Origin of the sequence: Maribacter vaceletii (genome assembly GCF_003634105.1) — a bacterium.
GTDB classification, from domain to species: Bacteria; Bacteroidota; Bacteroidia; order Flavobacteriales; family Flavobacteriaceae; genus Maribacter_B; species Maribacter_B vaceletii.
The window spans coordinates 1-57,671 of the sequence record NZ_RBIQ01000014.1 but is presented as its reverse complement, the minus strand read 5'-3'; the positions used below and the strand labels follow the sequence as shown (position 1 = coordinate 57,671).

At 31.0% G+C, this 57,671-nt stretch carries 57 protein-coding genes (1 of these 57 running past the window's edge); 28 read left to right on the top strand and 29 right to left on the bottom strand.

What is annotated here, in order from left to right; all coding sequences use genetic code 11:
- Nucleotides 1-2,349, bottom strand: the 5' portion of a protein-coding gene (locus CLV91_RS16525) for a M14 metallopeptidase family protein (RefSeq protein WP_121069340.1). 105 nt of this gene lie to the left of the window's left edge; the window shows 2,349 of its 2,454 coding nt (coding positions 1-2,349); its start codon is at nucleotides 2,347-2,349; the stop codon falls past the left edge of the window.
- A 170-nt stretch (nucleotides 2,350-2,519) separates the two neighbouring features.
- Here CLV91_RS16525 and bshC point away from each other — a divergent pair, with 170 nt between their 5' ends.
- The 3 genes from bshC (at nucleotide 2,520) to CLV91_RS16510 (ending at nucleotide 6,953) form a co-directional block, all read left to right on the top strand.
- Nucleotides 2,520-4,124: a bacillithiol biosynthesis cysteine-adding enzyme BshC gene (gene bshC, locus CLV91_RS16520; RefSeq protein ID WP_121069339.1), complete on the top strand. Its 1,605-nt coding sequence runs from the start codon at nucleotides 2,520-2,522 to the stop codon at nucleotides 4,122-4,124.
- Between the two features lie 18 nt (nucleotides 4,125-4,142).
- Complete coding sequence (locus CLV91_RS16515; protein WP_147406436.1) at nucleotides 4,143-5,507, top strand: ArnT family glycosyltransferase; 1,365 nt, start codon at nucleotides 4,143-4,145, stop codon at nucleotides 5,505-5,507.
- A gap of 75 nt (nucleotides 5,508-5,582) precedes the next feature.
- On the top strand, nucleotides 5,583-6,953 hold the full coding sequence (locus CLV91_RS16510; RefSeq protein WP_121069337.1) for a pyridoxal phosphate-dependent decarboxylase family protein: 1,371 nt from the start codon (nucleotides 5,583-5,585) through the stop codon (nucleotides 6,951-6,953).
- Between the two features lies 1 nt (nucleotide 6,954).
- Here the strand turns inward: CLV91_RS16510 and CLV91_RS16505 are convergent, their stop codons facing one another.
- Nucleotides 6,955-7,500, bottom strand: a complete 546-nt coding sequence (locus tag CLV91_RS16505; protein ID WP_121069336.1) for a pyridoxamine 5'-phosphate oxidase family protein — start codon at nucleotides 7,498-7,500, stop codon at nucleotides 6,955-6,957.
- A gap of 289 nt (nucleotides 7,501-7,789) precedes the next feature.
- Between CLV91_RS16505 and guaA the strand changes: the two genes are divergently transcribed.
- Genes guaA through CLV91_RS16490 form a run of 3 tightly spaced genes read left to right on the top strand, consistent with a single transcriptional unit; the run spans nucleotide 7,790 to nucleotide 12,039 of the window.
- A complete protein-coding gene (gene guaA, locus CLV91_RS16500) occupies nucleotides 7,790-9,322 on the top strand; it encodes a glutamine-hydrolyzing GMP synthase (RefSeq protein WP_121069335.1) in 1,533 nt (510 codons plus the stop codon).
- 2 nt (nucleotides 9,323-9,324) lie between these two features.
- Nucleotides 9,325-11,487, top strand: a complete 2,163-nt coding sequence (locus tag CLV91_RS16495) for a LysM peptidoglycan-binding domain-containing protein (RefSeq protein WP_245987207.1) — start codon at nucleotides 9,325-9,327, stop codon at nucleotides 11,485-11,487.
- Nucleotides 11,488-11,514: 27 nt separating this feature from the next.
- Entirely contained in the window at nucleotides 11,515-12,039 is a 525-nt protein-coding gene (locus CLV91_RS16490) for a DUF922 domain-containing protein (protein WP_121069333.1), read from the top strand.
- A 2-nt stretch (nucleotides 12,040-12,041) separates the two neighbouring features.
- Here the strand turns inward: CLV91_RS16490 and CLV91_RS16485 are convergent, their stop codons facing one another.
- Genes CLV91_RS16485 through CLV91_RS16470 form a run of 4 tightly spaced genes read right to left on the bottom strand, consistent with a single transcriptional unit; the run spans nucleotide 12,042 to nucleotide 14,651 of the window.
- Nucleotides 12,042-13,268: a hypothetical protein gene (locus CLV91_RS16485; RefSeq protein ID WP_121069332.1), complete on the bottom strand. Its 1,227-nt coding sequence runs from the start codon at nucleotides 13,266-13,268 to the stop codon at nucleotides 12,042-12,044.
- Between the two features lie 50 nt (nucleotides 13,269-13,318).
- The gene (locus CLV91_RS16480) at nucleotides 13,319-13,840 is read right to left on the bottom strand and encodes a hypothetical protein (protein ID WP_121069331.1); all 522 of its coding nucleotides are present in this window, start codon (nucleotides 13,838-13,840) and stop codon (nucleotides 13,319-13,321) included.
- Between the two features lie 12 nt (nucleotides 13,841-13,852).
- Nucleotides 13,853-14,116 carry a hypothetical protein gene (locus CLV91_RS16475; protein WP_121069330.1) on the bottom strand — a complete coding sequence of 88 codons (264 nt, stop codon included), beginning with the start codon at nucleotides 14,114-14,116 and terminating at the stop codon, nucleotides 13,853-13,855.
- Nucleotides 14,117-14,141: 25 nt separating this feature from the next.
- A complete protein-coding gene (locus CLV91_RS16470; RefSeq protein ID WP_121069329.1) occupies nucleotides 14,142-14,651 on the bottom strand; it encodes a hypothetical protein in 510 nt (169 codons plus the stop codon).
- 244 nt (nucleotides 14,652-14,895) lie between these two features.
- Here CLV91_RS16470 and CLV91_RS16465 point away from each other — a divergent pair, with 244 nt between their 5' ends.
- Nucleotides 14,896-16,701, top strand: coding sequence for a tetratricopeptide repeat-containing sensor histidine kinase (locus tag CLV91_RS16465; RefSeq protein WP_121069328.1), 1,806 nt, complete (start codon nucleotides 14,896-14,898; stop codon nucleotides 16,699-16,701).
- A gap of 4 nt (nucleotides 16,702-16,705) precedes the next feature.
- Nucleotides 16,706-17,458 (top strand): LytR/AlgR family response regulator transcription factor, encoded by a 753-nt coding sequence (locus tag CLV91_RS16460; RefSeq protein WP_121069327.1) that lies wholly within the window; start codon nucleotides 16,706-16,708, stop codon nucleotides 17,456-17,458.
- Between the two features lie 52 nt (nucleotides 17,459-17,510).
- On the opposite strand, the gene CLV91_RS16935 is transcribed toward CLV91_RS16460, so the two are convergent.
- Nucleotides 17,511-17,687, bottom strand: a complete 177-nt coding sequence (locus CLV91_RS16935) for a hypothetical protein (RefSeq protein WP_170146778.1) — start codon at nucleotides 17,685-17,687, stop codon at nucleotides 17,511-17,513.
- A gap of 179 nt (nucleotides 17,688-17,866) precedes the next feature.
- On the opposite strand from CLV91_RS16935, the gene CLV91_RS16455 reads away from it, so the two are divergent.
- The gene (locus CLV91_RS16455; RefSeq protein ID WP_121069326.1) at nucleotides 17,867-18,619 is read left to right on the top strand and encodes a hypothetical protein; all 753 of its coding nucleotides are present in this window, start codon (nucleotides 17,867-17,869) and stop codon (nucleotides 18,617-18,619) included.
- A gap of 49 nt (nucleotides 18,620-18,668) precedes the next feature.
- On the opposite strand, the gene CLV91_RS16450 is transcribed toward CLV91_RS16455, so the two are convergent.
- Entirely contained in the window at nucleotides 18,669-19,535 is an 867-nt protein-coding gene (locus CLV91_RS16450) for a hydroxypyruvate isomerase family protein (protein WP_121069325.1), read from the bottom strand.
- A 94-nt stretch (nucleotides 19,536-19,629) separates the two neighbouring features.
- Here CLV91_RS16450 and CLV91_RS16445 point away from each other — a divergent pair, with 94 nt between their 5' ends.
- From CLV91_RS16445 to yidC, 3 genes are all read left to right on the top strand, one after another.
- Nucleotides 19,630-19,872, top strand: coding sequence for a DUF3820 family protein (locus tag CLV91_RS16445; RefSeq protein ID WP_121069373.1), 243 nt, complete (start codon nucleotides 19,630-19,632; stop codon nucleotides 19,870-19,872).
- Between the two features lie 54 nt (nucleotides 19,873-19,926).
- Nucleotides 19,927-21,546 (top strand): CTP synthase, encoded by a 1,620-nt coding sequence (locus CLV91_RS16440; RefSeq protein ID WP_121069324.1) that lies wholly within the window; start codon nucleotides 19,927-19,929, stop codon nucleotides 21,544-21,546.
- A gap of 86 nt (nucleotides 21,547-21,632) precedes the next feature.
- Nucleotides 21,633-23,489: a membrane protein insertase YidC gene (gene yidC / locus CLV91_RS16435; protein ID WP_121069323.1), complete on the top strand. Its 1,857-nt coding sequence runs from the start codon at nucleotides 21,633-21,635 to the stop codon at nucleotides 23,487-23,489.
- A 324-nt stretch (nucleotides 23,490-23,813) separates the two neighbouring features.
- Here the strand turns inward: yidC and CLV91_RS16430 are convergent, their stop codons facing one another.
- Nucleotides 23,814-25,805 carry a fasciclin domain-containing protein gene (locus CLV91_RS16430; protein ID WP_121069322.1) on the bottom strand — a complete coding sequence of 664 codons (1,992 nt, stop codon included), beginning with the start codon at nucleotides 25,803-25,805 and terminating at the stop codon, nucleotides 23,814-23,816.
- Between the two features lie 230 nt (nucleotides 25,806-26,035).
- Here CLV91_RS16430 and mnmA point away from each other — a divergent pair, with 230 nt between their 5' ends.
- Together mnmA and CLV91_RS16420 are read left to right on the top strand one after the other, a co-directional pair.
- Entirely contained in the window at nucleotides 26,036-27,226 is a 1,191-nt protein-coding gene (gene mnmA / locus CLV91_RS16425) for a tRNA 2-thiouridine(34) synthase MnmA (RefSeq protein WP_121069321.1), read from the top strand.
- Nucleotides 27,227-27,248: 22 nt separating this feature from the next.
- Nucleotides 27,249-28,190, top strand: a complete 942-nt coding sequence (locus CLV91_RS16420; protein WP_121069320.1) for an NAD(P)H-dependent flavin oxidoreductase — start codon at nucleotides 27,249-27,251, stop codon at nucleotides 28,188-28,190.
- A 73-nt stretch (nucleotides 28,191-28,263) separates the two neighbouring features.
- Here CLV91_RS16420 and CLV91_RS16415 read toward each other — a convergent pair whose 3' ends face one another.
- The 8 genes from CLV91_RS16415 to CLV91_RS16380 all read right to left on the bottom strand — a co-directional run bounded on the left by CLV91_RS16415 (nucleotide 28,264) and on the right by CLV91_RS16380 (nucleotide 33,989).
- Complete coding sequence (locus CLV91_RS16415) at nucleotides 28,264-29,526, bottom strand: sensor histidine kinase (protein ID WP_121069319.1); 1,263 nt, start codon at nucleotides 29,524-29,526, stop codon at nucleotides 28,264-28,266.
- 164 nt (nucleotides 29,527-29,690) lie between these two features.
- Entirely contained in the window at nucleotides 29,691-30,722 is a 1,032-nt protein-coding gene (gene arsB / locus CLV91_RS16410; RefSeq protein ID WP_121069318.1) for an ACR3 family arsenite efflux transporter, read from the bottom strand.
- A gap of 3 nt (nucleotides 30,723-30,725) precedes the next feature.
- Nucleotides 30,726-31,337, bottom strand: coding sequence for an arsenate-mycothiol transferase ArsC (locus tag CLV91_RS16405; protein WP_121069317.1), 612 nt, complete (start codon nucleotides 31,335-31,337; stop codon nucleotides 30,726-30,728).
- Nucleotides 31,338-31,358: 21 nt separating this feature from the next.
- On the bottom strand, nucleotides 31,359-31,829 hold the full coding sequence (locus tag CLV91_RS16400; RefSeq protein ID WP_121069316.1) for a DUF6428 family protein: 471 nt from the start codon (nucleotides 31,827-31,829) through the stop codon (nucleotides 31,359-31,361).
- 49 nt (nucleotides 31,830-31,878) lie between these two features.
- On the bottom strand, nucleotides 31,879-32,211 hold the full coding sequence (locus CLV91_RS16395) for an ArsR/SmtB family transcription factor (protein WP_121069315.1): 333 nt from the start codon (nucleotides 32,209-32,211) through the stop codon (nucleotides 31,879-31,881).
- 88 nt (nucleotides 32,212-32,299) lie between these two features.
- Nucleotides 32,300-32,752, bottom strand: coding sequence for a MepB family protein (locus CLV91_RS16390; RefSeq protein WP_121069314.1), 453 nt, complete (start codon nucleotides 32,750-32,752; stop codon nucleotides 32,300-32,302).
- A 109-nt stretch (nucleotides 32,753-32,861) separates the two neighbouring features.
- On the bottom strand, nucleotides 32,862-33,599 hold the full coding sequence (locus tag CLV91_RS16385; protein ID WP_245987206.1) for a helix-turn-helix transcriptional regulator: 738 nt from the start codon (nucleotides 33,597-33,599) through the stop codon (nucleotides 32,862-32,864).
- Between the two features lie 15 nt (nucleotides 33,600-33,614).
- Nucleotides 33,615-33,989, bottom strand: a complete 375-nt coding sequence (locus CLV91_RS16380) for a VOC family protein (protein ID WP_121069312.1) — start codon at nucleotides 33,987-33,989, stop codon at nucleotides 33,615-33,617.
- A 145-nt stretch (nucleotides 33,990-34,134) separates the two neighbouring features.
- Between CLV91_RS16380 and CLV91_RS16375 the strand changes: the two genes are divergently transcribed.
- Both CLV91_RS16375 and CLV91_RS16370 read left to right on the top strand, forming a co-directional pair.
- Nucleotides 34,135-34,599 (top strand): hypothetical protein, encoded by a 465-nt coding sequence (locus CLV91_RS16375; protein WP_121069311.1) that lies wholly within the window; start codon nucleotides 34,135-34,137, stop codon nucleotides 34,597-34,599.
- 27 nt (nucleotides 34,600-34,626) lie between these two features.
- Entirely contained in the window at nucleotides 34,627-35,232 is a 606-nt protein-coding gene (locus tag CLV91_RS16370; protein WP_121069310.1) for a trimeric intracellular cation channel family protein, read from the top strand.
- A 5-nt stretch (nucleotides 35,233-35,237) separates the two neighbouring features.
- Here CLV91_RS16370 and CLV91_RS16365 read toward each other — a convergent pair whose 3' ends face one another.
- On the bottom strand, nucleotides 35,238-35,948 hold the full coding sequence (locus CLV91_RS16365; RefSeq protein WP_121069309.1) for a peptidylprolyl isomerase: 711 nt from the start codon (nucleotides 35,946-35,948) through the stop codon (nucleotides 35,238-35,240).
- Between CLV91_RS16365 and CLV91_RS16360 the strand changes: the two genes are divergently transcribed.
- A complete protein-coding gene (locus CLV91_RS16360; RefSeq protein WP_121069308.1) occupies nucleotides 35,947-36,588 on the top strand; it encodes an NUDIX hydrolase in 642 nt (213 codons plus the stop codon). The two genes, CLV91_RS16365 and CLV91_RS16360, sit on opposite strands and share 2 nt — an antisense overlap.
- 26 nt (nucleotides 36,589-36,614) lie before the next feature.
- The gene (locus tag CLV91_RS16355) at nucleotides 36,615-37,412 is read left to right on the top strand and encodes a lysophospholipid acyltransferase family protein (protein WP_121069307.1); all 798 of its coding nucleotides are present in this window, start codon (nucleotides 36,615-36,617) and stop codon (nucleotides 37,410-37,412) included.
- On the opposite strand, the gene CLV91_RS16350 is transcribed toward CLV91_RS16355, so the two are convergent.
- Together CLV91_RS16350 and CLV91_RS16345 are read right to left on the bottom strand one after the other, a co-directional pair.
- Nucleotides 37,409-38,059 carry a hypothetical protein gene (locus tag CLV91_RS16350; protein WP_121069306.1) on the bottom strand — a complete coding sequence of 217 codons (651 nt, stop codon included), beginning with the start codon at nucleotides 38,057-38,059 and terminating at the stop codon, nucleotides 37,409-37,411. The two genes, CLV91_RS16355 and CLV91_RS16350, sit on opposite strands and share 4 nt — an antisense overlap.
- The gene (locus CLV91_RS16345; protein ID WP_121069305.1) at nucleotides 38,060-38,554 is read right to left on the bottom strand and encodes an RNA polymerase sigma factor; all 495 of its coding nucleotides are present in this window, start codon (nucleotides 38,552-38,554) and stop codon (nucleotides 38,060-38,062) included.
- Nucleotides 38,555-38,843: 289 nt separating this feature from the next.
- Between CLV91_RS16345 and CLV91_RS16340 the strand changes: the two genes are divergently transcribed.
- Nucleotides 38,844-40,136, top strand: a complete 1,293-nt coding sequence (locus CLV91_RS16340) for an NAD(P)/FAD-dependent oxidoreductase (RefSeq protein ID WP_121069304.1) — start codon at nucleotides 38,844-38,846, stop codon at nucleotides 40,134-40,136.
- A 91-nt stretch (nucleotides 40,137-40,227) separates the two neighbouring features.
- Nucleotides 40,228-40,701, top strand: a complete 474-nt coding sequence (locus CLV91_RS16335) for a hypothetical protein (RefSeq protein ID WP_121069303.1) — start codon at nucleotides 40,228-40,230, stop codon at nucleotides 40,699-40,701.
- On the opposite strand, the gene xerD is transcribed toward CLV91_RS16335, so the two are convergent.
- On the bottom strand, nucleotides 40,698-41,594 hold the full coding sequence (xerD, locus tag CLV91_RS16330) for a site-specific tyrosine recombinase XerD (RefSeq protein ID WP_121069302.1): 897 nt from the start codon (nucleotides 41,592-41,594) through the stop codon (nucleotides 40,698-40,700). The genes CLV91_RS16335 and xerD overlap by 4 nt on opposite strands.
- A 179-nt stretch (nucleotides 41,595-41,773) precedes the next feature.
- Here xerD and CLV91_RS16325 point away from each other — a divergent pair, with 179 nt between their 5' ends.
- The 4 genes from CLV91_RS16325 (at nucleotide 41,774) to CLV91_RS16310 (ending at nucleotide 44,277) form a co-directional block, all read left to right on the top strand.
- Nucleotides 41,774-42,370 (top strand): porin family protein, encoded by a 597-nt coding sequence (locus CLV91_RS16325; RefSeq protein WP_121069301.1) that lies wholly within the window; start codon nucleotides 41,774-41,776, stop codon nucleotides 42,368-42,370.
- A gap of 175 nt (nucleotides 42,371-42,545) precedes the next feature.
- Nucleotides 42,546-43,070 (top strand): hypothetical protein, encoded by a 525-nt coding sequence (locus tag CLV91_RS16320; protein WP_121069300.1) that lies wholly within the window; start codon nucleotides 42,546-42,548, stop codon nucleotides 43,068-43,070.
- Nucleotides 43,071-43,140: 70 nt separating this feature from the next.
- Nucleotides 43,141-43,554 carry a type II 3-dehydroquinate dehydratase gene (gene aroQ, locus CLV91_RS16315; protein WP_121069299.1) on the top strand — a complete coding sequence of 138 codons (414 nt, stop codon included), beginning with the start codon at nucleotides 43,141-43,143 and terminating at the stop codon, nucleotides 43,552-43,554.
- Nucleotides 43,555-44,277, top strand: coding sequence for a Dph6-related ATP pyrophosphatase (locus CLV91_RS16310; protein ID WP_121069298.1), 723 nt, complete (start codon nucleotides 43,555-43,557; stop codon nucleotides 44,275-44,277).
- A 4-nt stretch (nucleotides 44,278-44,281) separates the two neighbouring features.
- On the opposite strand, the gene CLV91_RS16305 is transcribed toward CLV91_RS16310, so the two are convergent.
- The 4 genes from CLV91_RS16305 to CLV91_RS16290 all read right to left on the bottom strand — a co-directional run bounded on the left by CLV91_RS16305 (nucleotide 44,282) and on the right by CLV91_RS16290 (nucleotide 47,300).
- Nucleotides 44,282-44,560 (bottom strand): DUF3817 domain-containing protein, encoded by a 279-nt coding sequence (locus CLV91_RS16305; RefSeq protein ID WP_121069297.1) that lies wholly within the window; start codon nucleotides 44,558-44,560, stop codon nucleotides 44,282-44,284.
- A 63-nt stretch (nucleotides 44,561-44,623) separates the two neighbouring features.
- On the bottom strand, nucleotides 44,624-46,015 hold the full coding sequence (gene lpdA, locus CLV91_RS16300) for a dihydrolipoyl dehydrogenase (protein ID WP_121069296.1): 1,392 nt from the start codon (nucleotides 46,013-46,015) through the stop codon (nucleotides 44,624-44,626).
- A 180-nt stretch (nucleotides 46,016-46,195) separates the two neighbouring features.
- Complete coding sequence (gene msrB, locus CLV91_RS16295; RefSeq protein WP_121069295.1) at nucleotides 46,196-46,672, bottom strand: peptide-methionine (R)-S-oxide reductase MsrB; 477 nt, start codon at nucleotides 46,670-46,672, stop codon at nucleotides 46,196-46,198.
- A gap of 73 nt (nucleotides 46,673-46,745) precedes the next feature.
- On the bottom strand, nucleotides 46,746-47,300 hold the full coding sequence (locus tag CLV91_RS16290; protein WP_121069294.1) for a hypothetical protein: 555 nt from the start codon (nucleotides 47,298-47,300) through the stop codon (nucleotides 46,746-46,748).
- Nucleotides 47,301-47,489: 189 nt separating this feature from the next.
- On the opposite strand from CLV91_RS16290, the gene glgB reads away from it, so the two are divergent.
- From glgB to CLV91_RS16270, 4 genes are all read left to right on the top strand, one after another.
- Nucleotides 47,490-49,385 (top strand): 1,4-alpha-glucan branching protein GlgB, encoded by a 1,896-nt coding sequence (gene glgB, locus CLV91_RS16285; protein WP_121069293.1) that lies wholly within the window; start codon nucleotides 47,490-47,492, stop codon nucleotides 49,383-49,385.
- Between the two features lie 99 nt (nucleotides 49,386-49,484).
- Entirely contained in the window at nucleotides 49,485-51,884 is a 2,400-nt protein-coding gene (locus CLV91_RS16280) for a glycoside hydrolase family 31 protein (protein WP_121069292.1), read from the top strand.
- 38 nt (nucleotides 51,885-51,922) lie between these two features.
- Nucleotides 51,923-52,732, top strand: coding sequence for a M48 family metallopeptidase (locus CLV91_RS16275; RefSeq protein ID WP_121069291.1), 810 nt, complete (start codon nucleotides 51,923-51,925; stop codon nucleotides 52,730-52,732).
- A gap of 70 nt (nucleotides 52,733-52,802) precedes the next feature.
- Complete coding sequence (locus CLV91_RS16270; protein WP_121069372.1) at nucleotides 52,803-54,191, top strand: MFS transporter; 1,389 nt, start codon at nucleotides 52,803-52,805, stop codon at nucleotides 54,189-54,191.
- A gap of 49 nt (nucleotides 54,192-54,240) precedes the next feature.
- Here the strand turns inward: CLV91_RS16270 and CLV91_RS16265 are convergent, their stop codons facing one another.
- From CLV91_RS16265 to CLV91_RS16250, 4 genes are read right to left on the bottom strand one after another with little or no spacing between them, the layout of a single operon-like run.
- Nucleotides 54,241-54,966 carry a head GIN domain-containing protein gene (locus CLV91_RS16265; RefSeq protein ID WP_121069290.1) on the bottom strand — a complete coding sequence of 242 codons (726 nt, stop codon included), beginning with the start codon at nucleotides 54,964-54,966 and terminating at the stop codon, nucleotides 54,241-54,243.
- Between the two features lie 27 nt (nucleotides 54,967-54,993).
- Nucleotides 54,994-56,088, bottom strand: a complete 1,095-nt coding sequence (locus tag CLV91_RS16260; protein WP_121069371.1) for a hypothetical protein — start codon at nucleotides 56,086-56,088, stop codon at nucleotides 54,994-54,996.
- Nucleotides 56,069-56,629 carry a hypothetical protein gene (locus tag CLV91_RS16255; RefSeq protein ID WP_121069289.1) on the bottom strand — a complete coding sequence of 187 codons (561 nt, stop codon included), beginning with the start codon at nucleotides 56,627-56,629 and terminating at the stop codon, nucleotides 56,069-56,071. Before CLV91_RS16255 ends, CLV91_RS16260 begins: the two co-directional genes overlap by 20 nt.
- Nucleotides 56,629-57,183, bottom strand: coding sequence for an RNA polymerase sigma factor (locus CLV91_RS16250; protein ID WP_121069288.1), 555 nt, complete (start codon nucleotides 57,181-57,183; stop codon nucleotides 56,629-56,631). Before CLV91_RS16250 ends, CLV91_RS16255 begins: the two co-directional genes overlap by 1 nt.
- Nucleotides 57,184-57,671: the final 488 nt, after the last annotated feature.

Below are 57,671 nucleotides of genomic sequence, written 5' to 3'. Positions count from 1 at the left end.
GGATTGTGTACCATAAATTAAAGTGTTTTGTACTTTTTTTTGCGCATTACTACCTGCAAAACCAGATACAGGTTTTGTGTTTTGTTTTTCTAGATAAACGGCGTTTCCTTCATCTAAATATTCATAGGTATCATTACCTAATTTGAGTGTAAAGTAAGTGTCATTGTATCCATAAGAAAGCGGGTGCGTTGGATCTACCTTCGTTTTAAAAATTGCTCCAGTAATCGCATCTTTAATTTGTTCTCTTTCATTTTTCGCAAAAGATTTAGGACTCTTAATACTGTCTTTTTCTATTATCTTTTTCTTTATTTTAAAATCTTGTTTGTTAATAAAGCTTTGCAAAGCTTTTCCCATTACAATAAGATTACCACCATTTTCTACCCAGTTATGTAACGCAGTTACTCTTTTGCTAGTCATAAAGGAAGCGTAATTATTTCCGTTAGGTAAGATTAACACATTGTAATTAGATAAATTGATTGTGTCAAAATAATCGGCATCTAGAACAGAAATGGGGTAATTAATTTGGTTTTCAAAAAAGTGCCAAATTTCTCCAAAACGTAAGGTAGAAGTTGGTTTACCGGAAAGAATAGCAACTTTAGTATCGGAAATTATTTGCACCGAGTTAGACCCAAAATCTTTTCCAGAATCTACAAAACCAGTTTTAGTAGCAAAAAGTTTTTTCTGATGGGTATTAGCAATTTTACCTAGCTCATCTGCAAAATTTTTATGGTTAGCGTTGTCTAATTTAGTAAGTATTAAACTCCCACGATTATACGTTTTTCCTTCAATTTTAAAAGGGGTTTTGCTATACCTAACTTTAATTTTTTCTTGTAAAACGGCAGCTAAAAATTTTGCATCTTTTATACTATTCCAATCTGTTATATAGGCATATGCATCAGGGCTTAGAGAATTAGTTGTTAAGTTATTTTTTTCATAAGCTTTACTTGGAGCTATAGCAGTGGTAGCTACAGTATTTAGGCCATATGCATAAGGTAAAGACCATGCGGTAATATCATACGTTAAAGAGTCGGTTAATTTTGTTTTTGGTTCAAATAAAACTTTAACTAATGTGCTTTTGGGTTGGTTTGTAGAAACCACTAAACTGTTAGTAGTACTCTTAAAAGTTCCTGTTTTACTGCTGTTAAAAAGATATCCCTTTAAATTTGTGTTTTGTCCTTGTTGGTATTGTATTTGGTGTTGGTCTAATAATTTTGTTAAGGCTGTAATTTTATCTTCTGAACCATTTAAAACATAGCTATTGTATTTATAATTTTTAGTTTCATAAAACTTCTTGAACTCTTCATTAAGTTTTTTTCCATTTTTGGATGCAACTTCAATAGTAGATATTCCTGTAGTTAAATGATGACTATAACGGTCTTGTAGTGTTAATATGTCTCCAGCATATGTTTTTATAGCTAGGCCAGCTCTTCCGCTACCACCTTGTTCGTAGGTCATTCCAATACTACCATTGTAGGTAGGGTAGGTGTCTCCATAGCTAGGATATAATAAGTCAAAAACTTCTTTTGTAAAATATAACCATCCATTTTTATCAAAATATTTAGCATGATTTTTTCCAATCGTAGTTTGAAAATCTCTTTGAAACTTGGTTATGGCTTCATGATAAGGTTCTGCAGCAGGAGCAAAATAATAAGGACTGTCTACACCTTGTTCATGAAAATCTACATGTACATGAGGAAGCCATTTATTGTAAAATTTTAAACGTTGTTTGCTTTCTACTTGCGTTAGCCAAGCCCAGTCTCTATTTAGATCAAACATATAATGGTTGCTTCTACCATTCCACCACCCTTCATGGTGTTCTTTGCTATTAGGGTCTATGGTTATTTCTTTATTTTTATATTGGTTATACCAATTTACATACCTATCTCTTCCGTCTGGGTTAACACAAGGGTCTAAAATAATTATGGTATTCTCTAAGTACGTTTTTTTGGAGGTAAGTAGTTCGTATATGGTTTGCATAGCAGCCTCTGTACTAACACTTTCGTTGCCATGAACATTGTAACTTAACCAAACAATGGCTTTTTTATTGGTACCACTTCCAGTTGTACTTTTTAGATGTTCTAAACGTATGTTGTCTAAATTTTCAATATTTTCTTTGGAAGATATATATGCTAAAATTAAGGGTCTTTTTTCGTTAGTTTTACCATACTCCACTAATTTTACATTAGAAGCAGCAGCAGTAGAAACATGTTTAAAATAATCTATTACTTGATGATGTCTAGAAAAATGAGAGCCAATTTTATAACCTAAAAAGTCAGAAGGAGATTGTAATTTTTGAGCAAAAGAAAAAGTAGAAAAGAATACTATTAAGGCAAGTAAAGGGTTCTTCATTAATTATTAGTTTAAGTACTAAAAAAATCAAATCTAACAAATATTAACGAATAAGGGGCATTGGTTTTTATTGATTTTAAATGTGTCTTTTTTTAAAGCTGTGTAATTAACTTATTTTTAGGAACTGTAAAATAGTAGAGTTTTATCTTTACAAGATATTTTTTTTAGGTATGGATGTAGATTGTATTTCTTTTAGAAGCACAGGTTTTTTTTCAAAATTAATTTTAGACTACTTAGATCAGGAAAAACCTGTAAAAAACTTGTATTCTAATTTCCCCAATTTAGAGGGTGTTAAACATCAAATTAAAGAAAAAGAAAATCATTTTCCTGTTGCAAATAGAGAGGTTTTGTCTTCTGTTTTAGAAAAGCAGTATAAGGATATAAAAGTATCCGAAAAAACGAAACAAAATATAGAAGCTTTAAAAGATTCTAAAACGTTTACTATTGTTACGGGCCATCAGCTTAATTTATTTACGGGACCTTTATATTTCTTATACAAGATTATTTCAACTATAAATCTTGCAAAAAAAATAGAAGAAGAGAATCCAGGTTACAAAATTGTTCCAGTGTATTGGATGGCAACGGAAGATCATGATTTTGAAGAAATAAATTATTTTAATTTTCGAGGAAAAAAAATACAATGGAATAAAGAGGCAAGTGGGGCTGTAGGGAAACTAAATACAAATGGTTTAGAAGAAGTATTTGCAATTTTAGAACAAGAATTAGGAACTAGTAAAAATGCAAGTTATTTAAAAGAAGTTTTTAAAAATGCATATTTAAAACATAATACCCTTACAGAGGCAACAAGATATTTAGCAAATGAGTTTTTTAGTAATTATGGGTTGGTAATTGTAGATGGTGATGCTAAAGAACTAAAACAAAAATTAATACCGTATGCTAAAAAAGATATTTTCCAAAATGTAGCTTTTACCGAAGTTTCTAAAACCATAGAAGAGATACAACAAACTTCTGAGCAGTATAATATACAAGTAAACCCAAGACAGATAAATTATTTTTATTTATTAGAAGGTATTAGAGAACGAATTATTGAAAAAGAAGGAAATTATTATATAAATAATACGGAGTTACTATTTAGTAAAGAAGAATTAGAAAAAGAAATAAATAAATACCCGGAAAGGTTTTCTCCTAATGTAATTGCAAGACCGTTATACCAAGAAGTAATTTTGCCAAACCTTTGTTATATTGGAGGAGGAGGAGAAATAGCATATTGGTTAGAGTTAAAAAATATGTTTAAGGCTATGGAAGTTCCTTTTCCTATCCTATTACTTCGTAATTCTGCTTTACTTATGAAAGGGAAACAAAAAAATAAAATGGATAAGATGAATTTGTCTATTCCAGATTTATTCTTAAAACAAAATAGCTTAATTAATAAAAAGATTAGAGAAATATCTAATATTAATATAGACTTTACAGAACAACGTACCCATTTACAAGAACAGTTTTTGGGTCTGTATAGTTTGGCAGAACAAACAGATAAATCTTTCTTAGGAGCTGTTAAAGCACAAGAAATAAAACAGTTAAAGGGGTTGAATGCATTGGAGAAACGTCTTTTAAAAGCCCAGAAAATTAAACTAAAGGATCATGTAATTAGAATGTCTGATTTACAAAATGAGCTTTTTCCAAACTATTCTTTGCAAGAACGTAATACAAATTTCGCTGAATTTTATTTAGAATACGGAGAAGAACTTATTCCAAAACTAATAAGTAAGCTTACCCCATTATCGGGAAATTTTTCAGTTCTTGTAATGGATTAATAAGTGTAAATATATCATGTGTTTAAGAAGGTTACAATACTAGCTTTATTAAGTGGATTAGCAATTATTTGTATTAGTTACATGAAAGCTGCATTAGAGTTAGAAGATGCGGAACAAGCATTTTATTCTCAATGGTGGCGTTTAACTTATGATGATCAGCCACCATTATATACTTGGTTACAAATACTTGTGAATAAGGTATTTGGTGTAACTAAGTTTTCTTTTTCATTTTTACGCGCTTTATTATTTAGTGGCACAATAGGCAGTCTGTATTTTTTTGGAAAGCAATATCTAAAAAATAAAGAACAAGCAGCTTTAGCTGTTATTCTATTAGCCTTAGTGCCGGTATTTATAGATTTTACCTTTAGAAGGTTATCACATACATCACTATTGTGTTTATCCGTTGTATTGACTTTTATTTTTATACAACGTTTAATTACTAATAAATCTACTTTTAACTATGTGCTATTAGGATTAGTAATTAGTTTAGGAATCTTAACAAAGTATAATTATTTTTTAATGTTAGGAGCATTGTTCTTAGCTATTCCTTTTAATAGTTCATTAAAAAAAATAATTTTAAATAAAAGAATACTAGGAACTATAGCCTTAATTGTGATTCTTATTTTTCCTCATTTTTATGACTTGTTTTCTAGTTCTTATTTTGTTGATGAGTTACATAAGAGTGTTGTTGTAAAAACAAATACAGATAATAAAAATACAATACCAGTAATTTCAAGTTTTTTAGCTTTTTTTAAAAGCATAATTATTTTAATTCTCCCTATATTTTTATTTTTTGGATTCCTTTTTTGGAAGAAAAATGCAATTGTAAATATTGTTGAGAGTAGTTGGTTAAAGCATGTGTTTATAGCACAAATCTTAGTTCTATTGGTGGTATTTGTAAGTATGAATACAGTTAAGGTACATGCTAGGTGGCTTTTACCTTTGTTTATTCCATATATAGTTCTTTTATTATCTCTGGTTAAAATAAAGGGTCTAAATAAATATGTGAATTACGGTTTCATTTTTTTTCTTTTTATAATTTTTGCACAAACTATAAGAACGCCAATAGAAAAAGTTTTTAAAATACCTTCATCAGTACATTACAGTTTTAATGAAATTTCGGAAGACTTAAATACTAATTTTAAGAATAAGCAATGGGTTTTACCAGATGTTACTTATGCAGGTAACATTAGGTTTTTAAATCCAGGAAGAGAAGTTTTGTCTTTAGACGATTTTACACTACCAAAATCTAAAGAAAAAAAAGGGCAACGTGTTGTGGTAAAAATTAATTCAGACTCTTTAAAATCTATAGAAGTAAAAGAAGTTCATAGAATTGATGATTTTGGGAAAGAAAAAGAGAATCTAAGTTTTTATTTAGATTAATAACAATTTTATTTTTTTGTTTGCCCATGGAATGGTCTAGCTAATAGACTAACTTTGAGTAGTTAAATTAAAAATATGCATAATATAGATATTGGTTTAGTTGAAATGACATTGGATGTTGTAAAATATGCTATAGATAGGATAGCAAAAACAAATCCAGAATTTGGGAAGCCCAAAAAAGAAGAAGAACTAAGAGCAATAGTAGGAGAAACTATAACACCTGAAGGAATAGGAGGGGAAAATGCATTTAATTTATTTAAAGATGTTTTAATTAAAGCTACGGTTCCAATAGACCACCCAAGACATTTAGCATTTGTTCCTGCAGCACCTACAAGAGCTGCTATTATGTTTGATTTGGTTACATCAGCGTCTAGTATACATGGTGCTTATTGGATGGAAGGAGCTGGCGGTATTTTTGCAGAAAACGAAGCTATGAAATGGTTAGTTTCTTTAACAGGCTTGCCAAATAAAGCCTTTGGAGTGTTTACAAGTGGTGGTACTGCTGCTAATTTATCTGCAATGGTAGCTGCTAGAGAAAACTGGCGTAAAGACGATAAGAATTTAAATAAAAAAGGGCTAATAATAACTTCTATAGGAGCACACTCTTCAATTAAAACTATGGCAAAAGTTATAGATGTAGATGTTTTTCTAGTGCCAACAGAAGACTTAATGTCTAAATACGATTTAAAGAATGCAATAAATGGTTTAGATGAGGAAGACCGTAAAAGGTTATTTTCTGTCGTTGCAACAGGAGGAACAACAAACGCAGGAATAATAGATGATTTAGATGGAATAGCAGATATTTGTGAGAAAGAAAACCTTTGGTTTCATGTAGATGCGGCATATGGCGGTGGTGCTTTAGCGGCAGACTCTGTTAGGCATTTATTTAAAGGTATAGAAAAAGCAGATAGTATTACGATTGATCCTCACAAATGGTTATTTTCTCCTTATGATTGTGGTGCTGTAATATATAAAAACCCAGAATTAGCAAAAGAAGCACATTCGCAAGAAGGAAGTTATTTAGATATTTTTAAAGATGAAGGAGCTCATGGTTTTAATCCATCAGACTACCAAATTCAATTAACAAGAAGAGTAAGGGGGTTACCCCTGTGGTTTTCTTTAGCAATGCATGGAACAGATTTGTATAAATCTGCAGTAGAAAAAGGTATTGCACTAGCTAATTTAGCTGGAGAAATAATTACAAAAAATCCAATAGTAGAATTAGTTAGGGAGCCTAGTTTGTCTTGCGTTTTATTTCGGAGAAAGGGTTGGTCTCCTAATGATTATAGAGATTGGACGTATAAAAACCATAAAGAAGGTTTTGCACTTGTAACACCAACAAAATGGAAAATAGGAGATACTTTCGAGACAGTATCCCGTTTTTGTTTTATAAACCCAGATACTACAGAGGAAGATATAAATGCTATTTTAAAAACTATGGAGTAATTTAGGGAACAAGAAATTCACTAACCCACCCATTTATATCTTTATGAAATTGAACTTTAAAATGACTTGTTTCTTTTAGTTTTAAATATTCTATTGTTTCTGCTTTTATTTCTATGCTAGAAAAAAAGTTTTTTTCTTTAAGGTATGTTATTTCTTCAGGGCTGTTTATTTTACTACCGGGAGCAAACATTGTGGTATAATCTCTTTTTGCTTTTTCATTTATTTTTAACCACTGTTCTTTTAATAAACCGCAGTCTTTAATAACGTTAGCAATTCCTTCAATTTTTATTTGTAATTTTTTTACAGGATGATAAAATAATAAACTAACCTTAGGATTTTTTGTTATTTGAGATACTTTGGCAGATCGCCTGTCGGTATATAAAGTAAAATTAAAATCATCTGTAAACTTTCTAAGCCCAATGATTCTTAATTGAGGAGTATTTTCTGAATCAATAGTACCAAGAACACAAAATTTTAGGGGGTGGTTTTTCTTTGTTAATGCTAATTTTAATTCAGACGTAATTTCTTGTAAATAGAGATTCGTCATAAATTTGTTTTAAGTTACTTTAAAGGTAAGAAAAATCTCATAAAGTAGGGTTTTTATTTTTTCAGTTGTTATATATAAAAATTCCTATGAAAAAGAATTTTATATAAAATCTTTATGATTTTATGTGTTTAGGTTGGTTTTTAATTTCGATGTAAAGCTTAGGGTGGTTCCTAAGCTTTTTTATTATACTAAATTTTTAAATCAAGTCTCTTTTAATAAATTTTAAAATACTTATGTAAATATCTTTTGAAGATGCTTTCTTAAAATTTTCAAATTACTATTTTTGCGCATGCAAAATAACGTCCTAATATTAGATTTTGGTTCTCAGTATACACAACTTATCGCTAGAAGAGTTAGAGAACTAAATATTTTCTGTGAAATAAAACCTTATAATAACCTTCCAAAAGACCTTTCCGGATATAAAGCTGTGATTCTTTCAGGATCTCCATTTTCTGTAAGAGCAGAAGATGCTCCGCATCCGGATTTATCTGAGATTAGAGGAAAAAAACCACTCTTAGCAGTATGTTATGGAGCGCAATATTTAGCACATTTTGGAGGCGGAAATGTTGCGCCTTCAAATACAAGAGAATATGGTAGAGCAAATTTATCTTTTGTAGAAAAGGATGAATTATTCTTAGAAAACATATCAGAAGGTAGTCAAGTTTGGATGAGTCATAGTGATACTATTAAGGAATTACCAACAAATGCAAAGAAATTAGCAAGCACACATGATGTAGAGAATGCGGCATATAAAATTGAAGGCGAAGATACATATGCTATTCAGTTTCATCCAGAAGTATACCATTCTAAAGATGGTAAATTGTTACTAGAGAATTTTTTAGTTAAAATAGCTGGTTTAGCACAAACCTGGACTCCAGATGCTTTTGTAGATACCACTGTTTCAGAGTTAAAAGAAAAAATAGGGGATGATAAAGTAATACTAGGACTGTCTGGTGGGGTAGATTCTACTGTTGCAGCGGTTCTTTTACATAAAGCAATAGGTGAAAACCTATATTGTATTTTTGTAGATAATGGGCTTTTACGTAAAAATGAATTCCAAAGTGTATTAACGCAGTATGAAGGAATGGGGTTAAATGTAAAAGGAGTAAATGCTTCGGCACGTTTTTTGGATGAACTAGCAGGAGAGAATGATCCAGAAAAGAAACGAAAAATAATAGGAAGAGTTTTTATAGAAGTTTTTGATGATGAATCTCATCTAGTAGAAGATGCAAAATGGTTAGCTCAAGGAACTATTTATCCAGATGTTATAGAATCTGTATCCGCAACAGGAGGACCTTCAGCAACTATAAAAAGTCATCATAATGTAGGTGGTTTGCCAGATTATATGAAGTTAGACGTGGTAGAGCCATTACGAATGTTATTTAAAGATGAGGTTCGTAGAGTAGGTGCGAGTATGGGGATAGACCCGGAATTATTGGGAAGACACCCTTTTCCAGGCCCTGGATTAGCAATACGTATACTTGGAGATATAACTCCAGAAAAAGTTTCTATTTTACAAGAAGTAGATGCTATTTTTGTGAACGGATTAAAAGAATGGGGTTTATATGATAAGGTTTGGCAGGCAGGAGCTATGCTTTTACCCGTAAATAGTGTAGGTGTTATGGGAGATGAGCGTACCTATGAAAAATGTGTAGCTTTACGTGCTGTAGAAAGTACAGATGGTATGACGGCAGATTGGGTAAATTTACCTTATGAATTTTTGCAAAAAACATCTAACGATATAATAAATAAAGTAAGAGGTGTAAATAGAGTAGTATATGATATTAGCTCTAAGCCACCTGCAACTATAGAATGGGAATAAATATGAAGTTAGAACTTAAAAACATTTTTTTTGCAATCATTTTTGTCTTAATAGGAAATACTATTAATGCTCAAAAATTTACAACGCATGCTGTTAAAAGAGGAGAATCTTTAGAAACTATTGCTAAGCAATATAAAGTTTCCCAAGATGATATTCTTACTTATAATAAAGAATTGCAAAAAAATAAACCACTTGTAAAAAGTACTATTTTAGTTATTCCTTTAAGCCCAAAAAGAGTAGAACAGGTAGCAAAAACAAAGACAAGAACAACAGTAGAGAAGGATGAAAACCCTGTGCAAGAAGAACCAATAGGTTTTACTAGCTATAAAGTTCGCAAGAAAGAAACTTTATACGGTATTGCTAAACGTTTTCATATTACAGAGGAACTTATAAAAAAATATAACCCTTCTCTTTATGCATCTACCTTAAAAAAGAAGATGGTTTTGCGTATTCCAAAATACAAAAGAGTAAAACCTACAGAAATTAAAATTAATGAGGATGATTATGAAACGTATCTTGTTTCTGCAAAAGATACCCGTTGGAGTATAGCCCATAAATACGGTATTACTATAGATAGTTTAATAGTGTTAAATCCTAGACTTTCTAAAAATAATACGCATTTAGCAGAAGGAAGCGAGTTAAAATTACCTAAAATAGCAGGTAGTAGTGTAGGAGGGCAACAAGTACAATTGTATAAATCCTATACCGTTCCTGCCGGACAAACTTTTTATAGCTTAGAGAAAAAATTTGGTTTTACCTCAGAAGAATTAATTACTCTAAACCCAGAAATTAAAGAACGAGGGGGGTTAAAAGAAGGGATGGTTCTTCGTATTCCTGAAAAGAAAGTTGATTCAGGTGTTGTAAATACAGACAACTACATATTTTATGTAGTAAAACCAAAACAAACAGAATTTTCTTTAACTCGTAAATTAGGGGTTAGTTATAGAGAATTACTAGTTTTAAATCCAGATTTAAAAGATGGATTAAAAGCTGGTATGGTATTAAAACTCCCTAAAAGTCAAACCGGAGATTTTGAAGTAAAGAATTCGTTAGTTTTAGATAAAATGAATCTTTTGGATAGTATTGTTGTAGGTAATACTTCCAAAATTTTATTTCTTTTGCCTTTTAGGTTAGATAAGGTAGATGTGTCTAATAAACAAGATGCAATTAAGAAAATTAGCTCTAGAAACGATTTAAAATACAGTTTAGGGTTATATTCTGGAGCTCTTGTTGCGTTAGATTCTTTAAAGAAGTTAGGTGTAACTGTAGATGTAAAAACCCTAGATAATCAGTTAGATTTACAAAAAACAAAAGATATCTTAAATGCAGAAAATTTGGAAGACTATTCTGCAGTTATTGGCCCTATAGATGGGGCTTCATTAAAAGAGGTTTGTAGTCAGGCTAATAGAAGTAATGTTCCAGTAGTAGCACCTTTTCCAGTTAAAAATAATATGGGTCATAATAATGTTTTCTTTTCTTATCCTTCGGATGAAGTTCAAAGGGAGCGTATGCTTGTATATTTAGAAAAGAAAGTTGATGATGAAAATATTATAGTAATAGCAGATGGGGATAATAAATCTATAGAAGATAAAATAGTAACAAGATTTCCAGAAGCTAAAATTGTAGAAATAAAAGAGGAAAAGAAAAATGTAGCAATTAATATAGAAAAACTTACAGCATTATTTTCAGAAGAAGTGGGGAACTGGGTATTTGTAGAAACTGCTAACCCTAAATTAATATCTAGTGTAAGCTCTATCTTAAATTCAATAAATACGAAAGATGTAAGTGTAAAAATGTTTACAACAAATAGAAATAAAGGATTTGAAAATGATGTTATTTCGAATGTACATTTATCTAATTTGAATTTTACATACCCTTCTGCATATAAAGAAATCTCAACTAATTCTTTTGTAAAACAGTATAGAAAAAGATTTGGAGATACTCCAGATAAATACGCGGTAAGAGGGTTTGATTTAACGTATGATATTTTATTAAAATTAGCCTATAAGAATAATTTATTTGCTGTTTCAAAAGTTGTTGGGTCTACAGAGTATAATGGTAATAGTTTTAATTATGTTAAGAAAGGAAATCAGGGCTATTATAATAACGCATCTTATATTATGAGTTATGATGATATGCGAATAAAACAAATTAAAGAAGAGTAATAGTTTGCAATAAAACAACATATACAATTGGATGTACTAAGATTTTTTATATTAATATTTTTTAGTGTATCTATATTAAGTGCACAAGATTACACTACTATTCTTTGGGATTCGAACAATAAGTTAACCTGGGAAAATTTTAAAGGAAAGATTCCTTTACATAGTAGAGCGGCTGCAACAACCGCTAGTGGTGTTACTTATAAATACTCTGCTCAGAGAATAAGAGGTGAGCTAAATGTAAGTTTTATTGTTAGTGCTTATTTTTACCCTAAAAAATCTTGGTACAATCCTTCATTGTGTGATTCTCTTATTTTGAGTCATGAGCAATTACATTTTGATATTTCTGAACTTTATGCTCGAAAATTAAAGAGAAAACTAGATGCTACAACCTTTACCCATGGTAGTTTAAAAAAAGAGGTAAAGTCTATTTATAATGTGGTTATGGCCGAGCTTAATAGCTATCAAAACCTTTATGATAAAGAAACTAATTTTTCTAGAGACCTAGAAGAACAACTACGTTGGAATAAAAAAATAAGAGAGGCTTTGAAGTAGTTTTATTCTAGTCTTGCAGATACTACGGTACTTTTTTCTGTAGTATAATAAATTTCATCACCAGATATTCTAAAATATTCTTCACCATAACTATCTTCTAATTTATTAACTGCATAAGAAACAGTAGCAACTTCAAAAGGGAGTAGAACCTTTATTTCTTTTTCAGAAATAGTATTACCCTTTTCTGTGTTAATCTCATATAGGTTGTTGTTTTTACTATACAAAAACAATCTATTAGAGACTAAAAATAATTGGCCAACTTCTCTGTTTTGTATTTCAGACTCCCAAATTATAGTTTTAGTAAGCCAATTAAAAGCAAAGACTTTTCCAGTAATATTATCATGAAAAAATAAGACATTTTTATTTTTGTCATGAAGCATATGTGAAATTTTAAGATTATTGGCAGCATCTAATGGATATTTAAATTCAGCTTCACCGGTAATGGGAGAGCGAATAATAAAATAACTTGCACCTGTGCTTAAAATTTTGGAGCCTAAATCTACTGCGAAAGAAAAATAATTAAGGTGTCCATAGTTTGCTTCATCCCATTCTGGAATTTCCCAAAAAATAGAACAAGTATTTGGGTTTATAGAGAGTAGTCTTCTATTGGTATCCATTAAGACCAATTGATTATCCTTAGCAAGGAAGTTTCTAATAATATGAAGCTTAAATTCATCGCAAACTGCAATATCATTTCCTGTTTCTAGTTCCATATTAAATAGTGCGGTAGACTTTTTTCTTAATCCAAACCAAGAGTTATTAGATTCAATAGAAGGATACACTCCAGATTTTCTTGAGAATAATACAGAACCATTTTCAGGGTTTATTTTTAAAAGTGTAGGGTCATTTATATCTAAAGCTAATACCCATAAATAATTTTCAACTTTTTTTAAGGCGTAAGGAGGAAAAGAAGTTTCGTCTTGTATAGCCCATATACTTGCTCCAGTTTCTTTATTAAGTCTTAAGAATCCATTTTCTCCTACGGGATTATAATAATATAAACCATTGTCTGATACGTGAAGAAAACTCCTAAAAGCGTGTTGTATTTGCTGTTCAGTTCTATTTATAGACCATTTTACTTTAAAGGGGAGATTAGAGGTGTCTTCTAACTCCTGTTTTACATCTTTATCGTTTTGTTCCTGTTCTTCTTCATCAAGGTTTGTAATATCACTACAATTCTGAAAAGAAATTGAAATTAGTAAACATGAAAGTGCTATTATTTTTTTCATTTTTTCTATCTTAAAAAGAACAGGATTTCACTTAATAAGTTCTTGTAAATTTAAAACCTTATAGATGCCCCAAGGTTTATATATGCTACACCATAACCAGCCTCTACAAAACCTGCAAAAGTTTTAGTAAAATACCACCTACCGCCTGCAAAAGCAGTTCCGCTAGGTTTGCTACCATAATTTCCTGTGTTTCCGCTATATGAAAGTATGTTGTAAGAGAGCATAGCTCCTGCATAAATATCTAAATTTTTTATTTCTAATCCGGTATAATGGTATGCTCCACGAACACCAATAATAGTATAATTCCATTTTTCATTTCCAAAAGTATAGTTGTATTTATAGCTTTTAGTACCTAAGTAAGCACCTAAACTTACAACTCCTGGACCTGGTAAATCCCATACACCTCTTTCATAAGTAGCGCTAAAGCTAGGACTTTGGGAAGAAGTTGTGTAGTTTCCAAAACTACCTCCAAAACCAATGCCTGCATTAATAACATTTGTTCCTGTATTAAATTCTTGTGTATAACCATAAGTAGTTATAGAAATAAAGAGTATAAAAAATATTTTTTTCATTATGTTGCTTTTTTAGTTTGCTTCACAAGAAGCTCTTAATTCTGCGATGCTTTTTTTGTTTTCGTCAGATAAAAAGCTGCTGCAAGAATTTTCTAGTTCATTGATTAGTTTTAAAAGTTCTGTACAATCATCAGAATCATCGTCAACTATTTTTGATAATTTATTTGCACATTCTATAGCCTCTAAGCTATCTAGGACACCTAGAGGGTCTTTTTTTGAGCAGTTGGTAAAAACTAAACATGCAGTAAATATGATAATAGAAATAGTTTTTTTCATAATGTATTTGGTTTTTAGTTTATTTTTATTTGGAATATTTCACAACAATTGTATTGTCCGATATTTCTATCATTTTAAAGGAGTTACGTGTGCTTTTAGGAACCATTTGCCATAAGTTATCTGCACTTTCTTTATAGTTTAGTAATATAGAAACTAAACCACTATTATATTTTTTTACTGGCTTTTTTACCCCTCTTGTTTTTATAATATGATTGTATAAAGAATGTATACTTTCATTATCATAAGTTGCATTATGTATTGTAATGTTTACAGTGCCTTTAGGAGTTTTTTTCTTGTCTCCAGTTCCAAATAATGAACCTATTGTATTAATTGTTTCCTTAGAAGAGTTAATAGTACTTTTTAAAGATTCATTGGTTTGTTCAATAGATGAATTTGCATTTGTAATAGTTTTATTTGCATCATTAATTTCTTTAATTCCGTTGTCTTGTTTTTGATTACTACTAGAGCTTTGAGCATGTGCTACTTTAAGATTAACAAGTAGTACTATAAAAAAGAAAAAAAACGTATTTCTCATATTGTTGTTTGGTTTTGGTTCTAAAGTTTTAAAAGTAGTTTTATAAATAAAGTAAACCCAAAGAGAATTTGTAGTTGGTATTTATTTACAATTAAGTGTGCTAATTATGGTAATAACTGTTTTGGTTTTTTTATGAGATTGCTGTAATTTATTAAAGGTTAGAGGGTTTAGTGTGATTTTTTTACTTAAAAAATGCCATAGTAACTAAAAACAATTACATTTGAAAAACCATCACAACCAAACTATGATTATTAAGCAAAAAAAAGCTACTTTATTTGTAGTTTTTTTCCTTTTTCTGTGCTTTTTAGGATTTAGCCAACAATCTAAATTAGATTCTATAATTTCTAAATTGAGAGTTTATGAGGAGAGAGATTCTGTAAGGGCAAGATTGCTAGTTAATGCAGCTTGGAATTCTATCTATGAAAACGAGCAAGATGCATTTGTTTATGTTAATGAAGCTGTAGATATAGCAAAGGAAATACAATGGGATTGGGGGTTAGTAGTTAGCTTAAGACAAAAAGGAGTTAATTATTATGTGCAAAGAGATTATTTAAGTGCGGTAGATACTTGGCAAGAAGCATTAAAAATTGCAGAAAATAAAAATGTAAAGGATAAACTGCTAATAGCTAGTATATACAATAATTTAGGAAATGTACATGCAGACTTTAAGCAATATGCGAAAGCGTTAGAGAATTACAAACAATGTCTGCATATTTCTGAGCAGGTTGGTAATAAGGAAAATAACATAAATGCACTTTCCAATATTGGATATGTTTATGTAGACCTTAATAAGATAGAAAAGGGTATTGTATACTTTAATAAGGCTCTGTTATTAGCTAAAGATGAAAGTAATAAACGATTAATTGCTTCTATAATTAAGAACTTAGGAGATGCTTACAAACTTAAGGAAGATTATAATAAGGCTTTGAGTTTTTATGAAGAGTCTGCCAAAATAGCCGAAGATATTAAAGATAAGTATGTTGCATCTTCTGCACTAAATAGTATAAGCGAGCTACACATTAAATTAGGTAAATATGATGAAGCCCAAGTGTATAGTGAAAAAGCTTTACAGTTAGCAAAAGAAATAAATACGGTAGAATGGCAAGCAGATTCCTGGAAGTTATTAAGTGATGTTTTTGAGAAAAAAGGAAAAACTAAAGACGCTTTAAAGGCATATAAAAATTACATACAATTAAAGGACAGTATACAAAGCGAAGATAAAAAAGTAGCACTAACCAGAAAAGAGATGGCCTTTAAGTTAGAGAGACAAGAGGCTAAAGCTAAGGCAGAACTAGAGAAGGAAAAACTTTATGCAAACTTAATTTTAACGGCTGCTATATTTGTGGTGTTAGGTTCTATTATTGCTTATGTGTTATATAAAAGGAAAAGAGATGCTATAGAGTATAGAAAAATAGCAGAATTTAAAACTAAAGTTGCTGAAACAGAATTAAAAGCACTGCGTTCGCAAATGAATCCGCATTTTATATTTAATGCAATGAGCTCTATAGGAGATTACATGATAAAAAATGATTTGGAAACGGCAAATGAGTACTTAATAAAGTTTTCAAAATTAATTCGTTCCATTCTTGAAAATTCTGAAAAAAAATGGATAAGTTTAGAGGAAGATTTAGAGTTGACTAAATTGTATATTGAAATAGAATCTTTAAGATTAAAAGATAAAATATTTTATACCTTTCTTATAGATAAGAGCATAGATGTAGAAAATACTATGGTTCCTCCTCTTATTTTACAACCATTTATAGAAAATAGTATTTGGCATGGTATAGCTAAAAAAGAAGGCAAAGGAACAATTAAGATTTGTGCCAAAAAAAATGAAAAACATGTAGTTTTTAGTGTAGATGATGATGGAGTTGGGAGAAAAAAAGGATTAAAACAATTACCAAACCATACCGCAATGGGTGTAAATATTACTAAAAACAGATTAGCAATTATTAATAACCAAGATGGCTTTAACAATAGTGTAAAAATGATTGATAAAGTCCAAGGGGTAAGGATTGAAGTAAAAATACCTTTAGAGTTAAGATTTTAGAAATATGTTAAAAGCAATTATTGTAGATGATGAACAGCATTGTGTAGATAGGATAACAAAGCTTTTAAAAAAGTATAATAGTTTAATACAACTTGATTATACAGTAAATACTGTTTCTAAAGCAAAACAGTATTTAGAAAAAGAAGAACCCGATATTGTTTTTTTAGATGTACAGATATATGAAGAAACAGGTTTTGATTTACTGAGACAACTTTCTAAAATTAATTTTGAAATTATTTTTACAACAGCATATGAAAGTTATGCAGTTGAAGCTTTTAAATTTTCTGCATTAGATTATTTGCTGAAACCTATAGATGAAGAAGATTTTGATAGGGCTATAGAAAAAATAAAAAATAAAACGTCTTTAACAGAACTATCAAAAAAGATGGAAACTTTATTCCATAATCTTAAAGAAGTTAATACTAGTAACACTAAAAAAATTGCGCTTCCAACATTAGAAGGCTTAACTCTAGTTTATATTCATGATATAATTAGATGCCAGTCTGACACGAGTTATGTGCACTTATATTTAAAAAGGAATAAAAAAATAACAGTAGCAAAAACCTTAAAGTATTTTGAAGGTTTGTTAGAAGCACATGGTTTTTTTAGAACCCATCATTCTCATCTAATCAATTTATCTATGGTAGAGAAATATGTAAAAGGAAAAGGAGGATATGTGTTAATGCAAGATGGTTCTTCAGTAGAAATAGCTGTAAGAAGAAAAGAACAGTTTTTAAAACAATTATCAGGAATTTAAAAGCATACTCTCATAGTAATTAAATTACTATGAGAGTATGCTAAAAAAAACATTAAGCACCACCGCTTGGTAGTCTTATAGGAGAATCATCTGCTGCATTAAGTTCCGTTTCTGGAATAACAATCTTTTCTTTAGGAACCCCATCATATAAAAGGTTGTCTTCGGCTTCACAAGAGAATAAACTTACCATTAATAAGCACCCTGTGGTAATCTTCATAAATGTTCTCATAATTAAATATTTAAGAATTAATAATGGTCAAATAAAAGAAGGCATAGAGCGACATGTGCTACATGTAGGGTCATGTCTGTTAACATGTCCAGACATGATAGATATTTAAATAGAATAAGTAAGGTTGGGAAATAAATATTTGTACTTTTATATAGAGTTTAATTCTAAATAAAAACAGTATGTCTAAACTAACAAAAGTGCAAGTAAAGCAGCTAAGCGGGTTTATGTATGTAATGGACCAAATTGTAGAAAAACAAAAAGAATTGGGAGAAATTAGGTCAGTTTTTATTCATAGGATAGAAGACCATGATTGTGTTACCATTTGTGAAAAAACAGTTGAAAGGTTATTTCGTTTAAGAGATGTTTTGGATGAAAATACAGAATTGGAAGAAATAATTTCTGATTGTGTTCATCATCCCTCAATAAGAACATTAAATCAAATTGTTAGGTTTTTGGGGGACTCTAAAGATTTTACTTTTAAAGATGTTATCGAAGACAATGAAGAAGAAATAGAGCTTAAGTATGATGTAAACCAATTAAAAGAAACCTTTGAAAAGGAATTTGGGAAAAGAAATTCTGATGTATTTTATTATGAACAAGCCAAAAAGGCCTTTGATAAAATAAAAGATAAAACAAATCGTGAAAAACTTGTAGCATCTTTAGTTACAGAAAAACCAGCAGAAGTATTAAAAGAATATCCAGATTTAGTTAATAAGTTATATACCCAAAATATTATGATAATAGGATACCTTAAATTTTTAACAGGATTATCTGCTATGTTGCTTTTACATGATATTCAAGATATATTTGTGGAGGCAAACAATCTAATAGATATGTTAGATACGAATGTAGAGAACTCTAATTACAGTGTAGAGGAGGAAATTAAAATCAAAGAAAAAGAAAATAAAAAGCTTGTTCCTTTAAAATCTTAAGGAAATAAAAAGAAAGCCCAAGTAAACATTTACTTGGGCTTTCTTTTCTTTAAACATCACAAATTAAAAACCCTTGTTTTAAGGAGTCTAATTTACCTTCCCTTGCAGGAATAAATTCTTGTGCAACATATCCTTTATAACCAGTAGCTAAAATAGCTTTCATAATAGCAGGGTAATATAATTCTTGACTTTCATCAATCTCATGTCTCCCAGGAACACCAGCAGTATGATAGTGCCCAAAATATTGGTGATTATCTTGTATAGAACGTATAATATCACCTTCCTGAATTTGCATGTGGTAAATATCATAAAGTAATTTAAAGTTTTCGGAACCTAATGCTTTACATATTTCTATACCCCACGCAGAAGTATCGCACATATAATCTGGATGATTAATTTGATTAAAAAGTTCCATTTGTAAAACTACGCCATGTTTTTCGGCTAAAGGCATAATTTGTTTTAACCCGGTAACACAGTTTTGTAAACCTGTTTTGTCATCCATTCCATCTCTATTACCGCTAAAGCAAATAAGATTTGTATAGCCTGCCTCGGCTACTTTTGGGATAATATCTGTGTAGTTTTTAATTAATGTTTCATGGTATTCAGGATTATTCCAACCTTTTGTAAGCCCTATTTCTGCACCATTACACATGGCACTATGAATATTATATTTTTTTAATAACGGCCATTCCTCGGGTCCCATTAAATCTACAGCGGTTACACCTAGTTCGTTTAAGGTTTTTAAAAAATCCTCTAAAGGAATATCTTTAAAACACCAATGGCAAACACTGTGGTTAATGTTATTTTTAAGTTTAAATCCCATATCTTGCTTTTTTTCTTGCGCACTAGCGGTTTTGCAAGCAACTAAGCCAACAGATGCTGCGGCAGATGTGCCAATAAATGTTCTTCTTTTCATGTTGTTAATTTACTGGTTTGTAATTATTTGTATGTAAAATAGTTGTAATAAGTGTATTGTGTACGTGAATAAAGATATGGTAATAAATAAGAAAATGAAAATAGAACCAGATAAAAAGAAACTTATAGAATTGGCTCATTATAGAATGCCTTATGGAAAATATAAAGGACGTTATTTGGTAGATATACCGGAACCATATTATACTTGGTTTTATCAAAAAGGATTTCCAGAAGGAAAACTAGGGAACTTACTTAGTGCTATGCATGAAATTAAAGTTAACGGTCTAGAATCTCTGATTTATAAAATACAGAAAGATTTTCCTAAGGATTATCTATAATATCTTCTAGCAATTTGTATTTTTGCCTGCGTTAAGAAAACAACCTAACGCTTCATGTCACAGACTAAATACATTTTTGTAACCGGTGGGGTTACATCTTCTCTAGGAAAAGGAATAATAGCAGCTTCTCTTGCAAAATTGTTGCAAGCTCGTGGCTATAGAACTACGATTCAGAAGCTAGATCCCTACATTAATGTGGATCCTGGAACACTTAATCCTTATGAACACGGAGAATGTTATGTTACCGATGATGGTGCAGAAACAGATTTAGACCTTGGGCATTACGAACGTTTTTTGAATGTTAGAACCTCACAGGCTAATAATGTTACTACTGGTAGAATTTATCAAAGTGTAATAGAAAAAGAGCGCAGAGGAGAGTTTCTGGGAAAAACAGTACAGGTTGTACCTCATATTACTAATGAAATTAAGCACCGAATTCAGCTTTTAGGAAAATCTGGAGATTACGATATTGTAATTACAGAAATTGGTGGTACTGTTGGTGATATAGAGTCTTTACCATATATAGAAGCTGTAAGGCAGTTGCTTTGGGAGTTAGGAGATGATAATGGTATTGTCATACACTTAACATTAGTGCCTTACCTTTCTGCAGCTGGCGAATTAAAGACAAAGCCTACGCAACACTCCGTTAAAACATTAATGGAAAGTGGTATTAAGGCAGATATTCTTGTTTGTAGAACAGAACATGAAATATCGGACGATATAAAAAAGAAACTTGCACTTTTTTGCAACGTAAAAAGAGAAGCGGTTATACAATCTATAGATGCCTCTACAATTTATGATGTTCCTATTTTAATGCAACAAGAAGGGTTAGATACTGTAACTTTAAAAAGACTAGCTTTACCAGATACAGTAGAGCCAGACCTAGGTACTTGGAAAGATTTTTTAAGAAAACACAAGAATCCGAAAAATGAAGTAACTATAGGTCTAATTGGTAAATATGTAGAATTACAAGATTCTTATAAATCTATCTTAGAAGCTTTTATACATGCAGGAGCAGTAAATGAAGTTCGTGTAAATGTAAAATCTATACACTCGGAGTATTTAACCAAAAGTAATTTTGAAAATAAATTATCTGGCTTAGATGGTATTTTGGTGGCGCCAGGCTTTGGAGAAAGAGGTATAGAAGGAAAAGTTAAGGCAGTGCAGTTTGCAAGAGAAAAAGGAGTTCCTTTTTTAGGAATTTGTCTTGGAATGCAAATGGCGGTTATAGAATATTCTAGAAATGTTTTAGGTCTTGCTGATGCTAATTCTACCGAGATGGAAGAAAACACATCAGACCCTGTCATTAATTTAATGGAAGAGCAAAAAACAATAACTAATAAAGGGGGTACTATGCGTTTAGGTGCTTGGGATTGTCATTTAGTAGAAAATAGCCTTGTTTCTAAAGTGTATGATAACCAGTTAGATATTACAGAAAGGCACCGTCATAGATATGAGTTTAATAATGATTACAAAGAACAATTAGAAGCTGCAGGTTTAATAGCATCTGGTATTAATAAAGAAACTGGATTGGTAGAAATTGTAGAAATTGCTAGTCATCCTTGGTTTATAGGTGTGCAATACCACCCAGAATACAAAAGTACAGTTGCAAATCCGCACCCTTTATTTGTTGGGTTTGTTAAAGCAGCCTTACGTCATAAAAAAGAAGAGTAGTGCCACAATGGCATAAAAAAATAATTGGGCTTATTTTTGCACCAATTTTAACAAATAAATTACCGAATTATAATTAGGTTATCCTTATGGAAGAAAAAAAACTAGATGTAAAATCTATTATTGGCTTTGTGCTTATTTTTGGAATTCTCCTTTTCATGTTTTATCAAAACAAGCCAACTCCAGAAGAGGTAGAGGCTCAGAAAGCTAAACAAGAACTTTTAGAAGCAAAAGAGGCATCAGAAAATCAGAATGCTCATGTAACAGAGGAAAATAAAACTCCTGTAATAAATTTACAAGATTCTACTGCAGTTGCTAATTATAAAAGTACTATAGGTGCTTTTGGTTATACTGCTCCTTCTGAGGGTATTACTGAAATACAAAATGATTTAGTTTATTTAAGAGTTAGTAATAAAGGAGGTCAAATTATAGAAGCAAAGATGAAAACCTTTGTTACCTATGACTCTATCCCGGTTTATTTGGTAAAAGATGGTAATGCTTCTTTTGGGTTAAATTTTTCAACATCAGATAATAGAGTTCTAAATACACAAGATTTATATTTTGAGCCTACTTTAACAGAGAATAACGGTAACTCTGTGCTTTCTATGAAAGCAAAGGTTTCTGCTAATCAGTTTTTAGAGTATCGTTACGAAATGAAGCAGGGAGATTATTTAATAGATTTTTCTGTAAAATCGCAAGGATTAAATGGGGTGATTAATGCAAGTCAACCTGTGAAATTATCATGGAAATTAAAAGGAATACGTCATTCTAAAAGTATACAATATGAAAACAGGTATACTAGGTTAACGTATAATCATGAAGATGGTAAAATAAGTAAACTTTCTGAAAGTAGTGATGATGATGAGAAAGAAGAAGATGTTAAATGGTTGTCTTACAGACAGCATTTCTTTAGTTCAATCTTAGCAAATGATACTTCTTTTAAAAGTGCAGATTTAGCTTCTGTAAATTTAGTAGAGGAAGAAAATAAAACAGATAAGTTTACAAAAGAATATAGCTCTGTAGTGCCTTTAGAAATTAAAGGAGGCGAAATTTCTGAAAATTTAAATTGGTATTATGGTCCAACAGATGTAAAGGTTTTATCGCAGTATAAAGAATTAGGTCTAGAAGACTCTATACCTTTTGGTTGGGGTATTTTTGGATGGATAAATAGATATATATTTACACCATTTTATTCTTTACTAAGTTCTTTCTTGCCTTATGGTATTGCAATTGTTGTGATGACTATTTTAGTTCGTTTGGCAATGTCTCCAGTAACTTACAAGTCGTACTTATCACAAGCTAAAATGAAGGTGTTAAAACCAGAAATTACAGAGCTTGGAGAAAAGTATAAAGACAATGCAATGAAAAAGCAGCAAGCAACTATGAAGCTGTATAACAAAGCAGGAGTGAGTCCTATGAGTGGTTGTATACCAGCATTCATACAAATGCCTATTTTTTATGCATTATTCATGTTTTTTCCAACGTCTTTTGCGCTTAGGCAAAAATCATTTTTATGGGCAGATGACCTTTCTTCTTTTGATACTATTTATCAATTCCCAGAAGGATTTTCTATTCCTTTTTATGGGGATCATATTAGTTTATTTCCAATACTAGCATCTATAGCAATATTCTTTTATATGCAAATGACTACAGGGCAAAATATGCCACAACAACCGGGTATGCCTAACATGAAATTTATTATGTATTTAATGCCTTTTATGATGTTGTTTTTCTTTAATAATTATGCAAGTGGATTAAGTTTGTATTATTTTGTATCTAACTTAATTACAATAGGAATTATGTTGGTTATTAAGAAATTTATTTTAGATGATGCTAAAATTCATGCGCAAATACAAGAAAATAAAACCAAACCTAAAAAGGAAAACAAATTCCAAAAGAAAATGCGTGAAATGATGGAACAAGCTGAAGCGCAGAAAAAGAAATAATAATGCTTAGCGTATAAAAAAGAGGCTCCTATTTTAATAGGAGCCTCTTTTTGTTAAAAGTCTATGGTAAGATTTGGGATTCCAAATATGCAACCCTTTTAAAGTTTTAAAAAGTATTAGTTGTCAAATAGGTAATTTTGTATGCTAAAGGGAGGTATAATGTTGTTTGTTTTTTTTAGTAGGTAAGGGGTAGGGAGTTAAGGAAAGTTTTTTCTTACATTTTTGCTATTTGACCAAAATAAAACCCCAAACAAAACTATATTATAGTAATGCAGGGGCTTAAAATGAAATAAAAACTATGGTTAGTTAATATCTCGGGGTTTTTTAATGTCCTAATGCATCAAGAACTTCTTGGGGCAATAAAACTTTATCTATTATATGTACAATACCATTGCTTGTCATAACATCTGCAGTTGTAACATTTGCATCGGTAGAAGTCTTATCTCTTAACCCTATACTATTACCTACTAAGGCAAAAATAGATTCTCCTTGTAATGGAATTATTTCTTGATGGTCTGTTAAATCTGTAGATTTTACGCTAGCACCAGAAATAACATGGTATGTTAGTATTTTTGTTAAAATTGTCTTCTCTTCAGGGGTGTCAAAATCTTCTAAACTATTATAATCATTCCCTAATAGATCTAATAGACTTGTAAATGCAGCATTTGTTGGAGCAAATACAGTAAATGGTCCTTCGCCAGATAGAGTATCTACCAAACCTGCATCAGCTTGTATAAGAGCTTCAACTAAAAGACTCAAATCTGAAACACTTTGTGCTGTTGCAACAATATTAGGATTTAGTATGTCTAAAACTTCTTGAGGTAATAATACTTTATCAATAATATGAACCACACCGTTACTAGCAATAACGTCTGCAGCTGTTACTTGTGCAGGAGTATCTGTTGCATCATTTATATAAACTCCACCCGTTAAGTTAATCGTAATATTTTCAGATTGTAGCGTTGTAATCTCTTGGTGGTTAGATAAATCTGTAGATAAAGCGGTAGTGTTACCAATTACATGATAGGTAAGTATTTTTACAAGTAGAGCTTTTTCTTCATCTGTATCAAAATCACTTACAGCATTATATTCATCTCCTAAACTTTCTAATAATGCAATAAAAGCATCATTTGTTGGTGCAAAAACAGTGAATGGTCCATCTCCAGACAAGGTTTCAACTAGGCCAGCATCTGCTTGTTGTAAAGTGCTAACTAGAACACTTAAATCGTTAGTTTCAACAGCTAATTCTACTATTGTTTTAAGATTTAAGTTCGTAACAAAATCAATTGCTACTTGCGGTAAAAGTACTTTATCTATGGTGTGTGCTACTCCGTTTGAAGCTATAATATCTGTACCAGTTATGTTTGTATTAGCTTCAGATGCATCTACTATAACAAATGTTCCTTGGTTATCTATAATACTAACAGAGTTGTTTGTAAATGCGGTTCCTACTTCTCCTGCAGTTAAATCTCCTGCTTTTACAGTAGCATTTGGTATAACATGAAAAAGAAGAATATTTTTTAATAAATTTATTTCTTCTTCAGTATCAAAATCATCTAAACTATTATAATCATCACCTAAAACATCTAATAATGCAGCAAAAGCATCATTTGTTGGCGCAAATACAGTAAAAGGGCCTTCACTAGATAAAGTCTCTACTAAGTCTGCTTTTATCACAGCATCTTTTAATATGGAAAGCGGCTCGGTTTCTATTAAAATACTAACTAAGTTACCAGGAGAGTTAATGGCATCAATAACCGTCTGCGGTAAAAGTACTTTATCTACAAGGTGAACAACACCATTAGTAGCAATTATGTCTGCTGCAGTAACAGTAGCTTTTGTTTCTGTTTTGTCTATGATATTAACTGAAGAGGATTCTAAAGCAATAGTTACATCTTCCTCTTGCAGTGTGGTTATCATTTGGCCATCATTTAAATCTGTAGATTTTGCAGCAATATCTGTTATAACATGATATTTAAGAATTTGAGCAAGTAGAGCTTTTTCTTCTTCTGTATCAAAATCTTCCAGAGAGTTAAAATCATCTAAATTTCCTAATAGGGTAGTAAAAGCATCATTAGTTGGCGCAAAAACAGTGTAGGTAGCGTTTTTATCATCTAGAGCTTCAACTAAGCCTGCATCGGCCTGTATTAGAGCAGCAACTAAAGAGCTTAGAGATTCTGTTGCTTGGGCTGTTGCAGTAATGCTAAGTTCGGTTGATTTTTCTTCTGTTACATCATCGTTTTTATCACAAGAAAAAAGTGTAATACAAAAACAGGATAGTAATAAGTAACGTTTCATTTTTAATAGTTTTTCCATGGCTTAAATTTTAGTATAATGTTTAATTTTTATAACAAATTAATAAACAACAATTAATATTTATTATGTAAACTATTGGTTATTAATAAAGTATATGTTAGATAAATAGTTGTTTATTGTTTAACAAATATATAAAAAAATTAAACAAAACATAATTTTTGAAGAGAAAATTAAATTTGAAAATTCTAAGATGGTAATTTTGTACTTTTGTAGGCTATATAATTTTTAGAATGAAAAAAGTAGTTGTAGGTCTTTCTGGAGGAGTAGATTCAAGTGTTGCAGCATACCTTCTTAAGGAGCAGGGATATGACGTTATAGGCCTTTTTATGAAAAATTGGCATGATGATTCTGTTACAATATCCGAAGAATGTCCATGGTTAGAAGATAGTAATGATGCTCTAATCGTAGCAGAGAAGCTTGGAATTCCTTTTCAGACGGTAGATTTAAGTGCAGAGTATAAGGAACGTATTGTAGATTATATGTTTAGAGAGTATGAAATGGGTAGAACACCAAACCCAGATGTACTTTGCAATAGAGAAATTAAGTTTGATGTTTTTATGAAAATAGCAATGCAACTTGGTGCGGACTATGTTGCTACAGGGCATTATTGTAGAAAAGGAATTGTAAATAATGAAGATGGAACACAAACTTACCAGCTTTTATCCGGTAAAGACCAAAATAAAGACCAATCCTATTTTTTATGCCAATTATCTCAAGAACAATTATCTAAGACTTTATTTCCTATAGGTGAATTACAAAAACCTGAGGTTAGAGAAATTGCAGCAAAAATGAATTTAATTACTGCGGATAAAAAAGATTCCCAAGGACTATGTTTTATAGGTAAAGTAAGATTACCTGATTTTTTACAGCAAAAATTAAAACCAAAAAAAGGAATTATTGTAGAAATACCAAATACCCACCCATTTTATACTAGAGAAGTTGCAGGGTTTAATACGGAGGAAGATAAATTATATTTTTCTTCAGAAAAACCTGTTTATGCTGTTTCTGAAGGAAAAAAAGTAGGGGAGCACCAAGGAGCACACTATTTTACTAAAGGACAAAGAAAAGGTTTAAATGTAGGAGGAACAAAAGAACCATTATTTGTAATTGATACTGATGTAGAAGAAAATGTAATATATACAGGGCAAGGAAAAAGTCACCCAGGTTTATATAGAAATACTCTTTTTGTATCTAATGAAGAGACGCATTGGATACGACCAGATTTAGCTTTAAAACCTGGAGAATCTTTAAAAGTTAAAGCACGAATTAGGTATAGACAAGCTTTAGAAGATGCAACCGTTGTAAAAACTAGAAAAGGTTTATATGTAGATTTTATAGAGCCGCAATCTGCAATTACTGAAGGGCAATTTGTAGCTTGGTATGTAGAAGATGAGTTACTAGGTTCTGGTGTTATAGCATAATTTTTTATTGTTATTTTAGGGTATGAAAAATAAAGTATTAAAGTTATTTGGAATAGAATATCCTATTATTCAGGGCGGAATGATATGGGCAAGTGGTTGGCGATTAGCATCTGCAGTATCTAATGCAGGTGGTTTAGGAGTTATTGGGGCTGGGAGTATGTATCCTAATGTGCTAAGGGAGCACATTCTTAAGTGTCAAGAGGCTACCAATAAACCATTTGCGGTTAATATTCCTATGTTATATCCAGATTTAGAAGAGATAATAAATATAGTAATAGAACTTGGAGTTAAGATTGTAATTACCTCTGCTGGAAATCCTAAAGTTTGGACATCAAAACTTAAATCTCAAGGTATACTAGTAGTACATGTTGTTGGTAGTTTAAAATTTGCTTTAAAAGCAGAAGAAGCTGGGGTAGATGCTATAGTTGCAGAAGGTTTTGAGGCAGGTGGTCATAATGGTAGGGATGAATCTACAACACTTACATTAATACCATTAATTAAAAAACATGTAAAAATACCAATCATAGCTGCAGGAGGTATAGCTACCGGAAATGCAATGTTAGCAGTTATGGTTTTAGGGGCAGATGCTGTACAGGTAGGAAGTAGGTTTGTTGCATGTAAAGAAGCTTCTTCTCATAGGAGTTTTAAAGAAATGGTAGTAAACGCCAAGGAAGGGGATACTAAGTTGACTTTGAAAGAATTAGCCCCTGTTCGTTTATTAAATAATAAGTTTTATCAAGATATTCAAAACGCATATAAATCTGGGGCTTCTGTTAAGGAACTTAAAGAATTATTAGGAAGGGCAAGAGCCAAAAAAGGAATGTTTGAAGGGGATATGGACGAGGGAGAATTAGAAATAGGGCAGGTATCTGCTTTAATTTCTGATATAAAACCTGCAAAAGAAATTATAGAAGATATGATGCAGCAATTTAATGAGACAAAATCTAAAGTCTCTAAATATTAAAAAGCAGCCTCTTTTACTCGATAATCGAGATTTAAATGCTCCGAGGCTTGCCTAGAAATCAAAAATTAGTTTCCTAATAAATGCCTTGTGGGCTTGCCCCGAGGTAGTTTACTAAAGGAATATTTGGTGTTGTATCTTTTGTAATGTTAAAAATGAATTTTGCACCTTTACCTTCTTCAGATTCCACAGAAATTGTTCCTCCCAGTTTTTCTACTATTTTCTTTACGGTAGCTAATCCAATTCCAGTTCCTTGTTGGCCATATTTATCTTTTACACCTACAGTTTTAAAAATTTCAAATATTTTGTCATGTAGATTAAGAGCTATGCCAGGACCATTATCTTGTACGTAAAAATGATAATTTTCTTTACTTTCAGAAACTCCTATTATTATTTTTAAATCGTCTTTATTACCATATTTTATTGCATTTCCTACCAAATTAATTAAAATTTGATCTAGTGCAATTTTATTAATAGTTATGGTTTTTAAGTCTGTTTTTACTACTAAATCTACAGAACTTTCAAAGGCATATAAAGTTTGTAAATCTTCTATTATCGTAGTTATAGTAACAGTTGTACGTTCTGAGTGTAATAAAGAAGAGGTTTTACTGTAATTTAATAGTCCATCAATCAATTTTTTTAACTTATCAGAAGATGTTTTTATAAAACCAAGCATTATAGAGCCATCTTCCTCTAGTTTGTCCGAATAACTTTCTATAATTAATTCAGACATAGAAGAAATATTATTTAATGGAGCTTTTAAATCATGAGCAGTTGTGGATGCAAAATTTTCTAATTCTGTATTCTTTAAAGCTAATTCTTTATTAGAATCTTCTAATAAGATTCTATTTTTTCTAAGTTCTAAAAGATTCATTACATGTTTGGATAATGCAGTTAAAGAATCTTTTTGAGTTTGAGTTAAAGTTCTTGGTTTGTGATCTATAACGCAGAGAGTTCCAAGAGGAAGACCCTCGTCATTAGTTAGCGAAACACCTGCATAGAAAATTACATTTGGATCATTAATAACTAAAGGGTTTTCTTTAAACCTTTCATCTTCTCTAGCATCTTTTATATTAAAAATTTTATCATCAGAATTTATAGCATGAGCACAAAACGCTAATTCCTTAGGGGTTTCTGTAGCATCTATACCATGTCTAGATTTAAACCATTGTCTGGTTTCATCTAAGAGACTTACTAAAGAGATAGGGGTGCCACAAATTTGAGCGGCAATCTTGGTTAAATTGTCATAGTCTTCTTCAGGAAGCGTGTCTAAAACGTTGTAAGATTTTAAAGCATTTACACGTTCTTTTTCATATAAATGGTCTTTTGGAGCTATCATTTCTTCTTTTTTAATTCAACATATATGTGTAAGAAATATAGTACACCATCTAATAACGAAGTATTGTTTAATTAAGTATTTTATGTATGTTAAAAAAGAAAAACATCCTATCTGTTAAAAATATTTAAAGATAAGATGTTTTAAAATTGGTATTACTATACTTATTAAGAATAGTATTTTCGTTTTAACCAAAAAGCAACTTTAACTAGTAAAATTAGTGCAGGAACTTCTATTAAAGGCCCAATAACACCTGTAAATGCTTGCCCAGAATTTAACCCAAAAACAGCAATTGCAACCGCTATTGCAAGTTCAAAATTATTACCAGCAGCAGTAAAAGAAATTGCAGCATTTTTAGAATAATTAGCACCAACAACTTTACTTACAAAAAAGGCAATACCAAACATTACTACAAAATAAATGACTAATGGTACGGCTATGCGTAGCACATCTAAAGGAATTTCTAAAATTAATTCTCCTTTTAAAGAAAACATAAGAACAATAGTAAATAGTAGAGAAATTAATGTTAATGGGGAAATTGTAGGTATAAATTTTTCTGTATACCATTTTTCTCCTTTACGTTTTACAAGTACTATTCTACTTAGTATCCCTAAAGCAAAAGGTATTCCTAAATATATAGCAACACTTTCTGCTATTGTAGCAATAGATATGTCTACAATAGCACCTTCAAATCCAAAATAGGGAGGCAGTATTGTAATAAATAGCCACGCATAAAAGCTATAGGCAAAAACTTGAAAAATACTATTTAGTGCTACTAAGCCTGCGCCATATTCACTACTTCCCTCTGCCAAATCATTCCAAACTAATACCATGGCAATACACCTTGCTAATCCAATTAGTATTAGGCCAACCATATATTCTGGATACTCTTTTAAAAAAGTAATTGCAAGAATAAACATTAAAACAGGCCCTATAATCCAGTTTAGAATTAATGAAATAGACAGTACTTTAATATCCTTAAATACTTTTGGTAAAAGTTTATAATTAACCTTTGCTAAGGGAGGATACATCATTAAAATTAATCCTATTGCTATTGGAATATTTGTAGTTCCTGAACTTGCAGCATTAATATATTTAGGTAACTGTGGGAAAAAATTTCCAAAACCAACACCTAAAATCATAGCCACGAAAATCCATAACGTTAGTTTACTATCAAGAAAGCTTAATTTTTTTGCCATTTCTTATTTAATTTTGGAAAATACATAGTATAATTCTGTTGCTATTTGAATACTTCTTTCTTGATACTTTTCTTCCTGTTGCGGTGTATTGTCAAAAGCTTTTGGATCCTCAAAAGTAATAGGGATTCTTTTTTCAGCACCGGCAATAAAAGGGCAACCTTGATCCGCACTAGAACAGGTTAATACTGCTGCAAATTTAGAAGTTGGATTAAAACTGTCGTCATACTTTTTGGAGAAACCTATAATAGGGTGGTTGTTATCCCCATTTTTTATACTATAAACAGGATTTTTTTCATTTGAGATAGTTTCAATTTTAAAACCAGAAGTTGTTAAAGCTTTTGCTGCCATTGGAAAAAGTGCAGTAGCTTCTGTGCCGCCAGAATAGCAAAAGACGTTTTTGATATTAAAATATGCAGCAATAGTTTGCGCCCAAACTTGGGATAGATGACTACGTCTTGAGTTGTGAGTGCAAATAAAATTTATTCTAATATCTTCTTTTGCCTCTTTTTTGCTTTTTACAAAATCTATTAATGGGGTTACTATTAATTTTCTTTCTTCAGAAATAGTTGTTGTATCTAAAGATTCTATTTGCGTAATTATATCTTTGTATAACATTTGTACAAGGGTTTTATAAATTTAACAACAACCAGAGTTTGGAGCACAAGAATTTCCAGTAGCTTGTAACTCTTTTAGTTTAACTTTTTGCTTTGGTTCTGGCACACCGCAATTGTCTTTTGCAAGGCAATCTGTTTGCTTCCCAGTTAATAAAAAGCTAGTACCGTCAAAATCTAATCCAAATTTTCCAATAGTTTCCCCTTGGTATTCTACTTCAATATCTAAATCTCCAATATGTAAAGTTTTCTCAGAAAGCTCTATAATATGTATTAGTTTATCAGGATGTAATCTGTGGTCATAATCATTTGCATTCCATAATTGAAAGTTAACTACTTCTTCGTTTCTTACTGTACCACCACAATCAATAAATTTTTTTGTTACTTTTCCAACTTCGGTTACATGAAAATGTTTAGGAACTAACTCTCCGTTAGGAAGTTTAAAAGCAATATTCTCTAATGTGTTTAAATGCTGTTTTATTTCTGATAGTTTCATAGTATTATCGTTTTATTGCAATATTATAATTAAATGGTTTAAATTTTTTTCAACAACAATCTGTATTGCAGTTAATGTCTTGATCTAGAAATTTGTTAATTGTAGCTTTCATTGCTGTCCAGTTTTCTTTATGTATACAATAACATACACTTGTACCTTCTACATTTCCTTTTATAAGGCCAATATTTTTTAATTCTTTTAAGTGCTGAGAAATTGTAGGTTGGGCTAAGCCTATAACATCTACTAAGTCACCACAAATACAAGAATTAATTGCAAATAAATGTTCTAAAATAGCAACCCTTGCAGGGTGTCCAAACACTTTGGCATAAGAAGAAATTAAATTTTGTTTGTCTGTAAACATTTCAGATTTTGCTAATCCCATACACTTGTATTTATATATTGCAATATTACGATAAATATAATTAACGGCTTATGTTTTTTATAAAAAATGTATCCTAAGAATCAATTTTTTATTCTTGGGAAGATAATTTAATATGGTAATTAAGTTGCCAATTTTGTGTGTTTTGTGCAGTTAAATTTGTTGGTGTATCCCAAGAAGGGTACACTCTAAACCCTCTCTTTCCATCTCTTTTGTTAGTAGAAATTATTTTTTCTTGAATTAGTATTTGTTTTGGAAATATAAAAACACCGGTATTTTCTCCTTTTTTGCAATAAATGATAATAAAATCAAAATCGTCTTCATAATTAAAAGGGGTAGTTATGTTTTCTTGGTTTCTTTTCCAGACAGTTACAAATTGTCCATTTTTTTTAGGAGTTACTTTTGCCTTTCGGCTAATAACTTTAAAAAAATTTAAGTTGTAAGTACATGCTTCGTATTCTAGACTTTCTTTTTCTATAGTAAGATTGGTGGGGTTTAATTTTAAAATAGAAAATAAAGGAATAAGTTTTTTTAAATGTTGCATATAGTATTTAGAAGTTTACTCGATAATCGAGATTTAAATGCGCCGAGGCTTGTCTTGAAATAAAAATTAGTTTCCTAAGAAATGCCTCGTGGGCTTGCTCCGAGGTAGTTTACTTTTTCTTTTTAATATCATATGGGTCTTGTCGAAAAAAAGCCTGGATGCTAAACTTTCTATCTTCAAAAGTTTCTGGCAGTATTTTAAAATGCTGTATCCTGTCTATACGAAATGCCCTATATTCTATTCGCATATAACACCAAGCAATTAAAATCCATTTATTTTCGGTTGAGTAAATAGCATAGGGTTCTATTTTTCTAAAAGAAATATTGTTATCATTTGCTTTTTTATAGTTTATTTCTACATAATTATAATTTGTAATTGCTAACTGAATTTCGGAAAGCGCATTACTCGCAATGTTTTTTTCTCGAGTATCAAAAACATGTATTTTATCACTAAGATGTTCGCTTTTTTCTAAAATAGAAGATTTAAAAACAGATTTTATTTTAATAAGAGCATCTTTATAATCTATTACAAAAGAGCTATCATTACTTTTAGTTACTAGATGTTGTGCCGTTATTAAAGCATTAGCTTCTTTTTCTGTAAATTGTACAGGAGGTACGGTATAACCATCCATTAAGGAATATCCTTTTCCCTCAATAGTAACAACAGGTACACCTGCATCTATTAGTTTTTTTATATCTCTATAAACTGTTCTAACTGTAATATTATATTTATGAGACAGTTCTGTTGCTGTTAAAATTCGTTTAGATTTTAATAGCGTAAGAATAGCAATAAGTCTAGAAAGTTGTGTCATTAGAACCAAAGATAGTGAACCAACATTTAGGCTCACTATCTTATTTTTTTATTATTCCATAGAATGTAAAGCAACTTTATTTCCTTCTGTATCTATAAAATGAGCAATAAAACCATTTTCTTGAATATCGGTTTTTGGCATAATTATTTTTCCTCCTGCGGGTTCTACTCTAGCTAAAGCAACACTTAAATCATCACTACCATTTAGGTATACTAAAGAGCCTTCTGTAGAAGGTTTATAATCATCTGCTTTAATAATTGCTCCCCCAACACAATTGCTTTCCGCGTTATAAGAAAAAACACCATAATTACCATGGCCAGGCATAGGGTGGTCTGTAATAATAGCTCCTAAAATTGTTTCATAAAATTTTTTAGCTCTTTCGTAATTGTTTGCAGGAATTTCAAACCAGTTAACTGCATTTGTCATAATTGTTGTTTTTTTAGATTATTGAGTTGCAAACTTAATTTTAGGTAGTGACATCTAATGTCAGGGGTTAAAAAAATAGTAAATACTGAAATTGATTTTTATGCGTTCTATTTATTATAATTATGTTTTCCCCAATTTATAAATTATGAGAATCTTTTTTTTAGTTCTTTTATTAACCTTGTTTTTTAAAAGTAATGCGCAGATTGCAGATAGTAGTAGTCCTAAACATTTTGCTGCAGGAATAGCTATAGGTGCTGTAGGTGGGTATACTGCAAATAAAATATTTAAAGGCGATAAAAAATGGACATGGGCAGGAGCAGTAGGAAGCGCTTTGGCAGCTGGCCTTGTAAAAGAAGCTATGGATAAGGCAGATTATGGTGTTTGGGATAATAGCGATGTAGCTTACACAACCCTCGGTGGTATAGTATCTGGATTAGCTTTGGAATTTTTATTAAATTCTAATAGAAGAAGAGGAAGAGGACGACCATGTAGTTGTTATGCTATTAATTTTAAAAAGCCAAGTTCTGTTTCTAATTTAAAAATAACATATAATACGGGCTCTCGTAATTTATCTTCTGCAATACAAGCCCAATATTTTTTAAGTAAATAATTTATAAATAAGCAGTAGTTTTACACTATGTTTTATTTAGCTATAGATATTTTGGGAACCATAGCTTTTGCCATTTCCGGTGTGCTTATTGCAATGGAAAAAAAGCTAGATTTATTTGGAGTTTTTATAATAGGCTTTGTTACTGCCGTTGGAGGCGGTACTTTAAGAGATTTACTTATAGGAAATGTGCCAGTTACTTGGATTAAAGAGCCTGTTTATATGGTAACAATTGCAGGTACTGTTATTGTTGCTATTTTGTTTGTTAACAAACTTAAATACATTAGAAAATCACTTTTTTTGTTTGATACTATAGGAATTGGTTTTTATACATTAATTGGTATAGAAAAAGGACTTTCTGCAGAACTAACCCCTATAATGTGTATTGCTTTAGGAACTATTACAGCTAGTTTTGGAGGGGTAATTAGAGATATTTTGTGTAATGAAATACCTGTTGTTTTTAGAAAAGAAATTTATGCTACAGTTTGTATTTTGGGTGGAGCTATATATTTTTTACTTCTATTAACACCTTTAAAAGCAGATTATGCTTTTGTTGTGTCTATTATTTCAATAATTTCTTTACGAATTTTAGCAGTAAAATATAAAATTTCATTGCCTAATATCTATAGGTCTTAAGTAAGTTACTTTATAACCTCTGCTTTTGTAATATAAATGTTAGAGGATGGCCAATCTCCTTTACCAACTTTTTGGTTGTTTATTTTATCTACAATATCCATTCCTTGAATAACTTTTCCAAAAGGGGTGTATTCTCCGTCTAAGTGGTAAGAACCTGGTTTTGTAACTACTATGAAAAATTCATAAGGAGATGCTAACATATGTGGGTTATTAATCTCACTGCTGGGCATAGAAACTACTCCTCTATGGTGTTTATGTCCTTTTCTGGTGTCTGGGGGTAGTAGGTATCTACCAATTTCTTTTCTTTTTTTAGAGGTGGCTAAGTCGTCCGAGTTTCCTCCTTGAATTATAAAATTTTTAACCACTCTATGAAATTGAGTATTGTTAAAATATCCTTTTTTAGTTAAGTAAATAAAATTAGCTTTATGGTAAGGAACGTTTCCAAATAATTGTATGGTAAAACTACCTAAATTAGTGGTTATTTTTACTTTGTTTTCTGTTAGTGTTTTATTGTAATTAAAGAAGAAATCTATAGCATTATCTTCTGTAAGTTCAAATTTTTCTTCTTTGGCTTTTATTTTGGAAGAATCAATAACAACAGAATCTATAACAATTTCTTTTGTAGTTTTATTAGTAACATTATTTTTTGATTTCTCATTACATCCTATAAAAAAAAGAAGCAATGTAAGTAGAGAAATATATTTTTTTAATAACATGGATTATAAAATTTTTAAGCAACAAGTTTCAAAAATAAAAGATTTAACTCTTCCAGGAGAATCTTCTCATTATAAAATGATGCCTGCAACAAGGTTAAAGGAGTTAAAAAAAGAAAATTTAGAAAAAAGAGAGCCTAGAAAGGCTGGTGTAATGGCTCTTTTTTATCCAAATCTTAAAGGAAAAACGTTTATCCTTTTAATATTAAGAAAAACATATAAAGGGGTACACTCTAACCAAATAGCATTTCCTGGAGGTAAAGAAGAAAAAGAAGATGCTACAATTTTAGATACTGCTTTACGGGAAACCTATGAAGAAGTTGGGGTTCCAGAAGATAAAATTGAAGTAGTAAAACCTATAACCCAAGTATACATACCTCCAAGTAATTTTCAAGTGCAACCTTTTATTGGTTTATATGAAAATAAAGAGCCTTTTATTTTACAAGAATCTGAAGTAGAAGAAATAGTAGAGGTTTCTCTTACAGATTTTATGGATGATACCAAAATAGTGGAAGAAGATTTAAGAACCTCCTATGCTAAAGTTATTAAGGTACCTGCCTTTAAATTAAATGGTTATGTGGTTTGGGGAGCTACTGCAATGATGCTATCGGAGATTAAAGAGCTCTTAAAAAAGGTGTTGTAAGTGCTTATTTTGTAATTTTGCTTTCTATGAGTTTATTTAAAAGAAATCCTTTTGGGCACATATTGTTTATAAAAAAGTGGCTTATTCGTATTATGGCAGTAATTACGCACCAAAGATATAAGCGCTTTAATAAATTAGAAATAGAGGGTTCAGATATTATAAGAAGCTTACCAAGTGAGAATGTTTTGTTTGTAAGTAATCATCAAACTTATTTTGCAGATGTTGTTGCTATGTTTCATGTTTTTAACGCTAGTTTAAGCGGTAGAGAAAATACAATTAAAAACCTAGGGTATATCTGGAAACCTAAATTAAATATGTACTATATAGCTGCTGCAGAAACCATGAAGAAAAACTTAATGACAAAGGTTTTTGCTTATGCAGGTTCTATTAGTGTAGAAAGAACGTGGAGGTCTGAGGGTAAAGATGTTAATAGGCAGGTTAAAATGAGCGATATTTCTAGTATAGGAAAAGCTTTAGATGATGGTTGGGTAATAACATTTCCGCAAGGAACAACAACGCCATGGAAACCACTTCGTAAAGGAACATCACATATCATAAAAAAGTATAAGCCAATTGTAGTTCCTGTGGTTATAGATGGGTTTAGACGTTCTTTTGATAAAAAAGGATTGCGTATTAAAAAGAAAGGAATTTTACAATCTATGGTTATAAAAGAACCTTTAGAAATAGATTATGAAAACGAATCTTTTGATTCTATTATAGAAAAGTTAGAATACGCTATAGAGCAGCATCCTTCTTTCTTAAAGGTAATTTCTAAAAAAGATTTAAAAGCAATAGAAGAAGAAAACAAACAACGTGAGTTTTAAACTTCTAATTTCTTTAATTTATAGTAATTTTTCTTTAGCTTTTTTAATAACCTTCCGTAAAGTAGAAAATATATTGCTCCCATAAAAAGAGTAAGTAGGGTTCCAAAAATACCAATACCTACCATTAAAGCAATTTTTAATTTCTCTGGAGGTAAATCACTTTTTGTATTATTAAATTCTGATATGTTTTGTACAAAGTCTTCACTAATATATATACCAATTATCATTAATAGCACTGTAAATAATATCATAGAAAGAGAAAAAACAACATAGTTTTTAACTGTTTTTCTAGTTTTAATTATTTTCTGCATTAAAGTCTTTGCATTTTCTAAAACAGAAATCTCTTTATATCTTTTATAAAATTGATAAATAAAATATATAATAACTGTGTATTGTATTACAGAAATTATATAGAAATATTTTTTAAACCCTAGAGTATCATAAATACTCATACTATCTTGAAAAGCAGGTATTAGGTAAAGCAAATGTGGTAGTGTAAATTCTAATATGCTTATAATTAATATCCATTTAACAATAGAAGAGGATTTCTTCCATGTCATATTATATATATCGTCGTAAGACAACTGAGGAATATCTTTATCCCTCTTTTGCCAATCTTTTTTTAGTAATTCCAGCTCGTCCATCATCTAGGGGTTCAAAATGGTTCTTAATTTCTTCTTTACTCTATTCATTTTAACTCTAGCATTTACTTCAGATATACCAAGAGTTTCAGAAATTTCTCTATAATCTTTGTCTTCTAAATACATAAAAACTAACGCCTTGTCAATATCTCCAAGTTGCTTTACAGCTTTGTACATTAATTTTAATTGTTCTTCTTCTGTTTCGTCATATTCATCCGTTTTTATTTTAAATATAACAGAATCATAATCTTGTGTTCTAATGGTTCTTTTAGATTTTCTATAAAGTGTTATAGCAGTGTTTAGAGCCACTCTATACATCCACGTGCTAAATTTAGCTTCTCCTCTAAATTTTGGGTACGCTTTCCATAATTGTATCGTTATTTCTTGGAAAAGGTCATTATGCGCGTCTTTGTTGTTTGTATAAAGGGTACAAACCTTGTGAACAATGTTTTGATTGTTCTGCAAATCCGTTACAAATTGGTGTTCCAATTCTTTATTCACTCTTTGGTTGGTAGGTTGTTTACGTATTAGTATACAATATTAGTAATTTGTTACATTCTAAAGTTTAAAAATTATAGAGTCTAGTGTTATTTACTCGATAATCGAGATTTAAATATTCCGAGGCTTGCCTTGAAATCAAAATTAGTTCCCAAATAAATACCTCGCGGGCTTGCCACGAGGTAATTTACTCTAAGGGAATTTTATAAGTATTCATAAATGATGTAAAACGTCAGGTGCCTAATTAGTTTGCTAAAGTGTTAATGTTTAATTTTGTTGTATATTTTTATCTATGAATATTCCTAAGTTAAGTTGTCCTAGAATAGTAATAATAGGTGGTGGTTTTGGCGGATTATCACTAGCGCAAAAATTAAGTAAAAAAGATGTCCAGGTAGTTCTTATAGATAAGAATAACTACCACACTTTTCAGCCTTTACTATACCAAGTATCTACTGGTGGGTTAGAGCCAGATTCTATTGCTTATCCTATACGTAAAGTTTTAAAAGACTATTCTAATTTTTATTTTAGATTGGCAGATGTACAAGAAATTTTACCCGAAGAAAAATCTATTCTAACCACCATAGGAGATTTAAATTATGATTATTTAGTTATTGCAACTGGCTCTGAGACTAATTTTTTTGGTAATAAAGAGATAGAGAAAAATGCAATGGCAATGAAAAGCATACCGCAGTCTTTAAATTTAAGGAGTTTAATACTTGAAAATTTTGAGCAAGCTTTGTTAACAGATGAAATGCATGAGAGAGATGCATTAATGAATTTTGTTATTGTTGGCGGCGGACCCACAGGAGTAGAACTTGCTGGCGCGTTAGCCGAGATTAAAAAAGGAGTTTTGCCAAAAGATTACCCTGATTTGGATACCAGAAGAGCGCAAATAAATTTAGTGCAAAGTGGGGATTGTATTTTGCCAGGTATGAGTAAAAAGGCTTCCGAAAAAGCAGAAGAGTTTTTAGAAAAACTAGGGGTTGAAATTTGGACAAATATTAGAGTGACTAGTTATGATGGTAAGGTAGTAACTACAAAAACAGACCTTACTTTTAATAGCGCAACGGTTGTTTGGGCAGCAGGAGTAATGGGGGCTACAATAAAGGGGATAGATGCGGAAGAATTATTAGTTCGCGGGAATAGAATACGCGTAAATGAATTTAACCAAATACCAAACTATCCAGATATATTTGCAATTGGAGATGTTGCTTGTATAGAAAATAAAGATACGCCTAGAGGGCACCCAATGATGGCGCAACCTGCAATACAACAAGGGAAAAACTTAGGGGAAAATTTAGCGCGTTTATTAGACGGTAAAGCGCTAAAACCTTTTGCGTATAAAGATAAAGGTAGCATGGCTACTATAGGAAGAAATAAAGCAGTGGCTGACACTAAAAATTTTAAATTTCAGGGAGTATTTGCGTGGTTTGTTTGGATGTTTGTTCACCTGTTTTTTTTAATAGGGTTTAGAAATAGGGCAATAGTATTTGTAAATTGGGTATATAATTATATTCGTTTTGATCGTGAAGCTCGCTTAATAATTAGGCCGTATAATAGAGATTACAGCCAGTTTAAAGATTAGTTAAACAATACTTAATAGCATGTTAAAGTAGTTAAATGTTTTATTTTTTGTAAGTGGTTCCTTTAAGTTTGAGAATCCATATTCAGCATAAATGAAATATTTTTTATGTTTTTCTTTTTGTATCGTTTCTTTTTTATCTTTTTCGCAGGAAAAGAAACCTCCAGGAAAAGTTAGTTTACATAGTTGGTCATATCCGTCTCTTTCAAATGGAGATACACATTCTTATTTTAATTTGAATTATAAAGTGGACACTCATTTACAGCTAGAGCTTAGAGGGTTTTACGACACTTATTTGTTAGCTAATGTTTCTAAATTTGATATTGTTGCAAAAAAATATGTTACAAGCAAGGGGTTTGTGTTTACAGGGTTAGGTATAGAAATAGAAGAATCTAAAATGGGACAAAAGAGCACTAAACCTATTACTAATTATTCTTATGGAGTTGGGGTAGATGTAAATGAGAATTTGTTTTTAGAGGCAAGGCAACAAATACAAACCAATACTAATGTTCAAGGAATTTATAGTATACCTAAATTATTTACTTTAGGAGGTAAATTTAAGTTTTAGTTTCTTGGATGAAATTTATGCATAACCTCGGCTAAATGGCTACGGTCTACATGCATATAAATTTCTGTAGTAGTAATACTCTCGTGACCCAACATTTGTTGTATAGCTCTTAAATCGGCTCCATTTTCTAGTAAATGCGTAGCAAAAGAGTGTCTAAATGTATGTGGACTTATGTTTTTATGCAACCCAATTTTTTCTGCAAGTTGTTTAACAATAGTAAATATCATTGCCCTGGTTAATTGTCTGCCTCTTCTATTTAAAAATAAAGTGTCTTCAAATCCTTTTTTTATATCTAAATGTGTCCGTATTTCTTTTTTGTAAATAGTAATGTATTTTTTATTTATGTCGCTAATTGGTACAAAACGTTGCTTGTTTCCTTTGCCAGTAACTTTAATAAAATCTTCATCAAAATATAAATCAGAAATTTTTAAATCTACCAATTCTGTAACACGTAAGCCGCAACCGTATAGTGTTTCAATAATGGCACGGTTTCTTTCCCCTTCGGGTTTACTTAAGTCTATAGCGCTAATTAAATTGTTTATTTCTTCTTCAGATAATGTGTCTGGTAATTTTCTTCCAATTTTTGGAGACTCTATTAAATCCATAGGATTGTCATCTCTATAATCCTCGAACACTAAATAATTAAAAAAACTTTTTAGGCCAGATATTATTCTTGCTTGTGATCTAGGATTTACCACTTTGGCTACTTCATAAATAAATTGCTGTATGGTTTCTTTACTTATGGTTAATGGCGGTGCTTTTAACTTGTAGGAGGCAAGAAAAAGAGTTAGTTTTTCTACATCTAAAATGTAATTTTTAATAGAATTGGTAGATAACCCTCTTTCTAGCTTAAGATAATGTTCAAAATCTTGTAAGGCCTGTTTCCAATTCATAAAAGTAAAGATAGTAATCCGCTTTTTTATTTTGCTATTTAATGAGCTTGATCTACTATTTTTTTATAGTGTTAAGAACGCCACATTTATTTGGAATAAAGTAATACATTTTTTAAAGTACTTTTTTATTCAAATGCGTATAATTATGTACATTTGATGCTCATTAAAACACTAATTTTATGAAAAAAAGTATTTATGTAGTAATAGCATTTTTAAGTTTAGGACTTATGCAAATGAATGCTCAGGTAATTCAGGGAACAACGTCATCTTCTTCTAGTGATATTAGATTTGGAGCTAAAGCTGGTTTAAATATGGCAACACTTGGGGGTAGTACTAGATTAGGTACTTCTTATTCTTATTCCATGAAGCCAGGTTTTCACTTAGGGGGAGTTTTAGAAATTCCTTTTAATGATATAATTACAATACAGCCTGAAGCTTTAGTGTCTTTACAAGGTAGTGGAGGATATGCTATTAATGAAAATGTAAACCTTTGGTATTTAACAGTACCGGTAATGGGAAAATATAATGTATGGGATGATCTTTATATAGAAGCAGGACCATATTTAGGTGTTATGTTCGGAGATAATATTGAAGAGCAAAATATATCTGGTTTAGAAACAAATACCTTGGACTTAGGAATTGGACTAGGGGCTGGTTATCAATTAGATGATAATTTTTATTTTCAATTACGTTTTAATGCAGGTTTTATCAATGCAATAGAAGATGAAAATTCTAAAAATAGAGTAATACAAGTATCAGCTGTGTACTTTTTGTAAATAAAAACAATAAATTATTAATTAAGCAGGAGTTTTTCTCCTGCTTTTTTTGTGCTTAAAAAAATTATAAACTACTTAGTTTGTAGTTCTACCACTATATTTTTAACACTCACAACAAAAATGAGGTAATAGGGTATGTTGCAATTATATTTACAGCTCTATAAATAAACCAATCATGAAAAAAAATGTATTTATCTTATTATTCACTTTTGTTACAATAACATTAAGTGCACAACGAAATGTAGACCGAACAAATTTTAGAGCTGGTCTAAATGGTGGAATGGTAATAGGTGACTTTTCTGAAGATTATACTTTTGGATTAGGGGTAGATATGTACCATCATTGGGGTGTATCTAAAGCATTAGATATTGGAATTACAACAGGTTTTTTTAATGCCTTTGGGGAAGAAGAAGTACCTAGCGGAAGTGTATCTACAGAATCTGGATTTGATAATCTTCAATATATACCAGTTGGAGCTTCCTTAAGAATATATCCTGGAAAAAATGTTGGCTTTAAATTTGGAAGTGATATTGGTTATGCAGTAGGTATTGATAAAGGAAATGAAGGAGCACTTTATTTTAGACCTTCTTTGGGTATGGACTTAAGAGATGGTACTAATGAGGTTAATATTTCTTATTTTGTTGTTAACGGAGATGTTCAATTTTCTTCTGTAGTTTTAGCTTATATGTTTCTTTTTTAATTTTCAATATAAACTAATAAAGGAGTGTTTTTACTTCATTTAAAGACATAATTATTAGTATTTTTGGACTATGAAAATTTTAATACTTAATGGTCCTAATTTAAATTTATTAGGAAAGCGTGAACCTGAGGTTTATGGTAAACAGACTTTTGAAGAATATTTTAAAGTCTTGCAAGCTAAATTTACTAATGTTCAATTAGAGTATTACCAATCTAATATAGAAGGAGAGCTCATAGGAAAAATACAAGAAGTAGGTTTTTCTTATGACGGTATAGTTTTAAATGCAGCAGCTTATACGCATACTTCTGTAGGTATAGGCGATTCTGTTAAGGCTGTAGAAACTCCAGTAGTAGAAGTTCATATATCTAACACACATAAAAGAGAAGATTTTAGGCATGTTTCCTATATATCTTCCGGAGCAAAAGGAGTAATTCTAGGGTTTGGACTTCAGAGTTATGATTTAGCAATCCAGAGTTTCTTATAATTGAAGAAAGCCTATTTTAATTGGAGTAGTGGTAAAGATGCTATGCTTGCTTTGGATAAAGTATTGGCAAGTAAGGAATACAAAATATCCAAGCTTGTAACCACCGTAAATACAGACTTTAATAGGGTTTCTATGCATGGTCTTTCTGTAAACTTGCTAGAACAACAAGCACAGGCTTTAGGTATTCCCTTAGAAAAAATAGAATTAGCTGGTAATGTTAGTATGAAAAGCTATAATAACGCCATGAAAAAAGTTATGAAGAACCTAACTAGTCAAGGTTTTAAATATGCTTTTTTTGGAGATATTTTTTTAGAAGATTTACGTGCATATAGAGAAGAAAAATTAGCAGAGGTAGGAGTAGAGGCGATATTTCCATTGTGGAAAAAAGACACAAAAAAACTATTACACGAGTTTCTAAAAAAAGGGTATAAAGCAATTACGGTTTGCGTTAATGCAAAATTATTAGATGTTTCTTTTTGTGGTAGAGTTATAGATAAAAGTTTTATTGAAGATTTACCTGAAGGTGTAGATGTTTGTGGCGAAAATGGGGAGTTTCATACTTTTGTGTATGATGGTCCTATTTTTAAAAATCCTATAGAATTTACAATAGGAGAAAAAGTTCTTAAAAATTATACCTCTTCAAAGAATGATGATGATTGTTTTGTAGAAGACCCTTCTTGGGATACATCTTTCTGGTACTGCGATTTAATTGTTAAGCAATAGTTTCTTATGCATTTTTTAAATACTTCTTGTCTACATAAAAAGTAGCAAAAGGCAGTAAAGAAGCTATTAATAAAATTAGTAATCGTTTTATGCTCCATTTTTTTTCAAACCAAAATAGTATAGCTAAAATTACATAAGCTATAAAAAGAAAGCCATGGGCATACCCTACAAGTTTATTTGGTTCAGGAATATTTGCTAAATATTTTAAAGGCATAGTTAAGCCAAATAAAAGTAAATAAGAAACACCTTCTAAAATTGCTGTAAGTCTAAATATTTTTAGCATAGGTATGGTATAAAAAAGCAGCAATAGCCATAAGGGTATTGCTGCTTTAAATTTATTATAATTTTATAAATGTATTACTTCATCGTAAGCATCTGCTACAGCTTCCATAACAGCTTCGCTCATAGTTGGGTGTGGGTGTACCGCTTTTAAGATTTCATGACCAGTAGTTTCTAATTTACGAGCAACAACTGCTTCTGCAATCATATCGGTAACTCCTGCTCCAATCATATGGCAACCTAACCATTCGCCATATTTAGCGTCAAAAATAACTTTTACAAAACCATCTGGAGTTCCAGAAGCTTTTGCTTTACCACTAGCAGAAAAAGGGAATTTACCAACTTTAATATCTAACCCTTGTTCTTTAGCAGCTTTTTCTGTTAAACCTACAGATGCAATTTCAGGAGAACAATACGTGCAACCTGGAATATTATCATAGTCTAAAGCTTCAATATGCATTCCTGCAATTTTTTCTACACAAAGAATACCTTCAGCAGAAGCAACATGAGCTAAAGCTTGTCCTGGAGTAACATCGCCAATTGCAAAGTAACCAGGTATGTTTGTTTGGTAAAAATCGTTTACTAAAATCTTATCTCTATCAGTAGCTATGCCAACTTCCTCTAATCCTATGTTTTCTATGTTAGTTTTAATACCAACAGCAGAAAGTACTATATCTGCTTCTAAAATTTGTTCTCCTTTAGCAGTTTTTATGGTGGCTTTAACTCCTTTTCCAGAAGTATCTACAGAGGTAACTTCGGCAGATGTCATTACTTTAATACCAGTCTTTTTAAGACTACGTCCTAATTGTTTAGAAATATCTTCATCCTCTACAGGAACAATATTAGGAAGGTATTCTACAACAGTAACTTTTGTTCCCATTGCATTATAAAAATATGCAAACTCAACCCCTATAGCGCCACTACCAACAACAATCATTTCTTTAGGTTGTTTGTCTAGGCTTAGTGCTTGTCTGTATCCAATTATTTTTTTTCCGTCTTGTGGTAAACTAGGAAGCTCTCTACTACGAGCACCAGTAGCTATAATAATGTTTTGTGCAGCATATTCTGTAACAGAACCATCTTCTCCGGTAACATCAATTTTTTTACCAGGTTTTAGTTTCCCAAAACCATTTATTACTTCAATTTTGTTCTTTTTCATTAAGAATTGAACCCCTTTGCTCATAGCATCTGCTACATTTCTACTTCGTTTTACAACAGCATCAAAATCTTTGTCAATGTTATCAGCTTTAAGACCGTAATCTTCAGCATGTTTAAGGTACTCAAATACTTGCGCAGATTTAATTAAAGCTTTAGTAGGTATGCATCCCCAGTTTAAACAAATGCCACCAAGTTCATCCTTTTCTATAATGGCTGTTTTTAAGCCTAATTGAGCGGCTCTAATTGCAGCTACATAACCTCCAGGTCCACTTCCTAAAACAATAACATCAAAAGTGCTCATATATCTATTTTTTTATATAAAATTTGAATAGCAAAAGTACGAAACCAAACTGAAAAGATATAATTCAAAATTAAATTAATATGTGTTGCATAGCACAAAGAACTGCTAAACCCAAAAAAGTGCATAATTAAACTTTGCTATAAGCTTAATTATGCACTTTTTATTTTTAGTAAAAGAGTGTTATTTTTCTACAAATTTTAGTGCTGCACCATTTATACAATGTCTTTTTCCGGTAGTATTTTTTGGTCCATCATTAAAAACATGTCCTAAATGTCCGCCACAGGTAGCACAATGCTCCTCTGTTCTTTCATATCCAATTTTATAATCTACATCAAAAGCTACATTTCCATTTATTTCGGTATCAAAACTAGGCCATCCTGTTCCAGAATTAAATTTATGTTCACTTTTAAATAATGGAGTACTACAAGCAGCACAGGCATAAATACCTTCTTTTTTGTTGTCTAGAAGTTTACTTGTACCGGCAGGTTCTGTTCCTGCTTGTCTAAGAATATAATATTGCATATCTGTAAGTTCTTTTCTCCATTCTGCATCCGTTTTAGAAACTTTAAAAGTCTCTTTCTTGTCATCCTTGTTTTGAGAAATTCCTTTGCAACTAGTAGCAACAAATAATAATATAGCTATAATTTTTATATACATATTTTCTTTTCTATTAATAGACGTGGATAAATTACAAACCTTTCAGATAAAAAAAGGCTAGTCTAAAATGAATTTATTTTAATTCAAATTTTTCAATTTCATTTTCATTTATTCCAATATTTTGTAAAAGCGAAGAAAGATTTGTTTTGTCTAGATTGCTGCTGTTTAGAATCTTAGCAGGTACAATGACTATTCTAAACCATTGATTTTCTGTTAAATCTATACTTGAAAGGGTTGCATCAAATTCTGGCTCTAAGTAAATGCTATAGTCACCTGCTGTAAAATCAAAATTATAAAAAGAGGTGCCATTTTCAGTAATAATGGGTTGTGGTAATTGTCTCCAAATATCTACCCCGTTATCTACTTCTTCTAACCTATATATAAGAACAACATCACTTTCTAAAACAGTTATTCCATTACTATAATTAGAAGCTAAGTACTCATAGGTATTTGCATCTGAATTTAATGTCATGTCTACATTAATTTCAAAAGCTTCTGCTTCAAAAATAGAACCATCAATCCCATCTTCACCATCAAATCCATCAAAACCAGGAGGTCCTTGTGGACCTTCACAAGCAATAGTAAATAAACTTAAAATAACAACAATATAGGCACCTATTTTTTTCATAATAATTTTTTTTAATGAGTAATCTAATTTCTTTTGTTTAAATTGTTAAAAAAAATATATCAAAAAGCGTTCCAACTTAAAAAAACGTAATTGTTTAACATAAAGATAAAATCTTGTGTTTAACATTCATTTTAAATACTGCGTTATTTGTTTAAAGTTGCTTAGATTTACAATAAATACTACATAATTATGCCAAATGTTATTGCACATAGCTTATTTTCAGATTTTGATATTAATTTATTTAAATCTGGAAAACACTATAGATTGTATGAAAAATTAGGGTCTCATGTTATTGAGGTAAATGGAGTAAAGGGTACTTATTTTGCAGTTTGGGCACCTACAGCAAGAACAGTGTCTGTAGTGGGTAATTTTAATGATTGGAGTGATGGAGTACATGAATTAAATGTACGTTGGGATCAAAGTGGTATTTGGGAAGGTTTTTTACCTAATGTAGGTCATGGAGAAATATATAAGTACAAAATATATTCTAATAATCATGGGGCTGTTACAGAAAAAGCAGACCCTTTTGCTCGTTACTGTGAACACCCGCCAAGAACAGCGTCTGTAGTCTGGGATAAGGAATATACCTGGGAAGATAAAAAATGGATGGGGTATAGAAAAGAAAAAAATGGTTTAGATAAACCTTATTCTGTATATGAAGTACATTTAGGTTCTTGGAAAAAGAAATCTGAAAATGAATTTTTATCCTATGCAGAATTGGCAGATGATTTAGTTTCTTATGTAAAAGAAATGGGATTTACGCATGTAGAGTTTATGCCTATAATGGAATATCCATATGATCCTTCTTGGGGGTATCAGCTTACAGGTTATTTTGCACCAACATCTAGATTTGGAGAACCAGAAGGTTTTAAACTATTAATAGATAAATTTCATCAAAACGATATAGGGGTAATTCTAGATTGGGTACCCTCACATTTCCCTGAAGATGCACATGGTTTAGGATTTTTTGATGGCTCTCATTTATACGAACATCCAGATAGAAGAAAAGGGTATCATCCAGATTGGAAAAGCTTAATTTTTAATTATGGTAGAAATGAAGTTCGAGCATTTTTAATTAGTAATGCTCTTTTTTGGTTAGATCAATTTCATGCAGATGCTCTAAGGGTAGATGCTGTAGCTTCTATGATATATTTAGATTATTCTAGAGAAGATGGGGAATGGGAACCAAATATGTATGGTAATAATGAGAATTTAGAAGCATTATCTTTTATAAGAGAATTAAACCAAACTGTTTATGAAAACTTTGAAGGTGTACAAACAATAGCGGAAGAATCTACAGCATTTACAGGTGTTTCTAAGCCTGTTAATTATGGAGGTTTGGGTTTTGGAATGAAATGGATGATGGGTTGGATGCACGATACGCTTGAGTATTTTAAAAAAGAACCTGTTTATAGAAAACACCATCAGAATGATTTGTCTTTTAGCATGACTTATGCTTTTACAGAAAATTTTATGTTACCATTTTCTCATGATGAGGTTGTTTATGGTAAACAGTCCTTACTATATCGTATGCCAGGAGATGAGTGGCAACGTTTTGCAAACCTAAGATTACTATTTGGGTATATGTATACGCACCCTGGAGCAAATTTAATATTTATGGGAGGAGAATTTGGGCAATCTTCTGAATGGAATTTCCAGCAAAGTTTAGACTGGCATTTATTACAATATGATGTGCATTCTGGTGTGCAAAGTTTTGTGAAAGATTTAAATAAACTCTATAAAGAATATCCTGCTTTATATGAAAAACAATTTAGTCCAGATGGTTTTCAATGGATAGATTATGGAGATCACGAAAATTCTGTTTTAACATACATAAGAAGAGGGCATGATACAAAGAATGATATTTTTATTGCATGTAATTTTACCCCTGTTGTTAGAGAAAATTACAGAATTGGAATTCCAAAGAAAAATAAGATAAAAGAAATTTTTAATAGTGACGCAAAAAAGTATGGCGGTAGCGGCATTAGCAATAGTGCGGTAAAAGTTCAAAAAAAGAAATGGCATGCTTATGAGCAATCCATAGAAATAACCATTCCTCCTTTAGGAATTGTTATTTTTCAATAAAAAAAATGAGGATATCATTATACTAAAAAAAAGGTCATAATAAGTAGGTCATATTAAACGTTAAAGTCTTTTTTTTGTTAGTATTAAAATAGAATTGCTATGATTACAAACACAGAATTAGAATACAAAGGAAATTTATATCCAAATAAAATTGTATCTCTAAAACAAGATGCAGATAAGGTGTTTTTTACATCTGAAAATGGTGTGGTATTACAAATTACTGTTTTAAGAGATAGTGTGTTAAGATTTAGATACGCAACAGATTATGTTTTTGAGCCAGATTTTTCATATGCAATAAGTGAAGATGCAAATAAGGGGTATAACCGCTTAGAAGTAATAGAGCAAGATACAGAGTATATTATTGAAACTGAGAAATTAAAGATTTTGGTGGATATAAATACTATGAGAACTCAAATTTCTGATTTAGAAGGTAACATAATTAATGAAGATGAACTTGGTTTTCATTGGGAAGAAAATTACCAATACGGTGGTAATACTGTAAAAATGAGTAAAATTACCCAAAGTTCTGAGAGTTTCTATGGTATGGGGGATAAAGCTACCCATTCTAACTTAAAAGGAAAAAGAGTACATAATTGGGTTACAGATCAATACGCTTATGGAAAAGACCAAGATCCATTATACAAAGCAATACCATTTTATATAGGGTTACATAATAATAAGGCTTACGGAATATTTTTTGATAACACATTTAAATCCTATTTTGATTTTTCTCACGAAAGGAGAAATACTACTAGTTTTTGGGCAGATGGAGGAGAAATGAATTATTATTTTTTCTATGGGCCAGATATGCCTAAAGTAGTACGTGGCTATACGGATTTAACTGGGACACCGGAATTACCACCCTTATGGGCTTTAGGGTACCACCAATCTAAATGGAGTTATTATCCAGAAAGCAGAGTTAAAGAAGTAGCTAAAAGTTTTAGAGATTTGCGTATTCCTTGTGATGCTATTTATTTAGATATAGATTATATGGATGGGTTTAGATGTTTTACTTGGGATAAAACAAAATTTCCTGACCCAAAACGTATGGTTGATGAATTATTTGAAGACGGATTTAAAACCGTAACAATGATAGATCCAGGAATTAAGGTGGATCCAGATTATTGGGTATACCAAGAAGCTATGGAGAAGGATTATTTTTGTAAAAGAGCAGATGGTCCTTATATGAATGGTAAGGTATGGCCTGGTAAATGTAATTTTCCAGACTTTACTAATCCTGAAGTAAGAGAATGGTGGGCAGAATTGTATAAAGAAATGATGTCTGAAGTGGGAGTTCATGGAATGTGGAATGATATGAATGAACCTGCTATTATGGAAGTGCCAGGGAAAACTGCACCTTTAGATATGAGACATGATTATGACGGGAATCCATGTAGCCATAGAAAAGCACATAATATTTATGGTATGCAAATGGTTAGAGCTACTTACGAAGGGGTTAAAAAACACGTATATCCAAAACGTCCTTTTGTAATAACTAGAGCAGCTTATTCTGGAACACAAAGGTATTCTTCTACTTGGACAGGTGATAATGTTGCAACATGGGAACACCTATGGATTGCAAATGTGCAAATGCAACGTATGTGTTTAAGTGGTATGTCTTTTGTAGGTTCAGATATAGGTGGTTTTGCAGAACAGCCAAATGGAGAACTTTTTGCTAGATGGATTCAATTGGGAGTATTTCACCCTTTTTGCAGAGTTCATTCTAGTGGAGATCATGGGGATCAGGAACCTTGGTCTTTTGACCCAGAGGTTACAGATATTGTGCGTAAGTTCGTAGAGTTAAGGTATCAATTACTACCTTATTTGTATACCATGTTTTGGAAATATTCTAAAGAGAAAATGCCAATGTTAAAATCTCTGGCATACTTTGATCAAGAAGATTCGCAAACGCATTTTAGAACAGATGAATTTATATTTGGAGAACATATTCTAGTTTGTCCAGTACAAGAGCCAAATGCAAAAGGAAGAAGAATGTATATTCCTAGAGGTAAATGGTTTAACTTTTGGACAGAAGAAGTTGTAGATGGCGGTACAGAAAAATGGGTAACTGCTGATATTGATAAAATACCGCTTTTTATAAAAGAAGGAGCTATGATTCCTAAATACCCAGTACAACAGTATGTTGGGGAAAAGGAAATTAAGGAGTTAGTAATAGATGTGTATTATAAGCTCGGTACGGAGAGTTCTACGGTTTATGAAGATGCGCAAGATGGATATGATTATGCAAAAGGAAGGTACAGTCTTAGAAACTTTAAATTAGTAGGTAAAGAAACGCAATTAAGTATACAGCAATTTAAAAGTGGTACATATATAACATCTTATGAGACTATTAAGTTAAACTTACACGGTTTGCCATTTAAGATAAAGGAAGTATCCATAGACAATGAAAAAGTTTTTCTAAAGGATATAAAACATAATGGAACCAATTCTATTGTAATTAGTAAAGATTTTACTGGGTTGAATATTAAGGGGAAATAATTTTTTTGTATTTTCCCAAATACTAAACACTATATATCATGAAAAAAATAATTTTAATTTTTGTTGTTTTCTTAGGAGTAACAGCATGTAAAACAAATCCTTTTACAGGTAAAAAGGTATTAAACTTTTATCCTAATAGCCAAATATTTCCTACTGCTTTTGCCCAGTATGATAGTTTTTTAGGAGAAAACAAAGTTGTTAAAGGTACTGCAGATGCTAATACCATAACCAAAGTTGGGCAGCGTATTTCTTCTGCTGCAGAACGTTGGCTAACTGCTAACGGATACCCTGGTTATTTAAAAGATTATAAATGGGAGTATAATTTGGTTGATGATGCAACAGTAAATGCATGGTGTATGCCAGGAGGTAAAATAGTTTTTTACACAGGGATTTTACCAATTACGCAATCGGAAAGAGGAATCGCTGTTGTAATGGGGCATGAAGTTGCTCATGCTTTAGCGGATCATGGAGCGCAACGTATGAGTGCAGGTGCTTTACAGCAAGGTGTTGCAGTTGCAGGTAATATTGCAATACAAGATGAGCAAAAAAGGAATATGTTTAATCAAGCTTATGGAATTGGTTCTCAGCTAGGAGTTATGTTACCATTTAGCAGAAGTCATGAAACAGAAGCGGATAGAATAGGATTGCAAATAATGGCAATTGCGGGTTATGATCCAACTGAGGCAGCAGATTTATGGAGGAGAATGAAAGCAAATAGTGGAGGAGAAGCACCACCAGAATTTATGAGTACACACCCATCTAATGACACAAGGATTTCTAATTTAACAGAGTGGGCACCTTTAGCAAAACAAGAAGCTGCTAAGTTTGGAGTAACAACTTTTAGATAGAAAATAATTATTATAATTGTATATTTAAAGACCGTTCTATAAAAGAATGGTCTTTTTTTTTAGGATAGATATGGTAAAAACAATAGCATTAAAAGGAAGTAAGAAATTATTAAATGCATGGGCTTTTTATGACTGGGCTAATTCTGTTTATAGTTTAGTAATTTCTTCTGCAGTATTCCCCATTTTTTATGGGGCTCTGTTTAGAATGCAAGGTATAGAGAAAGTTGTTGTTTTTGGTGGGGAAATTGCAAGAGCACCATTAATTAGCTATACAACATCTGCTGCCTTTGTTTTTATAACAATTATAATTCCTTTGCTTTCTGGAGTAGCAGATTATTTAGGAAACAAAAAAATATTTATGAAATTCTTCTGCTACCTAGGAGGAATATCTTGTATGGGCTTATATTGGTTTTCTTTAGAGAATATATATGTAGGTTTAGCATGTTATTTTTTTGGGTTAGTCGGTTTTTGGGTAAGTTTTGCAATTAATAATTCTTATTTACCAGATGTTGCCTATGAGGAGCAGCAAGATGCTGTTAGTGCAAAAGGCTTCTCTTTAGGGTATATAGGTAGTGTGTTATTGTTACTAGTGAATTTAGCTATGGTAATGCAACCCAGTTTTTTTGGGTTTGACTTAAGTATACCAGAGAGTGTAATGCAAAAAGGTGTAGAATCTGAGATAAACGCAGCAAAAGAATTAGCAAAAAATAATGCTTCAATAGAAGCTATGAAAGTGTCTTTTTTAAGTGTGGGTATTTGGTGGATAATTTTTGCACAATATACTTTTTATCATCTTCCAAAGGGGAATAAAAAAGAAGGTGAAAAGAAGAATATTATCCTTAACGGATTTAAAGAATTAAAATTAGTTTGGCAACAATTAAGAGATGAAGTAAAATTAAAGCGATATTTAATAGCTTTTTTTGTATACAGTATGGCAGTACAAACTGTAATGCTTATTGCTACTTATTTTGGAGAAGAAGAAATTAATTGGGGTACAGATGCAGAGCGAACTACAGGGTTAATTGTTAGCATTCTTGTAATACAAATAGTTGCTATTTTAGGAGCAACATTAACGGCTAGAGCATCCAAAATATTTGGGAACATTAAAACTCTAATTGTGGTAAATGCACTATGGGTTTTAATTTGTATTTATGCGTATTTTGTTATTACTCCTATGGACTTTTATATTGCGGCTGGGTGTGTAGGCATGGTAATGGGGGGTATACAGGCATTATCTAGATCTACCTATTCTAAATTTATTCCAGAAACAACAGATACAGCATCTTTTTTCAGTTTTTATGACGTGGCAGAAAAAATAGGAATTGTTATAGGAACCTTCCTTTATGGTTTTGTTGCTCAATATACTGGTAGTATGCGTAATGCTATAATTTTTTTAGGGATATTCTTTTTAGTAGGAATGTTGTTACTTACTAAAGTTGAGAAAGTAAAAAACCTCTAATGAAGAGGTTTTTGGATTTGATTATAGTTGTTGATTGTGAATAAACTCCTTATTCTTTTGTAATATCTCCTGAGCCAGAAACTTTAGTATCAATTTTTGTTGGATTTCCTTTGTAATTTATATCTCCTGAGCCAGATACCCTAGCTTTAAGTTTTTGTTTTGCGGTTACCTTAATATCAGCAGAACCAGAAATAGTAGCATCTACATTATCAGCAATTAGGTCAAAGGCTTTTATGTCACCGCTACCAGATATTGTTGCGTCAAAATTAGTGGTTGCTCCACTTAAGTTGATATCTCCACTTCCAGACATAGATGCGTTTATATTATTAGAATCTATATCTAGAGTAATGTCGCCAGAGCCAGACATCGCAGTTTCAAAATTTGAAGTTTTAATAGTTTTTTTTCCAACAATATCCCCAGATCCAGAAAGAGCAACGGAACTAATACTTTCTACTGGGACAGTTATTACAATACCGTCATTCCAAGAGGAAGGTTTTAGGTTAACTCCTTTTTCTACTTTAATTACTAATTTGTTATCCTTTACTTTTGTTATGATGTATTCAAGTAAATTTTCTTCTCCTTTTATAGATATTTCACCTTCGGTACCGTCAACTAATTCAACATCAAACCAGCCAGAAACAGATACGGCGTCATAATCTGTAGTAGTTCTATTTATAGTAGTTACATTTCCGTTTCCTTTTATTTTTTTACCCCATTGCGCAATACAAGAGGAGCACATTAAAATAGATAGACTTAAAATTGCGATTTTTTTCATGATTGATTGTTTTGATTGATTGTTTTGTTAGTTGTTTTTATAAAAAGAAACACTTCCGTATTCACTATCTATAGAAACGTGATTTCCTGTGTTGGTACTTCCATAATATCCTTTATAGAATTTTTCGTTAGATTTCTCTGTACTTATGTTAATTTCAAACTCTTCTTTTCCTTTTACTCCTGCATATTCCGTAGAAATGTCAAAGTCAAAATGATATTGAGAGTTGTATCCAATTTTAATTCCTGTATATTCGCTATTAATAGATAAGTTGCCAGCATCCTTTGCCATTTCTTTTATTTGTAAAGCTCCATAATCTGAGCTTAGTACAACATTGCCATGTATAGTGCCAAGTTTTACATTAATATAATCTCCATTGCCTTCTATATTATTAGCTTCTCCAACATCTATTTTACCATAATCACTAGTGTATTGAAGATTTTTCATGTAGGAGATAGTTGCGTTAGTATAGTCTGCTTTTATGGTTAGGTCTCCAGCTTTTTCAATATTAAAGCCAGAATAATCTGCTGTTATAGTTCCACTATTAATATAGCCTATATTTGATTTAGAGGTGTAATCAAAATTTAGAGCATTATTTCTACCTCTTAGTTCCCCAATATCTAAGCTTCCATAATCGCAATATATTTTTGCATGACCATCGACTCTATCTAAAATTATATTTCCATAATCGTTAGATAAGTTTACGCTATTTTTAATAGGCATTTTTATGGTATAGTTAATTTGCATATTAACATTACTGCTATTTCCCCAGTTCCATCCCCAACTACTTTTAGAATTGTTGAAAATTGTTTTAGCGGAAACCATACTAGCACTTCCATTAAAATCTACCGTTATTGATTCTAATTTTTTTGTTACCTTTTCTTCGTTATTTCCATTTGTCTTAATATGTACTTCAATAAGAATGCGATTTTCATTCCAAGAGGTAATATTTAAGTTCCCATAACTGTTGTTAATCTTCAACAAAGCATCAGAGTTTACATTATATTCTTTTATTATTGTCTTTTCTTTGGTGTATTTTCCTTTTAGCTTTCCATTATGAGCCAAAACCAATATTGGAGCAATAAATAAAAGAAGACTTGTGTATTTATATAGTAGAGTTTTCATCATATGTATTTTTTATATTTTTTATTCTTTCAATTTGAGCAAGAACTTCGTTTAGCAAATCTATCCTAGTTTGAAAATTAGTAATCATTGCACTTAGGATTAATTTACTATTCCCTCCGTTTAATAAATCTTGTTCTAATTGATTGTAATTTTTTTCTAATTTTTTTAATTGAAAAAGCGTGTCTTCAATTATTTTTTTTGTTTCAGGTTTATTTTCTTTTTCTAATTCTTTTATTTGTTTGTCTATTAAGCTTACAAAATAGAGTTCTGATTTAGAAATTTCTGGAGAAATCTCGGCAACTTGTTCTTCTTTAGTTAGTCTATTGTTAATGCTACCAATAGCAAGGAAACATAGTAAGGTTATAGATGCAGCTATAGATAAAGGTTTCCACCAAGAAGTATCCTTCTTACTAATAGTTGCTATTGTATTTTTCTTTAGTAATTTTTCTAAAAATCTATTTTCATGCCCTGCTATTGGTTCTTCTATATCAAAGGAGCCATGAAGGTCATTAAAGAGTTTATTAATAGTGTCTTTTTCCATTAGTAAGTGGTTAACATTTTTTGTCTTAAGCTTTCTTTTGCTCTGGATATTGTTGTTCTGCAATTAGCATAGCTTAAATTCATTATATCTCCAATTTCTTCGTAATCATATCCCTCAATTAAATGTAAGGTCAAAGAAATTCTGTAATTATCTTTTAGTTTTTTCATGGTTTCCAATACTTTTTGAGCCTTTAGTTCCGTAAACACATGATCAGAAGAAATTCCATTATTATCTTCAACCTTGTACATTGTATCTTCAAAAGCAACTTCTCTGTTTTTTTGTTGCTTTCTGTAATGATAAATACTGTTGTTAATTACAATACGCTTTAACCAGGCTCCAAAGCTAACTTCGGCTTTAAAAGTATGCAGTTTCGTAAACGCGTTTAAAAACGATTCTTGCATAATGTCTTCAGCTTCGGCACTATCTTTTACAATTCTTAAAGCAGTGTTATACATTGCTTTATAATAGAGATTATAAACTTCTAGTTGTGCGCTTTGCTTTCCTTTTAAGCATAATTGCAATAGGGTATCAATATTTTCTCTTTTTTGGCTCAAAAAGGTTTTGGTTTGTTATAAAGATATCGCAATTTATATTTTGTTACAGTTTATGAAAAAAAGACAAAAAAATAATTAAAAGTATAGCTGTAGATACTAATTTATTTTTTGGAATTTATCTATAGAAAGGGAAGGTGTTCATTATGGAACCTCTATTAATATGTAATTTTTTTAAATGTTTATTAAAGTGCATTTTATCGATAATTTTGGAAAATTATCGATAAAATGCATTACTTCATCGAAGTATCAATCTTTCAAATTACTTTAGCAAAACCTACAAAGGGCCCCAATATTTTTTAATTTTATAATAGTTATTTTTATGGGAAACCTTTACTTCACAAGATTATTATTTTGTTGTTGTTTTTTAACTCTAGGAGTTAAAACACTTACTAGTCAGACCTCTTCTCAGGATGGTGAATGGAGTCCTGTTCTTCCATTTGGGATAGTGCCCGTTGCTGCGGCTAATTTGCCAGATGGCACTCTTATTA

Coding starts and splice junctions, on each gene's coding strand:
- yidC (WP_121069323.1), top strand. CDS start 21,633: ATGGAAGAAAAAAAACTAGATGTAAAATCTATTATTGGCTTTGTGCTT.
- CLV91_RS16475 (WP_121069330.1), bottom strand. CDS start 14,116: ATGAAAAAAACTATTTCTATTATCATATTTACTGCATGTTTAGTTTTT.
- arsB (WP_121069318.1), bottom strand. CDS start 30,722: ATGGCAAAAAAATTAAGCTTTCTTGATAGTAAACTAACGTTATGGATT.
- CLV91_RS16505 (WP_121069336.1), bottom strand. CDS start 7,500: ATGACGAATCTCTATTTACAAGAAATTACGTCTGAATTAAAATTAGCA.
- CLV91_RS16280 (WP_121069292.1), top strand. CDS start 49,485: ATGATTACAAACACAGAATTAGAATACAAAGGAAATTTATATCCAAAT.
- CLV91_RS16350 (WP_121069306.1), bottom strand. CDS start 38,059: ATGATGGACGAGCTGGAATTACTAAAAAAAGATTGGCAAAAGAGGGAT.
- mnmA (WP_121069321.1), top strand. CDS start 26,036: ATGAAAAAAGTAGTTGTAGGTCTTTCTGGAGGAGTAGATTCAAGTGTT.
- CLV91_RS16380 (WP_121069312.1), bottom strand. CDS start 33,989: ATGACAAATGCAGTTAACTGGTTTGAAATTCCTGCAAACAATTACGAA.
- CLV91_RS16305 (WP_121069297.1), bottom strand. CDS start 44,560: ATGCTAAAAATATTTAGACTTACAGCAATTTTAGAAGGTGTTTCTTAT.
- CLV91_RS16480 (WP_121069331.1), bottom strand. CDS start 13,840: ATGAAAAAAATATTTTTTATACTCTTTATTTCTATAACTACTTATGGT.
- CLV91_RS16440 (WP_121069324.1), top strand. CDS start 19,927: ATGTCACAGACTAAATACATTTTTGTAACCGGTGGGGTTACATCTTCT.
- CLV91_RS16395 (WP_121069315.1), bottom strand. CDS start 32,211: ATGGGATTAGCAAAATCTGAAATGTTTACAGACAAACAAAATTTAATT.
- CLV91_RS16420 (WP_121069320.1), top strand. CDS start 27,249: ATGAAAAATAAAGTATTAAAGTTATTTGGAATAGAATATCCTATTATT.
- CLV91_RS16290 (WP_121069294.1), bottom strand. CDS start 47,300: ATGAAAAAAATAGGTGCCTATATTGTTGTTATTTTAAGTTTATTTACT.
- lpdA (WP_121069296.1), bottom strand. CDS start 46,015: ATGAGCACTTTTGATGTTATTGTTTTAGGAAGTGGACCTGGAGGTTAT.
- CLV91_RS16275 (WP_121069291.1), top strand. CDS start 51,923: ATGAAAAAAATAATTTTAATTTTTGTTGTTTTCTTAGGAGTAACAGCA.
- CLV91_RS16430 (WP_121069322.1), bottom strand. CDS start 25,805: ATGGAAAAACTATTAAAAATGAAACGTTACTTATTACTATCCTGTTTT.
- guaA (WP_121069335.1), top strand. CDS start 7,790: ATGCAAAATAACGTCCTAATATTAGATTTTGGTTCTCAGTATACACAA.
- aroQ (WP_121069299.1), top strand. CDS start 43,141: ATGAAAATTTTAATACTTAATGGTCCTAATTTAAATTTATTAGGAAAG.
- CLV91_RS16510 (WP_121069337.1), top strand. CDS start 5,583: ATGCATAATATAGATATTGGTTTAGTTGAAATGACATTGGATGTTGTA.
- CLV91_RS16355 (WP_121069307.1), top strand. CDS start 36,615: ATGAGTTTATTTAAAAGAAATCCTTTTGGGCACATATTGTTTATAAAA.
- bshC (WP_121069339.1), top strand. CDS start 2,520: ATGGATGTAGATTGTATTTCTTTTAGAAGCACAGGTTTTTTTTCAAAA.
- CLV91_RS16415 (WP_121069319.1), bottom strand. CDS start 29,526: ATGATAGCTCCAAAAGACCATTTATATGAAAAAGAACGTGTAAATGCT.
- glgB (WP_121069293.1), top strand. CDS start 47,490: ATGCCAAATGTTATTGCACATAGCTTATTTTCAGATTTTGATATTAAT.
- CLV91_RS16495 (WP_245987207.1), top strand. CDS start 9,325: ATGAAGTTAGAACTTAAAAACATTTTTTTTGCAATCATTTTTGTCTTA.
- CLV91_RS16325 (WP_121069301.1), top strand. CDS start 41,774: ATGAAAAAAAGTATTTATGTAGTAATAGCATTTTTAAGTTTAGGACTT.
- CLV91_RS16335 (WP_121069303.1), top strand. CDS start 40,228: ATGAAATATTTTTTATGTTTTTCTTTTTGTATCGTTTCTTTTTTATCT.
- CLV91_RS16405 (WP_121069317.1), bottom strand. CDS start 31,337: ATGTTATACAAAGATATAATTACGCAAATAGAATCTTTAGATACAACA.
- CLV91_RS16935 (WP_170146778.1), bottom strand. CDS start 17,687: ATGAGAACATTTATGAAGATTACCACAGGGTGCTTATTAATGGTAAGT.
- CLV91_RS16460 (WP_121069327.1), top strand. CDS start 16,706: ATGTTAAAAGCAATTATTGTAGATGATGAACAGCATTGTGTAGATAGG.
- CLV91_RS16445 (WP_121069373.1), top strand. CDS start 19,630: ATGAAAATAGAACCAGATAAAAAGAAACTTATAGAATTGGCTCATTAT.
- CLV91_RS16270 (WP_121069372.1), top strand. CDS start 52,803: ATGGTAAAAACAATAGCATTAAAAGGAAGTAAGAAATTATTAAATGCA.
- CLV91_RS16455 (WP_121069326.1), top strand. CDS start 17,867: ATGTCTAAACTAACAAAAGTGCAAGTAAAGCAGCTAAGCGGGTTTATG.
- CLV91_RS16390 (WP_121069314.1), bottom strand. CDS start 32,752: ATGCAACATTTAAAAAAACTTATTCCTTTATTTTCTATTTTAAAATTA.
- CLV91_RS16370 (WP_121069310.1), top strand. CDS start 34,627: ATGTTTTATTTAGCTATAGATATTTTGGGAACCATAGCTTTTGCCATT.
- CLV91_RS16400 (WP_121069316.1), bottom strand. CDS start 31,829: ATGAAACTATCAGAAATAAAACAGCATTTAAACACATTAGAGAATATT.
- CLV91_RS16485 (WP_121069332.1), bottom strand. CDS start 13,268: ATGAAAAAAATAATAGCACTTTCATGTTTACTAATTTCAATTTCTTTT.
- CLV91_RS16265 (WP_121069290.1), bottom strand. CDS start 54,966: ATGAAAAAAATCGCAATTTTAAGTCTATCTATTTTAATGTGCTCCTCT.
- CLV91_RS16465 (WP_121069328.1), top strand. CDS start 14,896: ATGATTATTAAGCAAAAAAAAGCTACTTTATTTGTAGTTTTTTTCCTT.
- CLV91_RS16320 (WP_121069300.1), top strand. CDS start 42,546: ATGAAAAAAAATGTATTTATCTTATTATTCACTTTTGTTACAATAACA.
- CLV91_RS16360 (WP_121069308.1), top strand. CDS start 35,947: ATGGATTATAAAATTTTTAAGCAACAAGTTTCAAAAATAAAAGATTTA.
- CLV91_RS16340 (WP_121069304.1), top strand. CDS start 38,844: ATGAATATTCCTAAGTTAAGTTGTCCTAGAATAGTAATAATAGGTGGT.
- CLV91_RS16365 (WP_121069309.1), bottom strand. CDS start 35,948: ATGTTATTAAAAAAATATATTTCTCTACTTACATTGCTTCTTTTTTTT.
- CLV91_RS16470 (WP_121069329.1), bottom strand. CDS start 14,651: ATGAGAAATACGTTTTTTTTCTTTTTTATAGTACTACTTGTTAATCTT.
- xerD (WP_121069302.1), bottom strand. CDS start 41,594: ATGAATTGGAAACAGGCCTTACAAGATTTTGAACATTATCTTAAGCTA.
- CLV91_RS16260 (WP_121069371.1), bottom strand. CDS start 56,088: ATGAAAACTCTACTATATAAATACACAAGTCTTCTTTTATTTATTGCT.
- msrB (WP_121069295.1), bottom strand. CDS start 46,672: ATGTATATAAAAATTATAGCTATATTATTATTTGTTGCTACTAGTTGC.
- CLV91_RS16255 (WP_121069289.1), bottom strand. CDS start 56,629: ATGGAAAAAGACACTATTAATAAACTCTTTAATGACCTTCATGGCTCC.
- CLV91_RS16375 (WP_121069311.1), top strand. CDS start 34,135: ATGAGAATCTTTTTTTTAGTTCTTTTATTAACCTTGTTTTTTAAAAGT.
- CLV91_RS16450 (WP_121069325.1), bottom strand. CDS start 19,535: ATGAAAAGAAGAACATTTATTGGCACATCTGCCGCAGCATCTGTTGGC.